Below are 57,671 nucleotides of genomic sequence, written 5' to 3'. Positions count from 1 at the left end.
TCGACGGCCGGCACGTGCACCTGGACGGCGTGCGGCTGGAGAACCCGCCGTCCGTGGTGCCGCCGGTGATCGCGGGGGTGCGCGGGCCGAGGTCGCTGGCCGCGGCGGGGCGGTGCGCGGACGGCACGGTCCTGGCCGAGCCGGTCGGGCCCGAGTACCTGTCGGTGGCGCGCGGGCACATCGGCGACGCCCCGGGCCACCGGGTGGTGGCGTACGACGTGGCTGCGGTGGACGCCGACGCCGACGCGGCCCGGGCGCGGGTCCGGCCGGCGCTCGGCTGGGTCGGCGACCCGGGCTGGGCGCCGCACATCGACCCGCTGCCGTTCGCCGCGGAGTTCCGGGAGCTGCGGGACCGCACCCCGGACCGCGACGCGTTCGCCGCCGCGCTGCCCGACGCGTGGGTGGACCGGCTCGCCGTGGTCGGCACGCCGGAGCAGGCCCGGGCGCGGCTGGCCGAGCTCGAGGCCGCGGGGGCGGACGCGGTGGTGCTCGCCCCGGCGGGGCCGGACCCGCTGGCCGCGCTGGACGCGCTGGCGGCGGTGCTCTGACCCGCCCGGGCGCGGCGGCGCGCGGGACGGCAACGGCCCCCGACCCGATCCGCGGGTCCGGGGGCCGTCGGTCCTGGCGGACGTCTGTCCCATCGGGCGTCCGCCGGCCGCGGCCAGGGATCTGACTCGCGGGTCTGCCCTCTCTGGGTGCTAGCACCTGTGCCGGGACGACGACGGCCCCCCGACCCGGAGCCGGGTCGAGGGGCCGCGCGTCTGCGGACGTCAGCGCAGGGCACGCACCTTGCGGGCGAGGACCACGAGGCCACCGCCGACCAGGAGCATCAGCCAGGCACCCGTCATCAGGACGCCGGACTGCGAGCCGGTCACCGCGAGGTCGCCGGTCGTGGCGGCCGGGACGGCAGCCGGGGACACGGCGGCCGGGGCTGCGGCGACGGGTGCGGCCACCGGGGTGACGACGTCGCCGGGGACGGCCAGCGTCACGGCCAGGTTGGCCCAGCGGCCGGAGGTGCCGCCGGTGGCGACGACCGTGTGGGCGCCGGCCGGCACGTCCTCGGGGACCCAGGCCATCAGGCGGGCGACGCCGTTCGCGTCCGCCACCGCCGTGCCGAGGAACACCGGGTCGGAGTGCAGGTAGAACGCGACGGTCTCGCCGGGCTCGAAGCCCTCGGCGACGAGCTCCATCTCCTGCCCCGGCGCGGTGGCGCTCTTCGGGGTGTCGAGCTCGGCGTTCGGCGTGCCGCCGACCTGGACCGGCTCGCCGTTCACGACGACGGTCAGCACGGCGGAGACCGCGGCGGTCTGCTTGCCCGCTGCGACGTCGATCACCAGCGTGTGCGTGCCGATCGTGAGCACCGGCAGGGTGCCGGCGATCTTGCCGTCGGCGCCGACCTTGCCCGAGGCGAGCACGGTGCCGCCCTCGCGGATGGTCCACGTGGGCCAGACGGTGGTGCCCTTCGCGGCCAGCTGCGCCTGCACGACGGCGCGGGTGGCCACCGGGACGGTCAGCTGGGTCGGGGCGGTCAGCACGGGGGTCGCGGCCAGGACCTCGACGGTGCCGAAGCCGGAGGCGCTCACGTAGGCGCTCTGGTACGACGCGAACGGGGCGACCAGCGACACGTACGAGGGGCGTCGCTCCGGCTCGTACGACGCCTCGGCGTCCCACAGGCCGACGCTCAGGCCGGACGCGGTGAACGACGCGACCCCGTGGTCGAGCTCGACCCCGTCGAACGTGCGGACCTCACCGGTCTCGCGCGAGGTCAGGGCGACCTCGACGGTGCCGACGGGCGTGATCGCGCCCTGCGGCCCCGCGACGGTGACCTTGACGAGCGCGTCCTGGCCGACGACGACCGAGGCCGCGCCGACGGTGACCGTCGGGGTGGCGACGATGCTGTCGAAGTACTGGGAGAACTCGAAGTCCTCGTAGCCCTCGTGGCTGACGGTCACCTCGACCGAGAGGAACTTGCCGAGGTCGGCGGCCGCCGGCGTGAAGGTCGAGTCCTCGCTGCGGAGCTGGCCGTCTACCATCCAGCGGTACGCGTACTCCGCGTTCTCCGGGAAGTTGTCGGCCTTGATCGCGAGCGTGGTGCCCACCGTCGGGTTCGAGCGCTCGAACCCGGTGACCTGGACGGAGCCCTCGGACATCTCGGGCAGGGCGTCGGGGTCGACGACCGAGCTGGCGAGGATGAGGTTGGACCAGTCGGCGATGACGCCCTCGTCCCAGCGCTCGTACCGGACCTCGACGTAGCTGCCGACGTCGGCCAGGGTCGGCGTGTAGGAGGTACCGGTGACCCAGCCGGCGGCGGGCGTGTACCACTTGATGACGAACTCCGTCGTGGAGGGCCACTCGCCGACGGGGGTCGCGGTGATCGGCGTGCCGACCTTCGCCTCGCCGTTGAACTCCGAGACGCCGCGGTAGACGACGTCGCGGTAGAAGACACCCTCGTCCTCGGCGGGGACCTCAGGCGTGGGGTCCTCCGGGGTCGTCGGGGTCGTCGGGGTCGTCGGCGTGGTCGGGACCTGCGCCGGCAGCGTGGTCTCGGCGACGAGGATCCACCCGCCCCCGGACGTGGACTCGTCCGGGAAGTGCGGGTCGATGTCGAGGGAGATGGACATGTTGATGTCCGACTCCTTCGGGGTGTACGAGTCACCCGTCCAGACCGGCAGCCCACCGACCTCCCACGTGTACGTGACCGTGGTCCCCTCCGGCAGCCAGTCCGGCGCCGTGACGGTCAGGGTCCGGCCGACCTCGGCGTAGCCGCCGTCCTCGGGGTCGCCGACCACGCCGCGGACGACGTAGCCGCTGAACTCGTAGCCCGGGTCCTCGTCCGAGGCGCCCTGGACGCTCGAGCTGCCCTCGTCGTCGACGGGCACGGTCTGCGCCTGGACGGGCGCCTCGGCCTGGACCGGTGCCTGCTCCTCGACGGGCGCGGGCTCGGCGACCGGAGTGCTCTCCGGCGCCTCGGCCGGCACGGTCTCCGGGGCGACGGGCTTGGGGTCGGCGACCGGCGTCGGGTCGGCCGGCACCGACACCGGGTCGGCGCTCGCGGCCGGGGTGTCGGGCGTGGTCTCGGGCGCGGTGACCTCGACCGGGCTCGTGGCCTCGACCACGGACGCGTCGGTGGTCTCGCCCTCGTCGGCGACGGCCGCACCGGTCGGGACCATGATCGCCAGGACGGCCGTCGTGACGGCCAGCGCAGCGGGACGCCGCATACGGCCCGCTCGCGTGGTGCGCACTGCGTGCACAGGAACTCCCCCAGGTAGCCGGGGACTGCTCCCCGTGTGGTGTGAACGGAGGCCTGATCGGTCGGGGACCGGGACGTGTCAGGGAAATTGAGGAACAGCCGCGGGAGCGTGGGTGCTAGCACCCGGCCCCAGCTGCCACCGACGACGAGAGGCCCCTCGATCGCGGGATCGAGGGGCCTCTCGGTGTGCGGCTGCGGCGGTCAGCTCCCGGCGTGCAGGCGCCGCCGGACGACGAGGAGCCCGCCGCCGGTCAGCAGGAGCAGGGACGCCCCGGCCAGGAGGACGCCCGCGGGCGAGCCGGTGACGGCGAGCCGGCCGTCGGCTGCCGCCGTGGCCGCGGGGACGGCCAGCTCGATGGGCAGGGTCGCCCACCGGCCCGACGTGCCACCGGTGGCGTAGACCGTGTGCGCCCCGGCCGGGACGTCGGCGGGGACGGTGGCGAGCAGGCGCGCGACGCCGTCCGCCCCGGCGACGGCGGTGCCCAGGAAGACCGGGTCGGAGTGCAGGTAGAACGCGACGGTCTCGCCGGCGTCGAAGCCCTCCGCGACGAGCTCCATCCGCTGACCGGGCGCTGCGGCGGCCTTCGGGGTCGCGAGCGTGGCGGTGGGGGAGCCGCCGGCGCGCACGGGCTCACCGGTGACGACGACCTGGAACGTGGCCGAGGTCGCGGCGGTGCCCGACGTGGCCGGGAGGTCCACCGTGATCGCGTGCGTGCCGGGGGCGAGCACCGGCAGGACCAGCCGGATGATCCCGTCCAGCGCGAGCTGACCGCCGCTGAGCACGGTGTCGCCCTCGCGGACGACGTACTCGCGGGGGAGCGGGGAGCCGCCGACCGTGACGTCGAGGGTGGCCGGGGTCGCGACCGGCACGGTGACGACCGGGGGCGCGGACACCGTGGGGACGACGGGCGCCGGGGCGGGCGTGCCCGGGTCGACCGGGGTGCCGGGCGTGCCGGGCGTGCCCGGGTCGACCGGGGTGCCGGGACCCGGGTCGGTCACCGGAGCGGCCTGGATCGTCACCGGGCCTCCGGGCGCGGTGACCGGGACCGCGTCCGTGCCCGGCAGGGAGCCGGTGACGTCGACGGTCAGCTCGAGCCCGACCTGCTCGGGCGTCGGGACGTACGCGGGGCCGTTCCCCACAGGCGCGCCGGCGACCCGCCACTGGTACGTGTAGGTCAGCCCGGACGGCGTCCACGTGCCGAGGTCGGGCACGACCGGCGTGCCGACGACGGCGGCCGGGAGCGTGACGGCGGCGGGGGCGACGACGACGGGCGCGGGGGCCGGCTCGCCCTCGAGGTAGAACGAGCGGTTCGCCGGGAACGTGAACCCGTCGTCCATCTGGCAGGCGACGTGCAGCTGGTACATCTGCTCGGCCCGGCCGGTGTAGTCGACGGTGAACGAGCCGGCGCGCTCCTGGGCGGTGTCGACGGTCAGGTCCGTGATCGTTCCGGCGTCGACCTCCTCGTAGGACGGGTACGCCCACAGGGACCACGTCGCGCCACGGGCCTCCTGCGCCTCGTCCAGGCGGCAGCTGAAGTCGTAGGTGGCGGACTGCCCGACGCGCTCGGCCCCGGAGGTCGGCTCGGAGAGCGAGGACGAGTGGGCGGAGGCGGGCAGCGCCGGGAGGAGCACGGCGCCGAGGGTGAGAGCGGCCGCGAGGGCCGCGGGACGGCGGAGCCGCCGGCCCCGGTCGAGCAGGCGTGGCATGGGATCCCCTGTTCGTGATGGGTCTGATCAGGGGTTCCATCGGCAGGGCGTGGTGACGGCGGCAGCGGTCCGGGAGGTGATCGGCGGTCGTCTGGGTGCTGGCACCCAGGGTCGTCCACAGGCCGCCCGGGCTTCCGGGTGCCGCCGGGAGGTGCGGGACGTACCGTGGCCCGATGGCGATCGGGGACATCCCCGGCCCTGACGACGGCCGGGTACTGGTGCGTGGCGACCTCGTGGTGGAGGTGCCCGCCCGCTGCGTGCGCGTGGCCGACCGGCCCGTCCCGCTGACCCGCAGCGAGTTCGAGATCCTCGTGGCCCTCGCCGAGCGGGCGGGGCAGCCGGTGTCCAAGGACGAGCTCGCGGTCGCCGTGGCCGTGCACGGCCCGCACGCGGTGCCGAGCCCGACGGACGCGGACCGGCGCAGCATCGAGGTGCACATGGCCAACCTGCGCCGGAAGCTCGCCGAGGAGGTCGGCGACCGGGACTCGATCAGCACGGTCCGCGGCCTGGGCTACCGGCTCACCCCCGAGGTGAAGGTGCCGGAGCAGCGCCACGGCGGCGCGGGCTGAGCACGAGGGCCCGCCGCGCCGCCGTCGGCGGTGGTCAGTCCCGGGAGGCCCGGGCGAGCGCAGCGCGCAGCCCGTCGGCATCGAGCTCCGCCCCGTAGGCGGGCATGTCGCGCTGGAACCGCCAGCCCTCCGCGAGCGGGCCGGCGTCGACGACGTCGAAGCCCCAGCGGTCGATCAGCTCGGTGACGACGGCCTTCGCCTCCGCGTCGTCCCCGGCGATGGCGAGCGCCCGGCGGCCGGGCGTCCCGGCGGGGGTCCCGCGCGAGCCGAGGTCGGCGGACGTGATGTGGTTGAACGCCTTGACGACGCGGGCGCCGTCCAGGTGCTCCGCGAGCATCTCCGAGACGGTGGTGCTGCCGTCGTCGAGGGCGGCGACGTGGCCGTCGCGCTCCCAGTAGTAGTTGTTGGTGTCGATGACGACCTTGCCGGCGAGCGGCGCGGCCGGCACGTCCTGGTACGCGTTGAACGGGACGGTGACGACGACGACGTCCCCGTCGGTGGCGGCCTCCTCGGCCGTGCCGGCGCGGGCGTTGTCCCCGAGCTGCGCGACGAGGTCCACGAGCGTGTGCGGGCCGCGGGAGTTGCTGACGACGGCTGCCTGGCCGTGCTGGACGGCGAGCTGGGCGAGCGTGCCGCCGATGTGGCCGGAGCCGATGAATCCGATCGTGGTCATGCCCGGGCCAACTCGCCACGGGCCCCCGTTGTTCCAGGTCACCGGTGCCGGTGTCCGCCCAGCGGAAAACCCGTTGGCCGTCGCGGGGGGCCGGACGTACGGTCGATCCACACGGGAAGGAGGTGGTCCAGGACATGAAGTCTTCCAGGACGCGTGAGGTGACTGCTCGCTAGTCGCCCGAGCAGCTCGGACGGATTGCTGATCCGTTCGCCCGCCACGCCGGCACCCGCCGGCACGGCGACGAGCGAATCCCCAGCAGTCACCGCAGCCCGTGGGAGCCGCGACCTCGTCCTTCGCGGCAGGGCCTCCACCCGGAGGCCCGGCCCACGGGCTGTTCCCTGCCCTCGACCGACCCCGACCCCGACCGGCGCGTCAGCCCCCGAGCCGGGCTCGCAGCCCGTCGCGGACGGCCGGCCACTCCTCGGCGACCACCGAGAAGTACGCCGTGTCGCCGAGGCTCCCGTCCGGCGCCCGGCGGTGCCCGCGCAGCACGCCCTCCGGCACCGCGCCGAGGCGGGTGATCGCGCCGACCGACCGGGTGTTCCGGGCGTCCGCCCGCAGCGCCACCCGCGCGCAGCCCCAGGTGTCGAACGCGTGCGTCAGCATCAGCAGCTTGCACGCCGGGTTGTTGTCCGTGCCCCACCAGCGCGGCGCGAAGTACGTGTGCCCGATCTCGACGCGCGGCACCCGCGGGTCCCAGTCGTAGAACGACGTGCTGCGCGCACCTCGCCGGTCGTCGCGTCGAGGGCGGCGAAGGCGAACCGGCCCGGGGTCGCCCGTGCGGCGGCGATCTCCTGCCGCCAGCCGTCGAGGCCGTCGGGCAGCGGCGTCGACATGCCGAACCAGATGCCGGCGTCGACGAACGCGGCGAGCGCCGGGGCGTGCTCGGTGTCGAGCGGGACGAGGCGGGCGCCGTGGCCCTCGAGGGCGAGGTCGTGCTGCACGGTCCGAGGATCGCAGACCCACCCTCTTGCGCTGCAAGGCTAATGGCATTAGCTTTGCGGCTATGGATACCTCAGCGGCACGGCGCACGCTCCTCCTGCAGCGTCCCGAGGGCGCGCTCGCCTACGACGACGCCGGGGACGGCCCCCTCGTCGTCGCGGTCCCCGGGATGGGCGACCTCCGGTCGACCTACGACGAGCTGCGCGCCGCGCTCCTCGCCGCCGGGTACCGGGTGGTCACCACCGACCTGCGCGGCCACGGCGACTCCGACGCCACGTTCGCCTCCTACGGCGACGAGGCGACCGCCGCCGACGTCGCCGCGCTCGTCGAGCACCTCGACGCCGGGCCCGCCGTGCTGGTCGGGAACTCGATGGGCGCCTCCGCCGCCGCGGTCGTCGCCGCGGACCGGCCGGAGCTCGTGCGCGCGCTGGTGCTGCTCAGCCCGTTCCTCCGCACCAGCGGCAGCGCGTTCAAGGAGGCGCTGCTCCGTCCCGTCCTCCGGGCGATGCTGGCGGCACCCTGGGGTGCCGGCGCCTGGGCGGCGTACTACGGGACGCTCAACAAGGGCAGCCGGTCGCCCCGCCTGCCCGAGCACGTCGCGGCGATCCGCGCGAGCCTGCGCCGCCCGGGGTACCTGCGGGCGTTCCGGGACTTCTCCCTCGCCCTGGACCACGCCGTCGTCGAGCCGCGGGTCCCGCGCATCCAGGCACCGGCGCTCGCCGTCGTCGGTGCCCTCGACCCCGACTGGAGCGACCCCGCCGCCGAGCTCGCCTGGATCGCCGGCGTCCTCGACGCCCGGACGCTGCTGGTGCCGGACGCCGGCCACTACCCGCAGCACCAGACCCCCGGGGTGGTCGCGGACGCCGTCCTCGCCCTGCTCGCCGACGTGGCGCCGGCCGCCCGTGCCTAGGGCCGGGCTGTCCCGGGAGGCGGTCACCCGGATCGCGCTCGACCTGGTCGACGCCGGTGGCACCACCGGGTTCGCCGACCTCACGCTCGCGAAGGTCGCGGCCGAGGCCGGGGTGGCGACCCCCAGCCTGTACAAGCACGTCGGCTCGCTCGCGGCGCTGCGCCGGGAGGTCGCGGTGACCGCCGCTCGCGACCTGCGCGCCGAGCTGGTCGACCGGACGCTCGGCCGGTCCGGCCCCGACGCGCTGCGGGCGGTCGCGCACGCGATGCGGGACTACGCGCACGCCCGGCCGGGCCGGTACGCGGCCGTCCAGGTCGCGCCCGACCCCGACGACCCGGACGACGCCGCGCTCGCCGCCGCGTCCGCCGACGTGGTCGCCCTGCTGGTCGCGGTCCTGCGCGGGTTCGCCCTGCCCGAGGACCGGACCGTCGACGCCGTGCGCGCGGTGCGGGCCGGGGTGCACGGGTACGTGGCGCTCGAGCTGGGCGGCGGGTACCGGCTGCCGCAGGACCTCGACGCCAGCTTCGCGGTGCTGGTGGAGATGCTCGTCGCCGGGGTGCAGGCGCTCGCGGAATAGGGTGGGCGCGTGGTCGAGCTGAAGACACCCCGGGAGATCGAGGCGATGCGGGCCGCGGGTGCGTTCGTCGCCCGCGTGCTGAGCAGCCTGCAGGACGTCGCACAGGTCGGCATGACCCTGAAGGACCTCGACGCGCACGCGCACCGGATGATCGACGACGCCGGCGCCCACTCGGTCTACCTCGGCTACCACCCGTCGTTCGGCGCCATGCCGTACCCGGGCGTGCTGTGCACGAGCGTGAACGACGCGGCGCTGCACGGGCTGCCGTCGGACCAGGTGCTCGCGGACGGCGACGTGCTGAGCATCGACTTCGCCGCTCAGGTGAACGGCTGGGTCGCGGACTCGGCGCTCACGTTCCAGCTCGGCACGCCCGACGCCGAGTCGCAGCGGCTGATCCGGGTCACCGAGGAGGCGCTGGCCGCGGGCATCGCGCAGGCCCGGCCGGGCAACCGGATGGGCGACATCTCCGCGGCGATCGGCGAGGTCGGGCGCGCGGCCGGTCTCGGCATCAACGCCGACTTCGGCGGGCACGGCGTCGGACGCACCATGCACGAGGAGCCGCACGTGCCGAACCTGGGCCGCCGCGGCACCGGCCTGAAGCTGCAGGCGGGCCTCGTCATCGCGATCGAGCCGTGGTTCATGGCCGGCGGCGACGGCTACGGCATCGACGGCGACGGCTGGACGATCCGGACCGCGGACGGCTCGCGCGCGGCGCACGCCGAGCACACCGTCGCGATCACCCCCGACGGCCCGCTGGTGCTCACCGCCCGCAAGGGCTGACCTGCGGCGGGACCCCGGTCCCCCGCACGGCGGATCTTCGCCGGTCCGACGTCGGGCGTTCACCCGGTGGACGCGCCACGGCCAGCGGCGCCGACCAGCCTTCGTGCGATCACCTCGACGAAGGAGCCGGCCTTGACGCTGCCCGTGCCTGTCCGCCGCGGCCTCGCCCTGACCACGTGCACCGCGCTCGTGGCCGGGCTCGCGGGCCTCGCGACCACCGCCGCCGTCGCCGCGCCGGGTGCGCCCGGCGGCTGGACGTCGCCGGCCGCGGAGGACACGTTCCACCGGCTCTCGACCTACCCGGTGTACCTCAACGTGCCCGAGGGCGTGGACCCCGCGGACGAGACGGTCGCGGAGATCTCGGCGATCTCCGAGGACGGGAACACGTTCGTGCACACCGACGCCGCCGGGCGCCGGATCGGGTTCGTCGACATCTCGGACCCGACGGCACCGGTCGGCACGGGGACGCTGGACCTCGCGGCCGACCTCGGTCTCGCGGAGGACGCGTCGCCCACGTCGGTCGCGATCGTCGGCGACCGGGTGCTCGTCGTGGTGGACACCTCCGCGGACTTCGTGAACCCGACCGGGGTGCTGGTCGTCGCCGACCTGACGACGCACGCGGTGCTGCACACGATCGACCTCGGCGGGCAGCCGGACTCGATCGTGCTCACCCCCGACACGTCGATGGCCGCGATCGCGATGGAGAACCAGCGCGACGAGGAGGCGGCACCGGCCGGTGGTGACGAGGGCGACCTCCCGCAGCTGCCCGCCGGCTTCGTGCAGCTGGTCGACCTGACGCCCGCGGACGTCACGGCCTGGACCGCGCGCCCCGTCGACCTGGTGGACGGCGACGGGTCGGCCCTGGCGCTGCTCGCGGACGCCGGGCTGGACACGCCGGAGGACCCGGAGCCCGAGTACGTCGCGGTGAACCCGTCCGGCAGCACCCTCGCGGTGACGCTGCAGGAGAACAACGGCGTCGTGCTGATCGACCTGACGCAGGGCGTCGACGACGCCGCGGTGACCCGCGCGTTCAGCACCGGCTCGGTCGCGGTCACCGGCATCGACGTCGAGGACGACGGCCGCATCGACCAGACCGGCTCCGTCCCGGCGACCCCGCGCGAGCCCGACGCGATCGGCTGGCTGGACGACACGCACGTCGCCACGGCCAACGAGGGCGACTGGAAGGGCGGCACCCGCGGCTGGTCGGTCTTCGACACCACCACCGGCGACGTCGTCTGGGACGCGGGTGACGAGCTCGAGCGGCTCGCCGTCCGCACCGGCCTGCACAGCGAGAGCCGCGCCGACAACAAGGGCGTGGAGATGGAGGGCCTGGCCGTCGCGACGCTGGGCGGGACCCCGTACGCGTTCGTCGGGTCCGAGCGTTCCAACTTCGTGGCCGTCTACGACGTGTCGGTCCCCGCCGCCCCGGCCTTCGTCCAGGTGCTCGCCACGACGAACGGGCCCGAGGGTCTGCTGCCGGTCCCGGGCCGCGACCTGCTGGTCGTGTCCTCGGAGACCGACGACTCCGAGGCGCGCGTCCGGTCCGCGGTGACGGTCTTCGGCCGCGGGGACCGGTGGGCCGGCGACGCCGGGACGCCGCAGTTCCCGAGCGTCGTGTCCGCGGACGACGCTGCCGGCGACCCCATCGGCTGGGGCGCGCTCGGGGCGCTGGCCCCGGACGTCGACGACCCGACCCACCTGTGGTCCGTCACCGACGCCGCGTTCGCCGAGACCCGCCTGCTGTCCCTCGACGTGTCCACGTCGCCCGCCGTGATCGACGGCGAGATCGCCGTGACCGAGGCCGGCGCCCCGGTCGCGCTGGACGCCGAGGGCATCGCGTCCCGCACCGACGGCGGGTTCTGGCTCGGGGTCGAGGGCGCGACCGGCGCGGAGAACCGGCTGGTCCGCGTCGACGCCGCGGGCGCCGTGCAGGAGACCGTGGCCCTGCCCGCCGATGTCACCGCCGGGCTGACCAAGTGGGGCGTCGAGGGCGTCACCACCACCACCGACGCGTCCGGCGAGCACGTCGTGGTCGCCCTGCAGCGCGGCCTCACCACGGACCCGGGGGGCCTCGGCGGCGCGGCGCGGATCGGGCGGTACGACGTCACCGGCGGCACCTGGACCTGGTTCTCGTACCCGCTCACCGCGACCTCCGCCGCGGGTGACTGGATGGGCCTGTCCGAGATCACGGCCGTCGACGCCGACTCGTTCGCGGTGATCGAGCGCGACAAGCTCAACGGGCCGGACGCCGCGGTCAAGGCCGTCTACCAGGTGGACCTGCCGGCGTCCACGCCGGGCCAGGCCGAGGTGGTGCCCCTGACCAAGACGCTCGCCGCCGACGTGCTCCCCGCGCTGCAGGCCACGAACGGGTGGACGCAGGAGAAGCTCGAGGGCCTGACCGTGGGCGGCGACGGCCAGGTGTACGTCGTCACGGACAACGACGGGGCCGACGACGCCACCGGCGAGACGGTGCTGCTCGGGCTCGGCGCCGCCGCGGACCTGTTCACGACCAGCACGACCCCGGAGCCCGAGGAGCCGGGCACGCCCGGCACGCCCGGCACGCCCGGCGAGCCCGGCGAGCCCGGCCAGCCCGGGACCGAGGTGCCCGGGGCCGGCGCGACGCCGCCGACGACCCCGCTGCGCACCGTGACCGCCGGTGACCTCGTCGAGGCGAACCGCGGCCAGGTGACGGTCACGGGCCGCCTGGTGCCCGGCAGCACGGTCACCGTGTCCGCCGACGGGTTCGCGCCCGGCGAGTGGGTGCTCGTCACGCTGTTCTCGACGCCGGCCGACCTCGGCTACCTCCGCGCGGCCGTCGACGGCTCCGTCACCGGCTCGGTGACGCTGCCGTCGACGCTGGACGCGGGCACGCACCGCCTCGCCCTGGTCGGGCAGGTCAGCGGCCGGGTGGTGTGGCGGACCGTCGTCATCGGCGCCGTCGGCGGTGCGGCCGGCGACCGGGCGCTCGCGGTCACCGGTGCCTCCGGCGGCCCGGCGCTCGCCGGGCTGGCGAGCCTGCTCGTCGTCGCCGGTGCGGGCGGGGTGCTGCTCGCGCGGCGCCGGCTCGCCGGTGGGGACCTGCCCGGGGACGCGCTCGCCGCGCTCCCGGTGCCGGCCGGTCAGGACGCGGCCGGGACGTCCGTCGCGGGGGACCGCGCGGACGCGTAGACCGGCGGGGACGGCGCACGCTCGGGGGAGGTCGTGCGTCGTCCCCGCCCACGCGGCGGGGTCGGTCGGGGTAAGCGCCCGACCGGCCCCGGTCGTCGTCCGGCGGGCTCAGGCGCGCAGGTGCGCCCACTCGTCGGGGTTGACCGTCAGCCACTCGCCGAACGACTGCGCGGGGCGCCCGGAGAGCCGGCGCACCGTCGGCGAGGTCGTCCCCAGCTCGCCCGCGGCGATCGCCGTGTACGACGACACCCAGCCGTCGACCTCGAACGGCTCGGCGGCGTACACCGCGCGGGACGCGTAGGCCTCCTCGACGGTCTCCGGCACGTACGTGATCGTCCGGCCCGTGGCGCTGGACAGGACCTGCGCCGCCTCGGCCAGCGAGTACGCCGTCGGGCCGGTCACGTCGTAGGCCTGGCCGTCGTGCGCGTGGGCGCGGACGTCGAGCAGCACCGCCGTCGCGACGTCGGCGACGTCGTCGTGCGCGACCGCGGCGACCAGCCCGTCCCCCGCGGGACCGCGGATGACGCCGTCCTCGCCGACGAACCGCATGATCGCGTCGTGGTACAGGCAGTCCCGCAGGAACGTGAACCGCAGGCCCGAGGCGCGGATGTGCTCCTCGGTGACCCAGTGGTCGCGCGCGAACGTGAAGGTCGCGTCCGGCGCCGCCCCCATGAAGGACAGGTAGACCACGCGCTCGACACCGGCGTCCACGGCGGCGTCGACGGCGGCGCGGTGCTCGGTCACGCGGTCCGCCGCCTCCCGGCCGGACACGAGGAACACCGTGCGCGCGCCGGCGAAGGCCGCCCGCATCGAGTCGACGTCGCGATAGCCGGGGCTGATCGCGACCTCCGTCTCCGTGCCCGGCAGCGCGGGCGCCCGGTCCGGGGACCGGACGACGAGGCGCTGGTGCGCGCCCTCGGCCGCGAGGCGGGTCGCCAGCCGGCGCCCCACCCGTCCGGAGGCGCCGGTCACCACGATCAGGTCGTCGTCCATGCGTCTCCTCCGCAGCGTGGGCCGGCGCGCGCGACCACGGGCGCCGGGCTGGCAGCGACGCTAGTCGCCCGCGACCGGGCGGGCGACACCCAACCCTGACGCGACGTGAGAGTAGAGTGCGCGCGCCGCCCGACGTCGACCTGGAGGACCCCGCGTGCCCGCGTCCCCGCCCGCCCCCTGCACCCGGTCGTGCCCGAGGCCGACGCCGTGAACTCGGTGCTCGGCGCGCTGCGCTCCCCGGCCCGGCTCCGCACCGAGGTGCTGGCCGGGCTCGTCGTCGCGCTCGCGCTGATCCCCGAGGCGATCTCGTTCTCGATCCTCGCGGGCATCGACCCGCGGGTCGGGCTGTTCTCGGCGTTCGTGATGGCGGTGTCGCTGGCGTTCCTCGGCGGCCGGCCGGCGATGATCTCCGCCGCGACCGGTGCCGTCGCCCTCGTCGTCGCCCCCGTGGTGCGGGACCACGGCATCGACTACCTGTTCGCCACCGTGATCCTGGGCGGTGTCGTCCAGGTGCTGCTCGGCGTCCTCGGCGTGGCGCGGCTCATGCGGTTCATCCCGCGGTCGGTGATGGTCGGGTTCGTCAACGCGCTCGCGATCCTGGTCTTCCTGGCGCAGCTGCCGCACCTGGTCGACGTGCCGTGGGTCGTCTACCCGCTGGTGGCGGTGGGGATCGCGATCATCGTGCTGCTGCCGCGTCTGACGACCGTCGTGCCCGCGCCCCTCGTCGCGATCGCCCTGCTCACCGTCGTCACCGTCGTCGCCGGGCTCGCGGTGCCCCGGGTGCGCGACCAGGGCGCGCTCCCCGACAGCCTGCCCTCGCTGGTCTGGCCGGACGTGCCGCTGGACCTCGAGACGCTGCGGATCATCGCGCCGTACGCGGCCGGCATGGCGCTGGTCGGGCTGCTCGAGTCCCTGATGACCGCCAAGCTCGTCGACGACGTCACCGACACCCACTCGGACAAGACCCGGGAGGCCTGGGGCCAGGGCGCGGCCAACATGATCTCCGGGTTCTTCGGCGGCATGGGCGGCTGCGCGATGATCGGCCAGACGATGATCAACGTGAAGGTCTCCGGTGCGCGGACCCGCATCTCCACCTTCCTCGCCGGAGCGTTCCTGCTGGTGCTGGTCGTCGGCCTCGGCGACGTGGTCGGGGCCGTCCCGATGGCCGCGCTCGTCGCCGTCATGGTCATGGTCTGCGTCGGCACCTTCGACTGGCACTCGGTCCGGCCCTCGACGCTGCGCCGCATGCCGCTCAGCGAGACCGCGGTGATGGTGCTGACCGTGGCCGTGGTGGTCGCGACCCACAACCTCGCGTACGGCGTCGTCGCGGGCGTGCTGCTGGCCACGGTCCTGTTCGCGCGGCGGGTGGCGCACCTGACGACCGTCACGCGGCGCGACGCCTCGGACGACGACGGCGAGCGGGTCTACGCCGTGTCCGGCGAGCTGTTCTTCGCGTCGTCCAACGACCTCGTCTACCAGTTCGACTACGAGGGCGACCCGCAGCGCGTCGTCATCGACCTGTCCGGCGCACACGTGTGGGACGCCTCGACGGTGGCCGCGCTGGACGCGATCACGACGAAGTACGCGGCGAAGGGGAAGACGGCGGTGATCGTCGGGCTCGACGAGGACAGCGCGCGCCGGCACGGGCGGCTCGCGGGGCAGCTGGGCGGAGCGAGCTGAGTGCCACGATGGGTGCGGCGACGACGAGAGGACCAGGCGTGACCGACGACCGCGAGCGGTACCGCGTGATGACGGTGTGCACCGGCAACATCTGCCGGTCCCCGATGGCGGAGGTGGTGCTGCGCGAGCGGCTCGAGGCCGCCGGGCTCGGCGACCGGGTGGTCGTCGACTCCACCGGAGTCAGCGACGAGGAGCACGGCAACCCGATCGACCGGCGCGCACGGACGGCGCTCGCGGCCCGCGGGTACGACGTCCCGTCGCGGGCGGCGCGGCAGGTGCGCGCGGGTGACCTGGCGGAGCGGGACCTCGTGCTCGCCATGACGGCCTCGCACGCGCGGGCGCTGCGCCGGATCGCTGCGGACCCCGAGTCGGCGTCCCGGGTCGTCATGTTCCGGACGTTCGACCCGGCGGCTCCCCGCGTCACGCAGACGCAGGACGAGCACCTGCTGGACGTGGACGACCCCTGGTACGGCGGCCCGGACGACTTCGAGCTCTGCCTGGACGAGATCGAGGCCGCCGCGGACGGCGTGGTCGACGCGGTGCGGTCGGCGCTGGACGAGCGGGACGCCGCGCGGGCCTGACGGTCGGTCTCGTGACCGCGGAGGCGACGCCACGCGACGCGGCAGGCTGCAGGGCAGGATGGCGGGATGAAGGTCTCCGCGCGCTCGCAGGTGCCCCCGTTCGCCGTGATGGACATCGTCGCGGCGGCCAACGCCCGCCGGGCGGCGGGGCAGTCGGTGCTCAACCTCTGCGTGGGGGAGCCGTCGACCGGTGCGTCGGACGTCGTGCGGGAGCGGGCGGTGCAGCTCCTGTCGGGCGGCGACCTGGGCTACACGGAGGCGCTGGGATCCCCGGCGCTGCGGGCGGCGATCGCGGGCCACTACCGCGCCTGGTACGACGTCGAGGTCGACCCGGCGCGCGTGGCCGTGACGACCGGCTCGTCGGGCGGGTTCATGCTCGCGTTCCTGGCGGCGTTCGACGTCGGCGACCGCGTGGCGCTCGCCCGGCCCGGCTACCCGGCGTACAAGAACATCCTCGCGTCGCTCGGCTGCGAGGTGGTCGAGCTGCCGTGCGGCCCCGGGACGCGGTACCAGCCGACCGTCGAGCAGCTGGAGGCGCTGGACCGGCCGATCGACGGGCTGGTGGTGGCGGGGCCGGCCAACCCGACGGGGACCCTGATCGACCGGGCCGCGCTGGACGGGCTGGCCGCCTGGTGCGCCGAGCACGGGGTGCGCCTGGTGTCGGACGAGATCTACCACGGCATCACCTACGCGGACGCGGCCGCCGCCGAGCCGGGGCCGGCCGGCGCCCCGACCGCGGCGACGGCGCTCGGCAGCGGCGCGGTCGTCGTCAACTCGTTCTCCAAGTTCTGGGCGATGACGGGGTGGCGGCTGGGCTGGCTGCTGCTGCCGGAGGACCTGGCGGCGCCGGTGGACGCGCTGGCCGGGAACGTCGCGCTGTGCCCGCCCGCGCTGGCGCAGCACGCCGGCGTCGCGGCGTTCACGCCGGAGGGGTACGCGGCGGCCGAGGCGAACGTCGCCCAGTACGCGGCGTCCCGCCGGACGGTGCTGGACCGGCTGCCCGAGCTCGGCTGGGCTCGCGTGGCGCCGGCGGACGGCGCGTTCTACGTGTACGCGGACGTGTCGGCCGACGGGATGGACTCCCGGGAGTGGTGCGCGCGGCTGCTCGACGAGGCCGGGGTCGCGCTGACACCCGGCACGGACTTCGACGGCGTCGACGGGCACGACTGGGTGCGGCTCTCGTTCGCCTCGGCGCCCGGCGTGGTGCGGGAGGCGGTCGACCGGGTGGCTGCCTGGCGCACGACGCTCTGAGGAACCCCGGCGACGGCTGGTTCGTTCGGCTCGGCAGACAGGTGCGCCGGGACGGCTCCGGCGCGGACGAGCCGGAGCGAGGGAGTGCGACATGAGGTGTCCCACGGACGGGGCCGAGCTGGTCATGGCCGAGCGGCAGGGCGTCGAGATCGACTACTGCCCCTCGTGCCGCGGGATCTGGCTGGACCGGGGTGAGCTGGACAAGATCCTCGACCGCGCGGCGGGCGTCCCCGGCGGTGGCGGTGTGCCTGCGCCTGCGGCCGCACCGGTCCCCGAGCGCGGGTTCCCGGCGACGCCGGTCCCCGGGTACGACGGCTACCGGGACGCCGGCCGGGAGCCGGGTTACCGCGAGCCGGGGTACCGCGAGGGCGGTGGCTACCGCGACGGGTACCGCGACGACCGCCGGTACGACGACCGCCGGACCGACCCGCGCGACCCCCGCTACCCGTACGGCAAGAAGAAGAAGCGGGAGTCCTGGCTGGGCGACCTGCTCGACTTCGACTGACGGGCACCCTCGCGACGCGGGCGTCACGCGGGTGCCCTAGCCTCGGCCCGTGGACGTGGCGGTGCTGGGAGCGACAGGTGACGTGGGGCGGCAGGTCTGCGCCCAGCTGATCGAGCGGCGGGTGCTGCCGACGACGTCGCGGCTGCAGCTGGTCGGACGGCCGGGCGGGGCGTCGGGGCGGGCCTCCTACGGGCTGCGTGCCGACCTGGTCGACGCCTACGACGAGCACGCGCCGCTGATCGACGTCGCGCTGGACCCGGACGACGTGGTCGCGGACGTGATCGTGCTGACCGCGGGCCGCACCGCGCCGGCCCGCGCCGGGGCGAACACCGACCGGGCGGCGCTCGCGGCCGAGAACTACGAGGTCTTCGCCGCCTACGCCCGCGCGATCGCGCGGCACGGCTCGGGCCACGAGGTGGTCGTGGTCGTGTCCAACCCCGTGGAGCTCGGCGTCGCCGTGGTCGCGGCCGAGCTCGGCCGGCACCGGGTGATCGGCATGGGCGCCTGGCTGGACACGCTGCGGTTCCGCCGCGAGGTGGCGGTGTCGCTCGGCGTGCGCCGGCACCGCGTGGGCGGGTTCGTGGCGGGGCAGCACGGGGACGACCTGGTGCCGCTGTGGTCGACGGTGCGGATCAGCGGGCTGGACGCGGACGAGCGCCGTCGCGCGGTCGCCGGCCTGCGCGGCGGCCGGTCGCTGGACGGGTTCGGCGCCGAGATCGACGCCGCGAAGCAGACGCTGGCCGGGCTGATGGCGGACGACGTGGCGGCGGCGTTCGACCTGGTCGAGACCTGGCCGCCGGACCTGCGCGGGGTCGCCCGGCCGTGGCTGACGCACCAGAGCGGCGCGAAGACGGCGGCGGCGACCGCGAACGCGACGGTCGACCTGGTGGACACGGTCCTCGACGGCCGGGACATCGTCGTCGCGGGGCAGGTGGCCCTGGACGGCGAGGTGAGCGTCGCCGGGACACCGCTGCGCGGTGTGCTGGGGGTGCCGGTGGTGCTCGGCCCGGAGGGCTGGACCCGCGTGCTGCTGGACGAGCCGGAGCCCGACGAGGCGCGCCGGCTGCTGGCCACGGCGGGGAAGGTCGACGCGATGCTGCGGCCCTGGGGCCTGGCGACCACCGACGGCGGGGAGGCGGCCCGATGACCACCCCCACGGCCGCGCCGCCGGCGGACCGCCGGTGGGTGGCCTTCGTGCACGGCGTCGACGCGACCGGCACGCTCACCGCCCTGGCCGGGGTGTTCTCGACCCGCGGGGTGTCGTTCGACTCGCTGAGCACCGGCCACGCCGCGGACGGCGTCGGGCTGATCGTCGTGACGTTCACCGCCTCGGAGCGCCGGCAGCGGCTCCTGGTCCGGACCGTGCGGCGGCTCGCCGCGGTGCGGTCGGTCGAGGTCCGGGCGGTCGACGACCCCGAGGTCCGGGCCGCCGCCGTGGTGCACCTGCCCGTGACGGCGGGCGGCTTCGCGCCGCCGGAGGAGGCCGCGGTGCGCTGGTCCGGCGACCCGGGGGCCGGTCAGCCCGTGCTGGTCGAGGGACCGCTGCCGGACGTGGAGCGGGTGGTGGCCGACGCGCGTGCCCGCGGAGCGGTGCAGGCCGCGACGGTGGTGCTGCCGCTCCCCGCCCCGCCCGCGGGCTGACCGGTCAGAGCCGGCTGTAGTACTCGGCGCTCGCGATGATCCCGCCGATGACGGCCTCGACGCGCGCGCCCTGCTGGATGTCCCGCACCCAGGAGCGCGCGCCGGTCGGGTCGATGTGCCGGTCGAGCAGGTGCACGTAGTGCCCGTCGACCACCGCGGTGAGGTGCTCGGTCGAGAGCAGGAAGCCCATCGCGACGTCGTACCGTGACGCGCCGCGGGCCAGCGTGGACGTCCACGAGGCGATCTCCGACGCCCCCGCCGAGCGGCCGAGGACCTGCTGGTAGAGCCGGGTCACCCAGCCGGCGTCGGTGCTGCCGGAGCCGGCGTAGTGCTCCGGCGAGGCCAGGAAGCCCGCCTCCATCTGCTGGATGATCATCCCGCTCTGCATCGCGCCGAGCCAGCCCGCGCCGCCGACGGGGTCCGGCCCGCGGCCGAGGAACGTCTGGTACGACTCGGCGATCAGCCGCGACCGGTACTCCGCGGAGTAGGTGATCGCGTTCGCGACCGCGATGCGCGGGGTGCCCGAGTCGAGCGCGGTGGTCCACGTCGCCAGGCCGACGGGGTCGGGCTTGCGGCCGAACAGGTCCTGGTACACCTGGGTCACGTACCGCTGGGTGAGGGTGCCGGTGGGCGTGCTGGTCGGCGTGGTGACGCCCCCGGTGGGTGCCACGGTGACCCGGGCGGACGCGGCGGCCGACACGGTCGTGAGGGTCACACCGGCGCCGGGCACGGCCCACGACCCGCCGGCGGGCAGCTGCGGGCTGGAGAACGCCGCGCGCGCGGGCTGCAGGTCGAGCAGGTAGCTGGTCGGGTAGCGGTACCGGCTGTCCGTGAGGAGCAGGTGCGCCTGGACGCCGGCCCAGCCGGGCTCGTGCAGGGCGTCCGGGCCGGTCGCGGGGCGGTAGTCGGCGAACACCGGCCCGGCCACCGACGACAGCCGCACGCCACGCAGCGCGGAGGTGCTCGCGAGCGGTGCGAGGTCGACGGTCGAGGTGCCGGCCGCGGGTCCGCTGAGGTCGGCGACGGTCGCCCAGCCGAGGTGCTGCGCGAACCCGCTGCTGATGTTGCCGGGGGTGGTCGCGTTCCGGCCCTGACCCATGACGTCGGCGTTGTCGCCGTACTCGCGGGAGGTGCAGCCGGCGACCGGCGCGAGCGGCACGCGGACGCCGCCCGTGACGCAGGTCAGCGTGTTGGCGTGGCCGAGGCCGAAGTTGTGCCCCAGCTCGTGCGCGAGCACGAAGGTCTGGGCGGCGCCGTTGAGCCAGATGCTGCCGCCGCCGATGGTCGCGCGGCCCGCGAACCCGCAGTCCGTGCGGGCGGGGAAGTGCACGGCGACGTGCACGGACGCCGTGGGGGTGACGCCGGGGTTCGCGGCCAGCGCGGACGCCATGATCGCGTTGTCGTCGCAGGTCGTGGGGCGAGGGACCACCTGCGCCGCCCGGACGGACGTCTGGACGTCGATGCGGCCGGCGCTCTGCCGCTCCCAGTAGCCGGCCGTGCCGTCGGCGGCGGTCTGCAGGGCGGCCGCGGGGACGGCGTCCGCGGTCGACCACCGGACGGGCAGGACCACGAGCTGGTGCACCCCCGAGACGAGGTCCGCCACGGGCAGGTCGGCGGTGCCCGCCGGTGCCACGTCGACGACGGCGGCCCGGGGGTCGGCCTCGGCGGCCGCGGCCGTGACGGCCTGCTCCTGGTCGAGCCCCGCGTCCGCGGCGATGGTGACCACGACGTCGGCGCCCTGCGCGAGCCCGTCCGCCGGCGGCTGCTCCGTGCCGACGACGGGCGCCTGCACCGCGGACAGGTCGACGAGCGCGCCGTCGACGTCGGCGAACGCCTGGACGACGGCGCCCTCGTGGAAGTGCTCGTCCGTGCCCTGCGGCTCCGGGTCCGCGACGACGTAGACGACGGTGCCGTCCACCTCGTGCGTGACGTCGGGCTGGTCGGCGACGACGGCACCGGCGGGCGCGGTGCCTGCGGCGGCCCCGAGGAGGGCCGTCACGAGCGCGACGGCCGCGGCGCGACGACGGGTGCGGGCGGGCGCGGCGGGGCGTGCCGGGGTGGTCATGCGGGGGGTCCTCCTGGGCGGGCGCTGCGTCGCCCGTGCGGTTGGCCGACTCACCCACGCCCATCGACCACCGGTGCCCGGGTGGTGAGGCTTCCGCGCGGGGGTCACCCGGTGCACGGCCGTCCGGGTGACGACCTCGCGGCACCACGCGGTTAGGCTGTGAGCCAGACAACTCAACACGCTGCTCGAACCGCGGCGGGAGAGCCCTCCCGCACGTCCGCCCCCGCACCCGCGCGGCGGCCGCACGCGAGGCGCCGAAGGAGCAACCCTCCCCGGGAAACTCTCAGGCCCCCGTACCGTCGTGGCGAGGCAACTCTGGAAAGCGACCGGCCCACCCAGGGCCGGTCCACCGACGGTGCAAGTCGGCGCGCCCCGGCCCCTCGCGGGCACGGCGGACCGGCAAAACTCTCAGGTCGTGCGTGCCCGGGCCCCGGCCCGCGCGCGGCGGATGACAGAGCGGGGAGACGCGCCACCCCCGCACGTCCGCCCCCGCCCGCTCGTCCGATCCCGGAGCAGCCGCGTGACCTTCCTCGAGCACCTTCCGACCGACGTCCGGACCACCGACGCCGGCACCCCCGCGCCCGACCCCGCGCGCACCGACGCCGCCCGTGGCTTCGCCGACCGGCACGTCGGTCCGCGCACGACGGACCTCGACACGATGCTGGCGCACGTCGGCGACGGCTGGTCCTCGCTCGACGCGCTGGTCGACGCCGCGGTGCCGGCCAGCATCCGCACGGACCGACCGCTGGACCTGCCCGCCGCCCGCGGCGAGTCCGAGGTGCTGGCTGCGCTCCGCGCCATCGCGGACAAGAACACCGTGCTGACCCAGATGATCGGCCTCGGGTACCACGACACCGTGACGCCGCCGGTGATCCGCCGGAACGTGCTGGAGTCGCCGGCCTGGTACACCGCGTACACGCCGTACCAGCCGGAGATCTCCCAGGGCCGGCTCGAGGCGCTGCTCAACTTCCAGACCGTCGTCGCGGACCTCACCGCGCTGCCGGTCGCCAACGCGTCGCTGCTGGACGAGGCCACCGCCGTCGCCGAGGCCGTCGCCCTCATGCACCGCGCCGCCCGGGGCCGGACGGGCGTCGTCGTGCTGGACGCCGACTGCCTGCCGCAGACCCTGGCCGTCACCCTCGGCCGTGCCGAGGCCGCCGGGCTGGCCGTGCGGGTGGCGGACCTGACGGACGGGCTGCCCGAGCTCGGCGACGAGCCGCTGGTCGGCCTGGTGCTGCAGGCGCCGGGCGCGTCGGGCGCCGTGCGGGACCTCGGCCCCCTGATCGCCGCCGCCAAGGACGCGGGCGCGCTGGTCACGGTCGCCGCGGACCTGCTGTCCCTCACGCTGCTGACGCCGCCGGGCGAGCAGGGCGCGGACATCGCGGTCGGCTCCGCGCAGCGGTTCGGCGTCCCGCTGTTCTACGGCGGCCCGCACGCCGCGTACATGGCGGTGCGCACCGGGCTCGAGCGCTCGCTGCCGGGGCGCCTGGTCGGCGTCTCGATCGACGCGGACGGCGCGCGGGCCTACCGGCTCGCGCTGCAGACCCGCGAGCAGCACATCCGTCGCGAGAAGGCCACGAGCAACATCTGCACCGCGCAGGCGCTGCTCGCGATCGTCGCCTCCATGTACGCGGTCTACCACGGGCCCGACGGCCTGCGGGAGATCGCCGAGCGGGTGCACGCGCGGGCCGTGGCGCTCGCGGACGGCCTGCGCGCCGGCGGCGTCACGGTCCAGCACGCGCAGTTCTTCGACACCGTCCGCGCGGTGGTCCCGGGCCGGGCGCGCGCGGTCGTGGCCGCCGCGGCGGCCCGCGGGATCAACGTGTGGGCGGCCGACGACGACCACGTCCAGGTCACCTGCGACGAGGTGACCACCGAGGCCCACGTCGCCGAGGTGCTCGCGGCGTTCGCCGACGCGGACGCCGCGGCGCTCGCGCACGGTGCCGCCGACGGCCTCGGCACGCCGGCCATCCCGGTCGTCCTGCGCCGGACGAGCGCGTACCTGACGCACCCGGTGTTCCACCGGCACCGGTCCGAGACGGCGATGCTGCGCTACCTGCGCGCCCTGTCCGACAAGGACCTGGCCCTGGACCGGACGATGATCCCGCTCGGCTCCTGCACGATGAAGCTCAACGCCACCGTGGAGATGGAGGCCATCTCCTGGCCCGGGTTCGCGGGGCTGCACCCGTTCGTGCCCGCGGAGCAGGCCGCCGGGTACGCCGAGCTGATCGGCGACCTCACGACGTGGCTCGCGGAGATCACCGGCTACGCCGCGGTCTCCGTGCAGCCGAACGCCGGCTCCCAGGGCGAGTTCGCCGGCCTGCTGGCGATCCGCGGGTACCACGAGGGCCGCCGGGCCGAGCAGCTGGCCGCGGGGGCGACCGACGTCCCGGTCCGCGACGTCTGCCTGATCCCCGCCTCCGCGCACGGCACCAACGCCGCGTCGGCCGCGCTGGCCGGCATGCGCGTCGTCGTCGTGGCGACCGCCGAGGACGGCTCGGTGCAGCTGGACGACCTGCGCGCGAAGCTCGACCAGCACGGCCCGCGGGTCGCGGCGATCATGATCACCTACCCCTCGACGCACGGCGTCTACGAGGAGGACGTGCGCGAGGTCTGCGACCTGGTGCACGCCGCGGGTGGCCAGGTCTACATCGACGGCGCCAACCTCAACGCGCTGGTCGGGCTGGCCCGGCCGGGCGAGTTCGGCGGCGACGTGTCGCACCTCAACCTGCACAAGACGTTCTGCATCCCGCACGGCGGCGGCGGCCCGGGTGTCGGCCCGATCGGCGTCGCGGCACACCTGGTGCCCTACCTGCCCGCGACCGACGCGGTGTTCACCGGGGTCACCGACGGCGGCTCCGCCCCGGCCGTGTCCGCCGCGCCGTTCGGCTCGGCCGGCATCCTGCCGATCTCGTGGGCCTACGTGGCGCTGATGGGCGGCGACGGCCTGCGCCGCGCCACCGAGACCGCGGTGCTGTCCGCCAACTACCTGGCCTCGCGCCTGGCGCCGCACTTCCCGGTGCTCTACACCGGCCCCGCCGGGCTCGTCGCGCACGAGTGCATCCTCGACGTGCGCACCCTCACCAAGGAGACCGGCGTCACCGCCGAGGACGTCGCGAAGCGGCTGATGGACTACGGGTTCCACGCCCCGACGCTGTCCTTCCCGGTCGCGGGCACGCTCATGGTCGAGCCGACCGAGAGCGAGGACCTGGGCGAGCTCGACCGGTTCGTCGAGGCGCTGGTCGCGATCCGCGGGGAGATCGACGCGGTGGCCGCCGGCCGGTGGCCCGTCGCGGAGTCGCCCCTGCGCGGCGCCCCGCACACGGCGTCGGCGCTCGTCGCGGACGACTGGGACAAGCCCTACGGCCGCGAGCTGGCGGCCTACCCCGTCGCGAGCCTGCGCGCCGGAAAGTACTGGCCGCCGGTCCGGCGGATCGACGGCGCGCACGGGGACCGCAACCTCGTCTGCGCCTGCCCGCCCGTCGAGGCCTACGCCGAGGAGCCCGCGCTGTGACCGACCCGATCACCACCACCGAGGTCCCGGCGACGGACGAGGCCACCGGCGTCGTGCTGTCGCCGCTGCACGCCGAGCACGTCGCGCTCGGCGCCACGATGACGCCGTTCGCCGGCTGGATGATGCCGCTGCGCTACGCGGGCGACCTGGCCGAGCACCAGGCCGTCCGCACCGCGGCGGGCCTGTTCGACCTGTCGCACATGGGCGAGCTGCACGTGGACGGCCCCGGTGCCGGGGCGGGCCTCGACACCGCGCTGGTCGGGAACATCTCCGGGCTCGCGGTCGGCCGCGCCCGCTACACGATGGTCGTCCAGGAGGACGGCGGCATCATCGACGACCTCATCGTCTACCGGCTGGCCGAGACGTCGTACCTGGTGGTCGCGAACGCGTCGAACGTGACCGTGGTCGCCGAGGCGCTGGCCGAGCGCCTGGCGCCGTTCGAGGCCTCGCTGACGGACCGCTCGCTGGAGACCGCGCTGATCGCCGTGCAGGGGCCGCGCGCCGCGGACATCGTCACCGGTCTCACCGAGGCCGCGCAGGTCGAGGCCGTGCGGGGCGTGCGGTACTACGCCGCCGTCGCCGCGACCGTCGGCGGCGTGGAGGCCCTGGTGGCCCGCACCGGCTACACGGGCGAGGACGGGTTCGAGCTCTTGGTGCCCGCCGCGGCCGCACCGGCGCTGTGGCGCGACCTGCTCGCCGCGGGAGCGCCGCTCGGCCTGGTCCCCGCCGGCCTGTCCGCGCGCGACAGCCTGCGCCTCGAGGCGGGCATGCCGCTCTACGGCAACGAGCTCGACCGGACGACGGCGCCGCACGATGCCGGCCTCGGCCGCGTGGTCCGCCTCGACAAGGTGTCCGCCGACGGCACGCCGCTGCCGTTCGTGGGCCGCGAGGCGCTCGCCGCCCGCGCGCACGCCACGCCGTCGCGCGTGCTCGTCGGCCTGGTCGGCTCCGGCCGCCGCGCCGCCCGGCACGGCTACGAGGTGCTCAGCGGCACCGCCGACGACGCGGTCGTGGTCGGCCGGGTCACCTCGGGCGCGCCGTCCCCGACGCTCGGCACCCCGATCGCGATGGCCTACGTGACCCCCGAGCTCAGCGCCGTCGGCACCGAGCTCGCCGTCGACGTGCGCGGCCGCCACGAGCCGGTCCGCGTCGTCGCGCTGCCGTTCTACCAGCGCGCCTGAACCCCGACCCCCAGAACCCGGAGAGCACCATGAGCGACGTCCCCGAGAACCTGCAGTACACCGCCGAGCACGAGTGGATCGACGGCGCCGAGCCCGCGACCATCGGCATCACCAAGAACGCCGCCGACGCCCTCGGCGACATCGTCTACCTGGAGCTGCCCACGGTCGGCAGCGAGATCGCCGCGGGTGCGGTCGTCGGGGAGGTCGAGTCGACCAAGTCGGTGTCGGAGCTGTTCTCCCCGGTGTCCGGCACCGTCGTCGAGGTCAACCAGGAGGCGGTCGACGAGCCGTCCGTCGTGAACAGCGACCCCTACGGCGCCGGCTGGCTGTTCCGGGTCGACGTCACGTCGACCGGCGCGCTGCTCACCGCCGACGAGTACGCCGCCACGATCACGGGCTGAGACGTACCCGAACGGCGGTTAGCCCGTTCGGGTGGTTCTGCCGCGGGCCCGGGGATACCGCTTGCCGGGCGATGACCTGGGCCTTCGGCAGTAGCACACGTCCCACGTCCGGCGCATCCTCCGGTACCCCCCAGAAATGGGTGAGATTCGAACTGCGATGGCGGCGGCCACACTTGCCGATCAACCGGTAGACGGCAGCCGGGTATCCCAGCAGCCGGTACTCGTCGCACGCAGACCGGAGGACAGCATGGCCATCCTGGAGATCGCCCCCACCACCTCCAGCATCCTCGGCGAGCCGCTCACCACGCGTGAACGGGTCGTCCTGGCCGAGCTGGCAGAGGACGTGACGCTGGAGGACATCGCGCGTCGCCTGTTCGTCACCCGCAACACGGTGAAGTCCCAGGTGCGCTCGGTGTACCGCAAGATCGGCGTCTCGACCCGCGCCGAGGCCGTCGCCTGGGCGACGGCAGCCGGCATCCGCTGACCAGCCCGCCGGCCCGCGCCGGCGCCACCCGCCCGCCCGGCTCGCCCCGGGCAGACGGGCACGCACGCACCAGGCCGCGTCCCGCCGACCACGGCGGGCCGCGGCCTGCGTCGTCTCAGCCCGTCACCCGGACGACGTGCGCGGCCAGGTCCCGGACCGGCGGCGTGGGCCGGCGCGAGCGCGCCCAGACCATGCGGAGCGTGCGGCTCAGGTCGACACCCTCGACCGGGACCGCGAGCAGGTCGCCGCGGGCGATCTCGTCGGCGACGGTCAGCCGGGACAGCACGGCCGCCCCGGACCCGCCGCGGACGACGTTCTTCACGGCCGAGGTCGAGCCCAGCTGGGCCGGCGACCCCGACAGCGGGTGCCCGGCGGCGGCCAGCGCACGCTCCAGCACCGCGCGCGTGCCCGACCCGGCCTCGCGCACGGCCAGGGGTGCTCCGCTCAGGTCCGCCGCGGTCAGGGGGCGTCGGCGGCGCGCCCACGGGTGGCCCGGTGCGACGACCACGACCAGCTCGTCGTCACCCACCGAGCGGGCGTGCAACCCCTCGGCCACGTCCGGGCCCTCGACGAAGCCGAGGTCCGCGCGACCGTGCAGCACCGCGTCCATCACGTCGCGCGAGTTCGCGACCACCAGGTCCACCACCGCCGCGTCCGCGGGCCTGGAGGCCAGCCAGCCCGGCACCAGGTACTCCGCGACGCTGAGGCTCGCCGCGACCCGGACGCGCCCCTGCTGGGCGGTGCGCAGGGCCCGCACCTCCCGCTCCAGCGCGTCGGAGGCCGCGAGCACGTCCCGCGCCCGCCCGAGCAGCGCCGTCCCCGCCGCGGTGAGGCGCGTGCCTGACGACGCGCGGGCCACCAGCGTCAGGCCGGTCTGCCGCTCGAGCCGGCGCAGGCCGGTGCTGACCGAGGGCTGCGCCAGCCCGAGCGCCCGGGCGGCGCCGGAGAGCGAGCCGTGCGCGTCGACGGCGTCGAGGAGCTCGAGGGCGCCCAGCGGGATGCGCCGTTCCGGCTCCGTGTCCATAGCCTCAGGCTAGAGCCAGCCAGGCAGGTCGGCGTTCCGCCGGCCGCCCGGGCCCCGCACCGTAGGAGGGTGCCTCCCGTCCCGCCCGGTGTGTCCGCCGCCACCCGCACCGTCCCGCGCCGCGTGCTCGGCCTCCACCGCGCGGTCCTGCCCGGTCTCGCGGTCGCCCTGGTCGTCGGCGCCGCGTGCCTCGGGCTGACCGCCGTCGTGCCGGTGCTGCCCGGCCTGCTGCTGGCGATCGTCCTCGGCGCCGTCGCCCGGTCGGCCGGTCTGCTGCCGGCGGTCCTGGAGCCGGGCCTCGCGTGGACGGGCCGCCGGGTGCTCCGGGCCGGCGTCGTGCTGCTCGGGCTCCAGCTGTCGCTCGGCGACCTGCTGGGCCTGGGGCTGGGGGAGGTGGCCGTGCTGCTGGTGACCGTCGCCGCGACGTTCGGCGCGACGCTCTGGCTGGGGCCCCGGCTGGGCGTCGGGCGGCGGCTGACGCTGCTCGTGGCCACCGGGTTCTCGATCTGCGGTGCCGCGGCCGTCGCCGCGATGAGCCCGGTCGCCGACGCCGACGAGGACGAGGTGGCCACGGCCGTCGCGCTGGTGACCGTGTACGGCAGCCTGGCGCTGGTCGCGATCCCGGTGGTGTCCGGGGTGCTGGGGCTCGCCGACCGCACGGCCGGGCTGTGGGCGGGCATGTCGGTGCACGAGGTCGCGCAGGTCGTGGCCGCGGCCGGGACGGTGTCGGCGGCGGCGCTGTCGGTGGCGGTCGTGGCCAAGCTGGCCCGCGTCGTGCTGCTCGCGCCCCTGGTGGCGGGCGTCGGGCTGAGCCGCCGCCGGTCCGCGCCCGTCCGGACGTCCGGTGCCCGGCCGCCGCTCGTCCCGCTGTTCGTCGTCGGGTTCGTCGTCGCGGTGGCCGTGCGGTCCGCGGGCCTGGTGCCCGACGCCGTGCTGCCGGCCGTGAAGCCGGTGACCACCCTGGCGCTCGCCGCGGCGATGACGGCGCTCGGCACGCAGATCGACCTCGGCCGCCTGGTGCGGACGGGTGGTCGGCCGCTCGCGCTCGGCGCGGTCGCGACGCTGGTGGCCGCCGGGGTGAGCCTGGCGGGCCTGCTCGTCGTCGCCTGACCGCCACGCGCCGGGCACCGACCCCTGGCAGACTCGGCCGCATGAAGCCGCCCGTCCTCGTCGTCGCCGCCGCCCTGGTGGACGATCTCGACGCCCCCCGCGCGCTGCTCGCCGCCCGGCGCCGGTCGCCCGCGAGCCTCGCCGGCCGCTGGGAGTTCCCCGGCGGGAAGGTCGAGCCGGGTGAGCGGCCCGAGGACGCGCTGCACCGGGAGCTGCGCGAGGAGCTCGGCGTCCGGGTCGCCCTCGGTGGCGAGCTGGCCGGGCCCGACGACGGGTGCTGGCGGCTGAGCGACACCTACGTCATGCGGCTGTGGCTGGCCGAGGTCGCGTCCGGGGTCCCCGAGCCCCTGGTCGAGCACGACGAGCTGCGCTGGCTGCCGAGCGGGCAGTGGCGCGCCGTGCCCTGGCTGGACGCCGACGTGCGCATCGTCGAGGCGCTCAGCGAGGCCGTCGAGGGTGACGCCGCGCGCGTCTGACCAGCACGTTCACCTCTGGGCGAACACCCTGGGCCTCGATCTGGCACTCGGCACCCGAGAGTGCTAGAACATCTCTCGTAGCCCTCTCGGCGCGGCCGCGCCGGGGCAGCACGGTCCCGGACCGTCCGGGACCGCGTGGACGCTTCCGAGGAGGTGACGGGCTGTGGCTACGCGATTCGACCCGTTCCAGGAGATGGACCGGCTGATGGGCCAGGTGCTCGGCTCGCAGCGTGCCGCCGCGACCATGCCGATGGACCTGTTCCGCGCCGGCGACCACTACGTCCTGCACGTCGACCTGCCGGGTGCGGACCCCGGGACCATCGACGTGAACGTGGACGACCGGACGCTGACCATCCGCGCCCAGCGCACGGCGCGCACGGAGGACGGCGTCCAGTGGCTCGCCAAGGAGCGCCCCGTCGGCACCTACGCGCGGCAGCTGACCGTCGGCCGCGGGCTCGACCTGGACGCCATCTCCGCGTCGTACGCCGACGGCGTGCTCACGCTCACCATCCCGGTGGCCGAGGAGGCCCGGCCGCGCCGCATCGAGGTCAGCACCGGTGGGACACCGGCGACCATCGAGAGCGCGGGCGCGTCACGCGAGGCGCACGCGTCCGCCTGACCCGCCGCCCGGCCACCACGCCGACGCCCCGGCCCCCTCGGCGCGAGGGGACCGGGGCGTCGGCGCGTGCGGGTCAGGCCGTCGGCACCGCCAGCGACGACCGCACGGTGCGGGTCGCCGCGAGCACGTGCTCGAGCGTCGGGGTCACCTCGGCGTACCGGCGGGTCTTCAGGCCGCAGTCGGGGTTGACCCAGAGCTGCGCGGGGTCGACCACGCGGACCGCCTCGGACAGCAGCTCGGTCACCTCGGCCTCGCTCGGGACGCGCGGGGAGTGGATGTCCCACACGCCCGGCCCGATGCCGCGGGGGTAGCCCTCGCTGGCGATGTCGCCGAGGATCTCCATCTTCGACCGGGCCGCCTCGATCGACGTCACGTCGGCGTCGAGCCCGTCGATCGCGCCGAAGATCTCCCCGAACTCGGAGTAGCAGAGGTGCGTGTGGACCTGCGTGTCCGGCCGCACGCCCGAGGTGGCGAGGCGGAACGCGGCGACCGACCAGTCGAGGTAGGCGGCGTGGTCGTCGGCACGCAGGGGCAGCAGCTCGCGCAGGGCGGGCTCGTCGACCTGCACGATCGCGGTGCCCGCGGCCTCCAGGTCCGCGATCTCGTCACGCAGGGCCAGCGCCACCTGGTTCGCGGTGTCGGCCAGCGGCTGGTCGTCGCGCACGAACGACCAGGCGAGGATCGTCACCGGGCCGGTGAGCATGCCCTTGACGGGCTTCGCCGTGAGCGACTGCGTGTACGTGGTCCACGGCACCGTGATCGGCGCGGGGCGCGAGACGTCGCCCCAGAGGATCGACGGGCGGGTGCAGCGGGAGCCGTACGACTGCACCCAGCCGTGCTGCGTGACCGCGAACCCGTCGAGGTTCTCGGCGAAGTACTGGACCATGTCGTTGCGCTCGGGCTCGCCGTGCACCAGGACGTCCAGGCCGATCTCCTCCTGCAGCGCGACGACGCGGCGGATCTCCGCCTTCATCTCGTCCTCGTACTGCGCGGCGGTGAGCTCGCCACGGCCGAACGCCGCGCGGGCCACCCGGATCTCCGGCGTCTGCGGGAACGACCCGATGGTCGTCGTCGGCAGCACCGGCAGCTGCAGGCGCTCGGCCTGCGCGGCGGCTCGGTCGGCGAACGCACCGCGCCGGAACGCCTCGGACGACAGACCCGCCAGGCGCTCGCGGACCTCGGGCCGGACGACACCCGCGGCCTCGGCGCGGGACCGGCGCGCGTCGGCCGCGGCCAGCAGCTCGGCGTGCACGGCCTCGCGGCCCTCGGTCAGGCCCGTGGCCAGCGTGACGACCTCGGCCGTCTTCTGGTCGGCGAACGCGAGCCAGGAGCGCAGCGTCGGGTCCAGCTGCGTCTCGTCCTCGACGTCGTGCGGCACGTGGAAGAGCGAGGTCGACGTGCCGATGGACACCTGGCGGGCACCCAGCCCCTCCAGGCCCTCGAGGGCACCGAGCGCCGCGTCGAGGTCGGCGCGCCAGATGTTGTGCCCGTCGACGACGCCGCCGACCAGCACCTTGCCCTCCAGGCCGGGTACCGGGCCGGCCGGGGCGGCGCCCCGGACCAGGTCGAGCGCCAGGCCCTCGACGTCCGTGCCCGCCAGCACGGGGAGCGCGTCGCGCAGGTCGCCGTACGGCGCGGCGACCAGGATCGCGGGCCGCTCGGCGGCGGGCAGCTCGGTCGCGAGCACCCGGTAGGCCTCGGCCGCGGCGCCGAGCAGCCGGTCGGCCGGGACGCCGGTCGAGTCGGACACCAGGGCCGGCTCGTCCAGCTGCACCCACGTCGCGCCGGCGCGGGCCAGGTCGCGCAGCAGCTCGGCGTACACCGGCAGCACGTCGGCCAGGCGGTCGATGGGCAGGAAGCCCTCGGGGGCGTCCTCGGTCGGCTTGGCGAGCGCCAGGAACGTCACCGGACCGACCAGCACCGGCCGGGTGAGCACGCCGTCGGCCAGCCCCTCGGCCAGCTCGCGGACCGGACGGTCGCTCGCGTACCGGAAGGTCGTCGCGGGGCCGATCTCCGGCACCAGGTAGTGGTAGTTCGAGTCGAACCACTTGGTCATCTCGAGCGGCAGGTCGTCCCCGCGGCCGCGGGCGACCGTGGAGTAGCCGGCGAGGTCGAGGCCGCCGTCGGCGGTGGTCAGGTCGGCGAACCGCTCCGGGACCGCGCCGAGGACGGCCGCGGCGTCGAGCACGTGGTCGTAGAACGAGAACGCGCTCGGGATCGCGGGCAGCGTGGTGTCCAGGCCGAGCCCGGCCAGACGGGTGCGGGTACGGCGGCGCAGGTCCGCGGCGGTCGCCTCGACCTCCTCGGCGCTCGCGCGCCCGGCCCAGAACGCCTCCAGGGCCTTCTTGAGCTCGCGGCGCGGCCCGATCCGGGGGGAGCCCAGGACGGTGGCGGCGGGGAACGGGTGGGTCTGGTGCTCGGTCATCTCTCGCCTCGGCCTGGTGGGGACAGGGGTCAGGGTGGTCGTGGGGGCCGGTTCGACGCGGCTGTGGGCGGTGGGGCCGTCTCCGCCCAGGCCGGCACCGGCGAGCAGGTCCAGCGCGGGACCGTGGGTGTTGAACGTGTACAGGTGCACGCCGGGCGCGCCGCCGTCCAGCACCGCGTGCACCAGGTCGACGCCGAGCCGGGTGCCGGCCCGGTGCCGCCGGGCGACGTCCGCGGGGTCGTCCGGGTCGAACGCGTCCAGGCGCGCCAGCACGTCCGCGGGGACCGGGACGCCGGTCGCCTGCTGGACGCGGCGCAGGCGGGCCGGGTCGGTCATCGGGATGATCCCCGGGACGATGGGGATGGTCACCCCCGCGTCGCGGGCCAGCGTCACCAGGCTCGGCGTACGACCCGGCGTCGTAGAACACCTGCGTGATCGCGAAGTCCGCACCGGCCTGCTGCTTGGCCAGCAGCGCCTCGACGTCCTGCTGCAGCGTGCCGCCCGAGCCGGCGTTGCCGCGAGGGAACGCGGCCACCGCGACGGACAGCGGCCGGGAGGCGGCGCGCACCGCCTGCGCCGGGCTCGACGCGCACCGGCGCCGCTCGATCTCCCGGAGCAGGCCCACGAGCGCGCTCGCGGTCGGCAGGCCGTCGGGGTGCGGCTCCCACGAGTGGTCGGCCGGCGGGTCGCCCCGCAGCGCGAGGAACGAGCGGACGCCCTCGTCCAGGAACTCCTCGATCGTGTCGGCCAGGTCCTCGCGCGAGGTCCCGACGCAGGTCAGGTGCGCGATCGGCGTCAGCGACGTCTCGCGCAGCAGCCGCCGGACCAGCGCGCGCGTCGTGCGGCGGGTGCTGCCCGAGGCGCCGTAGGTCACGGACACGAAGTCCGGGCGCGCCGAGGCCAGGCTCCTGCACCGTCGCCCACAGGCGCGGGGCGGCGTCCGGGTTCCGCGGCGGGAACAGGCTCGAACGACACCGTCGGGCGGTCGACCGCGCCGAGGCCGTCCGCGACCACGTCGCCGTGGCCCGGGTGCAGGGGTACGCCGGTACTGCTCATCGTCGCCTCCATCGAACCTGGCGGAAGCACCCACACCCTCCACGCGGAGGGGGTTGCTGCGACGTCGACGAGCCAGGTCTCTCGGTCGCTCTGGATGGTGCGGCAACCCTAGGACGCGTGCGGGTGGGCGTCCAGTGCCCCTGACGCGTCACGTTCTCGTGGCCCGGATCACACCGGCGGGCGCGCGCCCGTGCGGGTCCGGCGGCCCCGTGCGAGGCTGCGGGAGGTGAGCCCTCGTGACCTGCGCCGCGTCCCCCGCCCCGCCGACCGCGACCGCCTGGACGTGCGCGACCTCGTCGCCGACGCCGCCACGGGCGCGCAGGCCTGCTCGGAGAGCACCGCGCGCAGGCTCGGGGAGCGGCCGGTCTGGGACGCGCGGTCGTCCGCGCTGGTGTGGGTCGACATCGACGGCCGCGCCGTGCACCGCTGGGCCGACGGCGACCCCGCCCGGGACACCGTGCTCAGCACCACCTCACCGGTGGGCGTCGCGTGGCCGACCTCCTCGGGCGGGCTGCTGCTCGCCACGGCCGACGGCCTCGCGGTGCACGACGGCACCCGGCTCGGCCCGCTGACCCGGCCCGAGGACATGCCCGACGACTACCGGTTCAACGACGGCGGCTGCGACCCGGCGGGGCGGTTCTGGGTCTCGACCCTGCCGCGGAGCGGGTCCGCAGGTGACGGCGTCGTGCTCCGGGTGGTCGGCGGACCGGGCGGGCTCGAGGTCGACACCGCCCTCACCGGCGTCGCGCTGGGCAACGGGATCGCGTGGAGCCCGGACGGCAGCGTGCTCTACCTGACCGACACGGACGCGAAGGTCGTCCACCGGCTCCCCTACGACGTCGCGGCCGGGACGGCGGGGGAGCCGGAGCCCTTCCTCGCGTTCAGGCCCGACGGGCCCGGCCCCGACGGCACCGCGGTCGACGCCGAGGGCGGGCTGTGGATCGCCACGTACGGCGGCGGGCACGTGCTCCGGTTCGCGGCCGACGGGACGCCGCGGGGTGCGTACGCGGTGCCGGTGCCCGACGTGACCTGCCCGGGGTTCGGGCCGGCGGGGTCGGGGGCGCTGTACGTCACGACGGCGTCGAGCGGCGGGTCGTGGACCGGCGGCGACGCTCTGCCGGGGCCGGCGTCCGCCGAGGAGGAGCGGGGCGGGGCGGTGTTCCGGGTCGACGTGGACGTGGACGGGTCGCCGGTGCGGGAGTTCGCGGACGGGTGAGGTCGCGGTGCGCGCGTGGCCTCAGGCGCGCGCCAGCACCACCGGGCAGTCCGCGAGGTGGTCGTCGACCATCCCGCACGCCTGCATCGCGGCGTACGCCGTCGTCGGGCCGACGAACCGGAACCCGAGCGACTTCAGCTCCTTGGCGAGGGCGACCGACTCCGGCGTCGTCGCCGGCACGTCCGCGAAGGTCCGGGCGCGCGCTCGGTCCGCCGCCGGGGTCGCGTACGCCCAGAACAGCGCGTCGAGCGTCCGGCCCTGGGCGTGCAGGTCCAGCAGCGCCCGGGCGTTCGCGATGGTCGCCGTGATCTTGGCGCGGTTCCGGATGATCCCGGCGTCGGCCATCAGGCGCTCGACGTCGTGCTCGTCGTACGCGGCGACCACGGCGGGGTCGAAGCCGGCGAAGGCCTCCCGGAAGGCCTCGCGCTTGCGCAGCACGGTGATCCACGCCAGCCCCGACTGGAAGGCCTCGAGCGTGACCCGCTCGTAGAGGGAGCGCTCGCCGTGCACGGGCACGCCCCACTCCTCGTCGTGGTACCGCTCGTAGAGGGGGTCGCCGTCGCCGAAGCACCGGCGGCCGGCCGGGCGTGCGCCCGCGGTCGCGGCGGTCACGGGGTGCTGGACCTGGTTCTCCACCGGCGGTGCCGGCTCGGCGGGGTCCCCGGGTGCGTCGGTGCTCGTCATGGCGGCCACTCTGCCGCAGCCGTCCGACAGCCGGCCGGCTGCGTCCACCACCCACCCGGGCTCGTGACCTGGGGACGCCGTCCCAGCGGTACCACGATGTGGACGTGGGTTGTCTACCTCGTGAGACGGCGTAAGGTCGCCGGTGCGCTGGAGCACCGCGTGCGTCACCCGAGCCGGCCTGCGAGCCGACCCGGGACCACCGACGGTGGTCCCGTGCCCACAGGCCTCCCCGAGGCCTTCGCAGCCCGTCGAACCGGAGTCGTCCCGCATGTCAGCCACCGCCGTGTCCACCACCGAGCCGGCCGCACCCAAGCCGCTGAACTCGCCCTCGCGGGTCATCGCCGCGAGCCTCGTGGGCACCACCATCGAGTTCTACGACTTCTACGTGTACGCGACGGCCGCGGTCCTCGTGTTCCCGCACCTGTTCTTCCCGTCGGCCAACGAGACGACCGCCCTGCTCGCGTCCTTCGCGGTGTTCGGCGCCGCGATGGTCGCCCGCCCGATCGGTGCCATCTTCTTCGGCCACCTCGGGGACCGCCGCGGGCGCAAGACCACGCTGGTCTACTCGCTGCTGACGATGGGTGTCGCGACGTTCCTCATCGGCGTCCTGCCGACGGTGGACCAGATCGGCGTGACGGCGGCGGTGCTGCTGCTGATCCTGCGGCTGGCGCAGGGCTTCGCGCTCGGCGGCGAGTGGTCCGGCGCGGCGCTCGTGGCCACGGAGAACGCGCCCGCGGGCAAGCGCGCCTGGTACGGCACGTTCCCGCAGCTCGGCGCGCCGCTCGGCTTCATCATCGCCAACGGCATCTTCCTGATCATCAACGGCGTGCTCGGCCAGGGCTCGGACGCCTTCATGTCCTGGGGCTGGCGCGTGCCGTTCCTGTTCTCGGCCGTCATGGTGATCATCGGCCTGTGGGTCCGGCTCAAGCTGGTCGAGTCGGAGGCGTTCACCGCCGCCGAGAAGAAGGGCCGGATCACCAAGATCCCGCTCGGCACGACCCTGAAGTTCCACTGGCGCGCGACCCTGCTCGGCACGTTCATCATGCTGGCGACGTACGTGCTGTTCTACCTGATGACCAACTTCACGCTGACCTACGGCACCCGTGCGGCCGCCCCGGAGAACGGCGACCCCGGCGGCCTCGGCATCCCGTACGTGCACTTCGTGCTGATGCAGATCCTCGGCGTGGTGTTCTTCGGCATCTTCACGCTGATCGCCGGCCCGCTGGCGGACCGGATCGGCCGCCGGAAGCTGCTGATCGGCGTGACGTCCCTGATCGTCCTGTTCGGCCTGTCGTTCCCGTTGTTCCTGACCCTCCGGGACGACCTGCTGTTCTCCGGCGCGATGGTGCAGGCGTTCCTGGTGCTCGGCTTCATGCTGATGGGTGCGACGTTCGGCCCGATGGGCGCGCTGCTGCCCGAGCTCTTCCCGACCAACGTCCGGTACACGGGCTCGGCCATCGCCTACAACGTGTCGTCGATCCTCGGCGCCGCGCTCGCGCCGATCGTGGCCCTCGCGCTGTGGGCCGCGGCCGACGGCAGCACCTGGCTGGTCGGCGTGTACCTGTCCGGCGCCGGCGTCCTCACGCTGATCGCGCTGGTCCTCACCCGCGAGACGAAGGACCAGGACTACTCCCGCGCGTCCCACGAGGGCTGAGCGAGCACTCCACCCGCGAGGTCGTCACTCCTCGCCGAGGTCGTCACGTCTGCCGGACGACCTCGTGCACGAGTGACGACCTCGCGGCGTGCTGGCCGCCGGGCTAGGCCAGCGACGACAGCGTCTTGCGGATGCGCTTCTCGCTGACGGGCACCGGGGTGCCGAGCTGCTGCGCGAACAGGCTGACGCGCAGCTCCTCCAGCAGCCAGCGGACCTCGTCGAGCGTCGCCAGGTCGGCGGGCACGGGGGTCCGGCTCGTGACGCGGGCGCGGGTCTGGCCGAGCAGCTGCTCCAGGTCGTGCACCTGCCACGCGAGCTGCTCGTCGCGGGTCGGGTTGGCCCCGGCCTTGTCGAGCCGGTGCGCGGCGGCCCGCAGGTAGCGGGACAGCTGCGGCAGCCGCTCGGCGCCGGTCTCCGAGACGAACCCGTCGTGCACGAGCCGGCTCGCCTGCTCCTGGACGTCCCGGACGGCGCCGAGCAGCGCGAGCGAGCGGGTGCCGCGCACGGCGGCGTCCAGGTCCCGCGCGGCGGCGAGGACGGTGACCAGGTCGCCGACGACGGCGTGCACGGCGTCCTCGAGCCCGGCCCGGACCGCGGTGCGGGCGTCGGCGTACGTGTCGGCGGTGCGCACGGTCGTCGCCGGCCGGCCCGCGAGGTGGGCGGCGAGCAGCCGGTCGACGGCCGCGAGCTGGACGTCGGCGACCAGGGCGTCGGTGCTCGGGTACGGGCTGGCGGCGAGCGTGAGCGCCTGGGTGCCGGTCCAGCGGCTGGTGATCCGGCCCGCGGGCAGGCCGACGTCGAGCAGGAGCAGGCGCCGGAGGCCCGCCCGGTGCCGCACGGCCTGCTCGCCGGCGTCCGCCAGCACCTCGACGCGCACGGTGGCGGACGTGCCCCGGCCGTGCTCGACGAGCGCCGGGTAGCCGCGGACGGTGAGGCCGCTGGGGTCCTGGGTCTCGACGCGCTCGGGCAGCGCGCCGCCGGGCAGGTCGGCGGGCCAGGTGGTGAGGTCGGTGCCGTCGAAGCCGGGCAGCGCCGGGGGAGCGGGCCGGCGGCCGGGGGTCGGTGCGGCGGGCGCGGCGGCCGTCCCGCGCGCGTCCGCCATCGCGTCCCGCACCGCGGTCCGCACGGCGCTGCTCACCGCGTCCTGCGTGCGCGCGGCGAGGCGGCGCTGCAGCACGGCGAGGTCCTTGCCCTCGTCCACGACGCGGCCGCGGTCGTCGACCACGCGGAACGTCACCCGCAGGTGCGGGGGCAGGCGGTCGTCGTCGAAGGCGTCGGCCGGGACGTCGACGTCGCGGAGCGCGCGCACGGCCTGCCGGAACGCGTCGCGGAACGACGGCGCGGCGTCGGCGGCCCGTACGGTGTCCGCCCACGACGCGGTGTGCGCGTCGAGCCAGGCCACCACGTCGCGCGCGACGTCCGGCGCGGGCACCAGCTGGACCCGGACCGGCTTCGGCAGCGCGCGGATCGTCGCGGTCGCCAGCTCCTCCCGCAGGCCCGGCACCATCCAGTCGAAGCCCTCCGGCCGCACCCGCGCCAGGGCGACGAGCGGGACGTGCACGGTCACGCCGTCGGCGTCCGCGCCGGGCTGGAACTGATAGGTCAGCGGCAGCTCGAGGTCGCCCTGGGGCCAGGTCGACGGGAACGACGACTCGTCGACCCCGGCGTCGTCGGCGACCAGCAGCTCGCGCGTGAACGAGAGCAGGTCGGGCCGGTCGCGGCGGGCGCCCTTCCACCACTGGTCGAAGTGCCGCGCGGACACGACGTCGTCCGGGATGCGCTCGTCGTAGAAGGCGAACAGCGCGTCGTCGTCCACCACCAGGCCGCGGCGCCGGGACCGTGCCTCGAGGTCCTCGGCCTCCTCGAGCAGGCGGCGGTTCTCGGCGAAGAACGCGTGGTGCGTCGTCCAGTCGCCCTCGACCAGGGCGTGCCGGATGAACAGCTCGCGCGCGTGCTCGGCGTCGACCTTGCCGAACAGCACACGCCGGCCGGTGACGATCGGGACGCCGTACAGCATCACGCGCTCGACGGCCATCGCCGCACCCTGCTTGGACGACCACGACGGCTCGGAGTACGACCGCTTCACCAGGTGCGCCGCGAGGTCCTCGGCCCACTCGGGCTGGATGCGGGCGACGTCCCGGCCCCACAGGCGCGAGGTCTCGACCAGCTCGCCGGCCATCACCCAGGCCGGCGGTTTCTTGGCCAGGCCGGAGCCGGGGAAGATCGCGAACTTCGCGCCGCGCGCCCCGAGGTACTCGTTCCGCGCCCGCCGGTCCGGGGTCCGCCCGCCGTCGCGGCCGCCCTGGGCGCGTGCCTTCGGCGCGCCGCCCGACAGGTCGGACGCCTCCTGCATGCCGATCTGCGACAGCAGCCCGGCCAGCAGCGACACGTGCACGCGGTCGGCGTCCCACTCGAGGCGGTGCGCGCCGCGTCCCTCGGTGGCCGGGTCGCGCTCCTCCGACAGGTCGCGGTCGGTCTGCCGGGGCGGGTTCATCGTGATGCCGAGCGGCTTGGCGAGCTCCTTGAGCTGCGTGACGACGTCCTGCCACTCCCGCAGCCGCAGGAAGTTCAGGTACTCCGCCCTGCACAGCCGCCGGAACGCGGAGCTGGACAGGTCCCGCTGCGCGTCGCGGACGTACTGCCAGAGGTTGAGGTACGCGAGGAAGTCCGACGTCGGGTCGGCGAAGCGCGCGTGCAGCTGGTCCGCCTGCGCGCGCTGCTCGACGGGCCGCTCGCGCGGGTCCTGGATCGACAGCGCGGCGGCGATGATCATCACCTCGCGCGCGACGCCCCGGCGGCCGCCCTCGACGATCATCCGCGCCAGGCGCGGGTCCATCGGGAGCTGGGCGAGGGCCCGGCCGGTGTCGGTGAGGCGGGTACCGGCGGGGCCGGTGTCGAGCGCGTGCAGCTCGGTCAGCAGCTGCACGCCGTCCCGCACCGCCCGCACGTCCGGCGGGTCGACGAACGGGAACGACGCCACGTCGTCCGGCCCGACCGCCACGCCCACGGAGATCATCTGCAGGATCACGGACGCGAGCGAGGTGCGCAGGATCTCGGGCTCGGTGAACCGCGGCCGCGACGCGAAGTCGTCCTCGGAGTACAGCCGGATCGCGATGCCGTCCGCGACGCGCCCGCACCGGCCGGACCGCTGGTTCGCAGACGCCTGGGAGATCGGCTCGATCGGCAGCCGCTGCACCTTGGTCGCCTTGGAGTACCGGGAGATGCGCGCGGTGCCGGGGTCGACGACGTACCGGATGCCGGGGACGGTCAGCGACGTCTCGGCGACGTTCGTGGCGAGCACGACGCGGCGGGTGCCGTGCTGCTGGAACACCCGGTGCTGCTCCGCCGCGGAGAGCCGGCCGTACAGCGGCAGCAGCTCGACGGCGTCGGGCCGGCGCGCGTCCTGCACCCGCACCCCGAGGTGCCCGCGCAGGGCCTCCTCGGCGTCGCGGATCTCCCGCTCGCCGGACAAGAACACGAGGACGTCGCCCGGGCCCTCGCGGGTCAGCTCGTCGACGGCCTCGCAGATCGCGGTCATCAGGTCGCGGTCCTCGGCGGGCGGCGGGGTCTTCGCGGGCGTGCCGCGCGCTCCCGACCGCCGGGCCGGGGCGGGCACGTCCTCGAGGTCGTCCGGGTCGTCGGTCGGGCGGTCCGGCGACAGCGGGCGGTACCGGACCTCCACCGGGTAGGTGCGCCCGGTGACCTCGACCACCGGCGCCGGTACGCCGTCCGGGTGCTCGGCGGTCGCCGGCCCGGCGAAGTGCGCGGCGAACCGGGCGGAGTCGATCGTCGCGGAGGTGATGACGACCTTGAGCCCGGGGCGGCGCGGCAGCAGCTGGGCCAGGTACCCGAGGATGAAGTCGATGTTGAGCGAGCGCTCGTGCGCCTCGTCGATGATCAGCGTGTCGTAGGCCAGCAGCTCCGGGTCGCGCTGGATCTGCGCGAGGAGGATGCCGTCGGTCATCACCTTGACCAGGGTCCGCTCCGACGACTCGTCGGTGAACCGCACCTGGTAGCCGACCAGCTCCCCGATGGTGGTGCCGAGCTCCTCGGCGATCCGCTCCGCGACCGTGCGCGCGGCGATCCGGCGGGGCTGGGTGTGCCCGATCTGGCCGTCCCGCCCGCGGCCGAGCTCCAGGGCGATCTTGGGCAGCTGCGTGGTCTTGCCGGACCCGGTCTCGCCCGCGACGATCACGACCTGGTGGTCCCGGATGGCGGCGGCGATCTCCGCACGGCGTGCGGAGACGGGCAGCTGCTCGGGGTAGACGACCGGGGGCAGCACGGCCGCGCGCCGGGCGTCGGCCATGGCGGCGAGGCGTCGGGCGCGGGCGTCGCGGCCCCTGGACCGGTCGGAGCGGTCGGGCCGGTCGGAGCGGTCGGGCCGGTCGGAGCGGTCGGGCCGGTCGGTGCGGTCGGGCCGGTCGGAGCGGTTCGGCTGCGCGGGGCTCGTGCCCCGGTCCGCGGGTCGACGTCCCCGTCCCCCGCGACGACGCCGGGGACGCTGCCCGCTGGCGTCGGCGCTGCCGTCGCTCGTGCCCCGACCGGGGTCGGGCACGGGGGAGGCGGGTTCGGCGGCAGTCACGGCGCACCATTGTCGCTGCCGCGACGGGCGCACGCGATCCCGATTCGCCCAGGGCGATCACCCGCCCCGCCCCGCCCGCGCGCCCGCCCCGCGCGCGCCCCGCCCCGCCCCCCGCCCGCACGACGACGCCGAGGTAGTGCGACCCTGCCGAGGTAGTGCGGGATGTCGCACTACCTCGAGCGGGTCGCACTACCTCGGCGGTGGGGTCAGCGCACGAGGGCGTTCGAGATCGCGAGGTTGCCCGTGAGGCGGATGTCGTCGGAGGCCGCGCCCACCTTGACCTGGATGGTGCCGGTGGGGGTGCGCCACTCGTCGAGGTCGACGTCCCAGTAGGACAGCGACTCCGGGCTGAGCGTGACGGTGACGGCCTGGGTCTGGCCGGGTTCGAGCGTCACGGTGCCCCAGCCCGCCAGCGACACCGGCGCGCTGCTCACCCGGCGGGTGGGCAGGTTGCCGACGTAGACCTGGACCGTCTCGGTGCCGGCGCGGGCGCCGGTGTTCTGCACGTCGACGGTGGCCTGCAGCTGCGTGCCCTCGCCGTCCGGGTCCGGGACGGCCGCCGTCCGCAGGTTCGAGTAGGCGTACGACGTGTACGACAGCCCGTGCCCGAAGGCGTACTGCGGCTCGATGCCGCGCTCCGCGAAACCGCGGTAGCCGACGAAGATGCCCTCGCTGAACTGCTGGTCGAGGCCGTCGCCCGGGTACTGCGACGGGTCGCTCACCGGGGTGGACGCCTCGTCGACCGGGATGGTGATCGGCAGCCGGCCGGACGGGTTGACGTCGCCGAACAGGATGTTGGCGATCGCGGCGCCCTGCTCCTGCCCGCCGAACCAGTTGTGGAGGACCGCCGGGACGCCGGCGTCCCAGTCGGAGGTCTGCACGGCACCGCCCACCTCGAGGACGACGATCGTGCGCGGGTTGGCCGCGGCGACCTGCCGGATCAGCTCCGCCTGCCCGTTCGGCAGGTCGAGGCTCGGCTTGTCCCCGCCCTCGCTGGAGTAGTCCCGGACCACGACGACGGCGGCCTGGGCGGACCGGGCGGCCTGCGCGGCGGCCTGGACGCTCGCGGTGACGACCGGCTCCGGCGGGGTCCAGCCCAGCCGGAACGCGGCGCCGGCGTCGGTGCCGCCCGGGGAGTCGTTGGTGTACTCCGCCCGCAGGGCGTACGTCTGCCCGGCGGTGAGCTCGACCGGCGCGGTGGTCACGACCGCGGGGTCCCCGGCCGGCCCGGTGGTGATCACCGGCTGGTCGTCCAGGTAGACGGTGCTCGTGCCGTTGGTGGTGACGGCGAGCTCGTACGTCCCGGTGACCGGGGCGGTGAGCGTGCCGGTCCACCGGATCGACGCGTTGTGCTCGTTGTCCTGCGCCGGGAAGTGCGGCGACTGCGAGTTCAGGCCCTCGAACAGGTAGAACCCGCCGTTGATGCCGACGTAGGGCTCGGTCCGGTCGACCGCGGGGGTGCCGGACAGGTCGGCGCTGTCGAAGTACTCGACGCGCACGCCCGCGCCGTCGCCCAGGGCCGACGTGAGGAAGTCGGACGGGATCGGGTCGGGCCCCTGGAGCAGCGAGGCGGACGTGACCGGGTCGTTGCCCGGCGTGTGGGTGACGGTCACGCCGGCGCCGGCGCGGGCCTGGATGCCCTGCAGCGGGCTGACGGTCCGGGTCGGGTTCACCAGCGACGACCCGCCGCCCTGGACGACGACGTCGGCGTCGGCGCCGACGACGGCGATCGACCCCACGTTCGCGGCCAGCGGCAGCGCGCCCGCGTCGTTCTTCAGCAGCACCGACGCCCGCTCGGACATCGCCCGGGCGGTCGCGGAGTTCGCGTCCTCGGGCAGGGGCTGGATGCTCGGCGGGTTGTCGAACAGCCCGAGGGCGACCATCGGCCGCAGGATGCGGAGCACGGCGTCGTTCACCCGCGACACCGGGACCTGGCCGGCGCGCACGGCGTCGAGCAGGGGACCGCAGAAGTTGCAGGTGCCGGGGCCCTGCTCGGGCGTGAAGTTGCCCGGCATCTCCTGGTCGAGCCCGGCGAGGATCGCCGGGACGGTGTTCGGCGTGGCGCCGTAGTCGCTCATCACCCAGCCCTGGAAGCCGAGCTGCTGCTTGAGGATCTGGTTGATCAGCTCGTCGTTCGAGCAGGCCGGCGTGCCGTTCACCGCGTTGAAGGAGCACATCGCGGAGCCGGGGCGTCCGTCCTCCACCCCGATGGCGAACGGCCGGGTGTAGATCTCCTGCAGGGTGCGCTCGTCGATGACGACGTTGCCGCCGATCAGCCGGTTCTGCTCCTGCGTGTAGACGTTGTAGTGCTTGAGGTCGGCGATCACCGGGTTCTCCTGGATGCCGCGGACCTCGGCCGCGCCGAGGGTGCCGGACAGCAGCGGGTCCTCCCCGAACCCCTCGAACGCGCGACCGGCCTGGGCGACGCGGGCGATGTCGACGGCGGGCGAGAGCAGCACGTTGTGCCCCGTCCGGAACGCCTCGTCACCCGCCAGGCGGCCGTAGTCCTGCGCCAGCGTCGCGTCCCACGTGGCGGCGAGCGCCAGGGGCGACGGCAGCTGGGTGGACAGCTTCCCGTTCACGTCCGGGTTCGCGATCCGGACTCCGGCGGGACCGTCGGCCATGGTCAGCGCCGGGATCCCCAGCCGCTCGATCGGGCCGTTGTAGAACCCGAAGAAGTTGTTCAGCTCCCCGTGCAGCATGTTGACCTTCTCGTCCAAGGTCATCTGCCGCAGGATCGCGCGGGCCCGCGCGGTGTCGTCGGGCGACTCGTCCCACCAGAAGTCGGCGGGGAACGACTGGCCCTCCTGGAGGGCCTCGGCCACCGCGGTCTCCACCGCGGGGTCGTCCTCGGCGGCCGCGGCGGCGCCCACCGGGATCGTCAACGCCATCGCCGCGAGGACTGCGGGCACGCTCGCGCGCCGGAGAAGTGGATGCATCGGAACAACCCCCTGGGTCACGGGGAGCCGCCCAGCGTCGCTGCAGGTGCACTTCCCCCGGACGGCCCAGTAGGTCACCCGACCGGGTGACGGTCAAGGCGAGCGGGGGAGGTCGCGGGCGGGGCACGGCCCGGTGCGGGAGCGCTCCCCGGGGACGTGCGTGGCGCTGACCTCCGGCCCCGCAGCCGGGTCGCGGGTCACCGCGGTCCGGCGCCGCTCCGGAAATGACCTCGACGTGTCCAGGGCGCGGACGTACCGTCGTCAGCATGTGGATCTGAGCCGCCCCGAGTCCTGTCCCGACTCGTACCGAACCGCCCGCCGACCTGCGGCGCGACGCTCGGTGCTCCCTGGTGGTGATCTGCATGCCGGTACCCGGCACCCCCGCGGACCTGCACGTCCGCGAGTCCTCGACACCCGTCCTGCGCGGCACGGGCCTCTCGCGCGTCTTCGGCGACCGTCGGGTGCTCACGGACGTGAGCCTGGCCGTCGACCCCGGTCACCGGCTCGGCGTCGTCGGGGAGAACGGCGCCGGCAAGTCGACGCTGCTTCGGCTGCTCGCCGGGGCCGACCGGCCCGACGCGGGCGAGGTGCGCCGGCCGCAGGACCTGGCGTACCTGCACCAGGAGCCCCCGTTCGGTCCCGCCGCCACCCTGCGCGACGTGGTCGAGGACGCGCTGACCGCGGTCCGCGCGATCGCCGCGGAGCTGGAGCGGTCGGCGTCGGCGCTCGCCCTCGACGGTGCCGGCGCCGCGGCCGCGACCCGGTACGACGACGCCCTGGCGCGGGCGCAGGCCGCCGAGGTCTGGGACGCCGACGTCCGCGTGCAGCGGGTGCTCGCCGGGCTGGGCCTGGCCGACGTCGACCCGGACCGCCCGAGCGGCACCCTCTCGGGCGGGCAGCGGTCCCGGCTCGCGCTGGCGGCCGTGCTGGTGCGCCGGCCCGGTGCCGTGCTGCTGGACGAGCCGACCAACCACCTGGACGACGCCGCGGCCGAGTTCCTGGCTGCGGCGCTCACCGAGCTGCCCGGCGCCGTGGTGCTGGCGAGCCACGACCGCGTGTTCCTCGACGAGGTCTGCACCGAGGTGCTCGACCTGGACCCGGCGCTGGGCGCCCCGCGGGTGGTCGGCGGCCGGTTCGCCGACTACCGGGCGGCGCAGCAGGTCGCCCGGCGGCAGTGGCAGGAGCGGTGGGCCGCCGAGCGGGAGGAGGTCGCCGCGCTGCGGGTGGCGCTCGGCGGTGGCGGGACGGCGCGCGCGCTCGCTCCCGGCCGGGCGATGGCCGACCGCAACAAGATGGCCTACGGCCGCGCGGGCGACCGGGTCGAGCAGCAGGTGTCCCGCCGGGTGCGGGACGCGCGCCGGCGCCTGGACGAGCTCGAGGCCGCGCCGACCCCGCGGCCGCCGCGCGAGCTGCGGTTCCGCGGGACGATCACCGCGCCGGCCGGCCGCGACGGCATCGCCGTGGCGGTGCGCGACGCGGAGGTGCCCGGCCGCCTCGTGGTCGGCGCGCTCGACGTGCACCGGGACACCGCCCTGCTGGTGACGGGACCCAACGGCTCCGGCAAGTCGACGCTGCTGCACCTGCTGGCGGGCGACCTGACCCCGGCCCGGGGCACCGTGCACCGGGCCCGCGGCGTGCGGGTGGCCCTGCTGGAGCAGGACGTCGGCCTGACCGACGACGGCCGGACGCCGCGTGCGGTCTACGACCTGGTGACGGACGGTGCGCCCGACGCGGTGCCGCTCGTGGAGCTGGGGCTGGTCGCGCCCCGGGACGTGGACCGCCCGTTGCGGGAGCTCTCGGTCGGGCAGCGCCGCCGGGTGGTGCTCGCGCTGCTCGTGGCGCAGGCGCCCGACGTGCTGCTGCTGGACGAGCCGACCAACCACATCTCCCTGGCCCTGGCGGACGAGCTGGCCGAGGCGCTGCGGTCCGCGCCCGGTGCGGTGGTCGTCGCGTCGCACGACCGCTGGCTGCGGCGGACCTGGCACGGGGCGACCGCCGCGGTGGTCGGCGGCGGGCTCGTGTCGTAGCGCCCTCGTAGGGTGGCGGCCATGACGAGCACCCAGGGCGAGGGCGAGCGGCGCGCGGCGCAGGCGCTCGCGGACGCGGGCATCCCGCACACCATCACCCGGCACGGCCGCGTCGGGTCCCTGGCGGAGGCGGCCGCGGCCCGGGGCGTCGACCCCTCCGGCATCGTCAAGACGCTCGTGGTCCGGCGCGGCGAGGACGACTACCTGTTCGTCCTCGTTCCGGGCGACCGGGCGATCTCGTGGCCGAAGCTGCGCACGCTGCTCGGCGTGAGCCGGATGTCGATGCCCGACGCGGCGACCGCGAAGGACGTCACCGGGTACGAGCGCGGCACGATCACGCCGTTCGGCTCGCTGCGGGCCTGGCCGGTCGTGGCGGACGAGCGCGTCCCCGGACGCCCGGCGTCGATCGGCGGCGGCGGGCACGGGGTCGGCGCGACGGTCGACGGCGACGACCTGGTGCGCGCGCTCGGGGCGACGGTGGCGGACGTCACCGACCCGCTGCCCGAGGACGCGGCCTGACCGCGGAGGGGGAACGAAGCCCGGCACCGCGGCGTTGGGCCTGGTGAGCACGACGGCGTCCACCTGCCCGGACGCCGGCCCGCCGCCCGGCGCTCCGGGTGCGGCGGGGACGCCGGCGGTCCATGATCGGTCGGCCCCACGAGCAGCGAGAAGACGAGGACCGATGGACCTGATGGAGAACCCCGCGACCCCGGCCGGGGGCATCGGGGTGACCGCCGAGCGCGGGCGCACGGTCGTGCGGCTCTGGGGCGAGGTCGACGCCGCGCTGCGCGCCGAGGCCAGCCTGTCGATGGCCGAGGCGCTCGCGAGCACCGCGCCGGTCGTGGTCGACACGGCCGACGTGACGTTCATCGACTCGTCCGGCCTGGCGTTCATCCTGCAGCTGCACCTCGCCGCGACGGAGACCGGCCAGGCGCTGACGCTGCGGGACCCGGACCGCGAGGTGCTGTCCAAGCTGGAGATGCTCGGCATCGCGGACGAGCTCGCGCTGGAGCCCGAGACCGCCGTCGCCTGACGGTCGTCCACAGCCCCCGGGACGGGGGCGGGAGATGTCGGTCCCGGCGGCTACCGTCGAGGCATGCGGCTGCTCCACACCTCCGACTGGCACCTCGGCCGCACCCTGCACGGCGTCGACCTGACGGTGCACCAGCAGGCGTTCCTCGACCACCTGGTCGACGTCGTCCGCGAGGAGCGGGTGGACGCGGTGCTGGTCGCCGGCGACGTCTACGACCGGGCGATCCCGCCCGTCGAGTCGGTGGCCCAGCTGTCGGACGCGCTCCGGCGGCTCGCGGAGCACGCCGTGGTCGTGATCACGCCGGGCAACCACGACTCCGCGGTCCGGCTCGGGTTCGGTGCCGACCTCATGCAGGACCGCGTCCGGGTGCTCGCGCGGGTGGACGACGTGGGCCGGCCCGTGCGGCTGACCGGCGACGACGGCGACGTGCTCGTCTACGGGCTCCCGTACCTCGACCCCGACGCCGCGCGGCACACCCTCGCGGCACCGGGGGGCGACGGGCCGCTCGCCCGCTCGCACGCCGCCGTGCTCGGGGCCGCGATGGACCGGGTCCGCACCGACCTGGGGGCCCGGGTCGCCGCCGCGGTCGCGGACGGCCGGCCCGCGCCCCGGTCGGTCGTGCTGGCGCACGCGTTCGTCGTCGGCGGCGCCGCGAGCGAGTCCGAGCGCGACATCCGGGTCGGCGGGGTGGACCACGCCCCGGCCGCGGTGTTCGACGGCGTGGACTACGTGGCGCTCGGCCACCTGCACGGGCCGCAGCGGGTCGGGGACGGTGCCGGCGCGGCGGTGCTGCGGTACTCCGGCTCGCCGCTGGCGTACTCGTTCTCGGAGGCGCGGCAGGCCAAGTCCACGACCCTGGTGGACCTCGGCCCGTCCGGGGCGCCGTCGGTGCGGCTCGTCCCCGCCCCGGTGCCCCGCCGGCTGACCGACCTGACCGGCCCGCTGGAGGAGCTGCTCGGTGCCGCGGGCGACCCGCACGTCGAGGACTGGCTGCGCGTCACGGTGACCGACGCGCACCGGCCGACCGACCTCTACCGCCGGGTCCGCGGCCGGTTCCCGCACGCCCTCGTGGTGCAGCACCAGCCGCCCGCCCGCGAGGTGGGCCCGCGCGCCGCCGAGGTCACCGCCGCGCGCGACCCGCTCGAGGTCGCGGCCGAGTTCGTCGAGCACGTGAGCGGGGCCCGGCCCACCGACGCCGAGGCCGCCGTGCTGCGCCGGGCCTACGAGCACGCCGCGCAGGCGGAGCGGAGCGCCTGATGCGGCTGCACACGCTCACCATCCAGGCCGTCGGCCCGTTCGCGGGGACGCACACGGTCGACTTCGCCGCGCTGTCCGCCGGCGGGCTGTTCCTGCTGGAGGGCCCGACCGGCGCCGGGAAGTCGACGGTGATCGACGCCGTCGTGTTCGCGCTCTACGGCAAGGTCGCGTCCGCCGCGACCAGCGAGGACCGGCTGCGCTCCGCGTTCGCGTCCGACGACACCGAGACCGTCGTGGACCTGGTGTTCGAGACCGGGTCCGGGGTGTACCGGGTGCGCCGGACGCCGGCGTACGAGCGCGCGAAGCGCCGTGGCACCGGGCGGGCGCGGCAGCAGGCCACCGTGAAGCTCTGGCGGCTCACGGCGGTGCCGGACGGGCTGCACGACGGCGACGAGCCGGCAGGGGAGCTGCTGTCCACCCGGCTGGACGAGGCCGGCGCCGAGCTGACCCGGGTGGTCGGCCTCGACCGCGCCCAGTTCGTGCAGACGATGGTGCTCCCGCAGGGCGAGTTCGCGGCGTTCCTGCGGGCCGACCCCGAGCAGCGCCGCGGGCTGCTGCAGCGGATCTTCGGCACCGAGGTGTACGAGCGGGTGCAGCAGCGCCTGGACGAGCTGCGGCGCGAGGCGCAGCGCGCCACCGCGGACGCCCGGGCGGAGGTGCAGGAGTGCACCGCCCGGTTCGCCGGTGCCGCCGGGGCCGACCCGGACGCCGTGGCGGAGCTGCGGGCCGCGGCCGCGGAGGACGTCTCGGCGCTCGGCCCGCTGGTGCGGGCCCGGCTCGCGACGCTGCACCGCCAGGCGGAGGACGCGCGCGCGGCGGCGTCCCGGGCGTCGGCCCGGGTCACGGCCGCCCGCGCGGCGGCGGACGGCGCGGGGGCGCTGCTGCGGCTGGTCCGGCGCCGGGTGCAGCTCGAGGCGGAGCGCGCGCGGCTGGCCGAGGGCGCCGAGCAGCACGCCGCCGACGTCGCCCGGGTCGAGCGCGCCCGCCGCGCCGCCGTGGTGCGGCCGGTGCTGCGCGGGCTGGACGACGCGCGCAGCACGCTGGCCGGCGCCGAGAAGGAGCTGCGCGCCGCGCTGGACGGCGCCCCCCGCGGGCTCGCCCCGGCGGACGTCGACGCCGCGCTCGCCGACCCCGCCCTGCCGACGGCGCTCGGCACCGCGCGGGACGCCAGCACGGCGCTGGTCGCGACCCTCGGCCGGGTGGTGGCGCTCGAGCGCGGGCTGCCCGCACGCGAGCGGGACCGCGACCGGCTGCGCGAGGTGCAGGCCACCCGGACGCGCACGATGGCCGAGGCGGACGACCTGCTCGCCGTGCGGCCCGAGGGGCGGGCCGTCCTCGTCGAGGCGCTGGACGCCGCGGCGGAGCTCGCCGCGACGGTCCCCGCCCGGGCGCGGGACCTCGCCGACGCCGAGGCGGTGCTGACCGCCGTGCGCGAGCTGGCCGCGGCCGAGGCCGCGCTCGCCGCCGCCGTGGACGCCCGCAGCACCGCGGCCCGGGCGGCGCGCGAGGCCGTCGCGGAGGAGGCGCGCCTGCGCACCGCCCGGCTGGACGGGTTCGCCGGGGAGCTGGCCGCGGCGCTGGTCGCCGGCGAGCCGTGCCCGGTCTGCGGCGGCACCGAGCACCCCCGGCCCGCGTCCCTGCACGCCGACCACGTCCGCGAGGAGGACGTCGCGCTGGCGGAGCAGCGCCGCGCCGCCGCGGAGGACGCGGTGCAGGAGGCCGACGCCCGGGTGGTCGGGCGGACCGAGCGGTGCGCGGCGCTGCGGGAGCGCACCGGTGGCCTGCGCGCCGACCAGGCGGAGCTCGCGGCCTCGGCGGTCGACGGCTGCCGGTCGGCGCTGTCCGCGGCGGAGGCGGCGGAGGCGGCGCGCGAGCGCGCCCGGGCCGACATCGCCGAGCACGACCGCGCCACCGAGGACCTGCGGTTCACCCGGGCGGCGATCGGTGAGGAGCACACCGCTGCGGGCCACGCCCTGGCCCGCGCCGACGAGGAGCTCGCCCGCGACCGCGCCGAGGTCGAGGGCGCGCGCGACGGCCACCCGACGGTGCTGGCCCGGCAGGGCGCGGAGCAGGCGCGCGTGGACGCCGCCGACGCGGTGCTCGCCGCGCTGGACCGGCGGACCGCGGCCGCCCGCTCCGTCGCCGACCGCACCGGCGAGCTCGCCGCGGTGCTGGCCGAGCAGGACGTGGCCGGCGAGGACGAGGCGCGCGCCGCGATCGCCGAGGCCGAGGGGGTCGCCGCGGTCGAGCGGGCGGTGGACGCGTACCGGACCGCGGTGGCCCGCGTCGAGCAGGGCCTGCGGGACCCCGAGCTGGCGGACCTCGCGGCCGGCGACCCCGAGGCGCTGGCCGCCGAGGTGGCCGCCCTGGACGAGGAGCTCACCGCGGCGGTCGCCGCCGCCGACGCGGCCGGGGCGGTGCTCGGGTCGGTGCGCGACCGCGCCGACCGCGCCGCCGACGCCGCCGCGCACGTCACCGCGGCCGCGTCCGCGCTGGCCGTCGCCGAGTCGGACGCCGCCCCGGTGAGCCGGATGGCGCGGCTCGCCGGGGGCGCCGACGCCGACAACGCGCGCGCGCTGTCGCTGGCGACGTACGTGCTGGTGCGGCGGTTCGAGGACGTCGTGGCCGCCGCCAACGGCCGGCTGCGCGAGATGTCCGACGGCCGGTACGAGCTGGAGCGCAGCGACGAGCGCGAGGACGTCCGCAGCCGCCGGACTGGCCTGGCGATGCGCGTCGTCGACCACACGACGGGTGCCGCCCGCGACCCCCGCACGCTGTCCGGCGGCGAGACGTTCTACGTCTCGCTGTGCCTGGCGCTCGGCATGGCGGACGTCGTCACCGCCGAGGCGGGCGGCGTCGAGCTCGGCACGCTGTTCATCGACGAGGGGTTCGGCACGCTCGACCCGCACACCCTGGACGCCGTGCTGGGCGAGCTCGGCCGCCTCCGCGCGGGCGGCCGGGTGGTGGGCGTGGTCTCGCACGTGGAGGCGCTCAAGCAAGCGGTCGCGGAGCGGATCGAGGTGCGGCGCCGCGGGGACGGATCGAGCACGCTGACGGTGGTCGCGGGCTGACGCCGGTCACCAGGTCCAGCCCCGGGCGGCGAGCTCGACCTCCTCGCGCATCCGCTCCCACGGGTCCCCCTTCGGGCGAGGCAGCACCTCGACGTCGGCGAGCCGGCAGGCGTCCGCCAGCAGCGCGTCGTAGGCGAGCTGGCTGGCGATGATCCGCTCGGCGCGCGCCCACGCGTGCGCGTCCTCCTCGAGCCGCTGCAGGTGCTGCGTCACGATGCTGAGGCGCATCTGCACGTGCAGCGCGTCGAAGGGGTCGGGCTCCGGGATGCGCCGGCCGTGCCGCACGTGCGCGGCGACCCGGTCCAGCAGCGCCGCCACGCGCGCCCGGCGCCGGTCCCGGGCCGCACGCCGCCGCGGCGACGACTCCGCCCCGGGGATCAGCCGGAGCACGATGCCGAACGCGACCGACGGCAACGCCATCCACAGCAGCAGGGACCACATCATCGGAGCACCTCGTGCACCAGACTAGGTCCGGTATGTGACCCACGCCACACCCGTGGCGCCTCGGACCGCAACCCGTGCCGCCCCGGTGGTGCCCGGATCCTCAGGGTGCCGGGCCCCGGCGGCTCCGGGGTGGTTCAGGGGACGGCCAGGGTGCTCACCGATGCCTGCCGGGGGTGCCCGCGCGGGACGATCGGCAGGTTCGAAGCGGTGCGGGCAGGATCTGACGGGACGAGGGACATGACCATCGACGACGCGACGCCGATCGCGAGTGCACGCGGTCTGGTGAAGACGTACGGCACGGGCGGGACGGCGGTGCACGCGCTCGCCGGCGTGGACGTGGACTTCGCCCGCGGGGAGCTCACGGCGATCATGGGCCCGTCCGGGTCCGGCAAGTCGACGCTGATGCACTGCATGGCCGGGCTCGACCGGTCCGACGCGGGCACGGTCGTGGTCGACGGTCTCCAGGTCAGCGGCATGAACGAGCGGCACCTGACGCGGCTGCGCCGGGACCGGCTCGGCTTCGTGTTCCAGGCGTTCAACCTGGTGCCCACCCTCACCGCGCTGGAGAACATCACGCTGCCGCTCGACATCGCGCGGCGGCCGGTGGACCGGGCGCACCTCGACGCGGTGGTGCACGCGGTGGGCCTCGCCGACCGTCTGCACCACAAGCCCGCCGAGCTGTCCGGTGGGCAGCAGCAGCGGGTCGCCTGCGCCCGCGCCCTGGTGTCGCGGCCCGCCGTCGTCTTCGCGGACGAGCCGACGGGCAACCTCGACTCCACGTCGTCGGGCGAGGTGCTGGGCTTCCTGCGCCGCTCCGTGGACGAGCTCGGGCAGTCGGTGGTCATGGTCACCCACGACCCCACCGCCGCCTCCTACGCGCACCGCGTGCTGTTCCTCGCGGACGGCTCCCTGGTCGGCGAGCTCGCCGACCCGACGCCTGACACGGTGCTCGCCGCGCTGGCCGCGCTGCGACCCGTCGCGGTCTGATGGGCCGGGTGGCGCTGCGCGGGATCCGCGCGCACCTGGTCCGCTTCGTGCTGTCGCTGCTGGCCGTGGCCCTGGGCGTCGCGTTCGTGGCCGGCACCTTCTCGCTGCGGACGATGATGTCGAGCACCTTCGACGGCATCGTCGACGTCGCCGCGCCGGCCGACGCCTACCTGCGGCCCGCCCAGACCGGCGGCACCACCGCGCTCGACGAGAACGCCGTCACCGGCACCGTCCCGCGCGAGCTCGCCGCGCAGGTAGCGGAGCTGGACGGCGTCGCGCACGCCGTCCCGGAGGTGCAGGGAGCCATCGTGCTGGTCGGCGCCGACGGCACCGCCGTGCAGAGCACCCAGGCGCCGAGCATGGCGTTCCCCTACGTCACGGACGACCCGGCGATCGACGTGGTCGCCGGCCGCGGGCCGGAGCGCGCGGACGAGGTCGCGCTGGAGTCGGCCACGCTCGAGTCCTCGGGCCTGGCGCTCGGCGACACGACGACGGCGGTCCTCGGCGGCGTGGTCGGCGAGGTCACGGTGGTGGGCGAGGTCGACATGGGCGGCCCCATGGCCGGCGCGACGATCGTGCTGGTCGAGCCGGAGACGGCCTACGCGCTGTTCGCCCCGGACGGCGGCGTCGCCGACATCGCCGTGTACGCCGCGGACGGCACCACGCCCGAGCAGCTCGTCGAGCGGCTCGTGGCGCTGGCACCCGCGGACGCCGAGGCGGTCACCGGCGCCGAGCTGCGGGCGGAGAGCAAGGCCGCGATCGACGACATGCTCGGCTTCATCACGACGTTCCTGCTCGTGTTCGCCGCCATCGCGCTGTTCGTGGGCGCGTTCATCATCTCCAACACCTTCGCCATGTCGGTCCGGCAGCGGATGCGCGAGCTCGCGCTGCTGCGCGCCGTCGGCGCCTCGCCGGCGCAGGTGTTCAGCTCGATCCTCGTGCAGGCCGCCGTCGTCGGCCTGGTCGGCTCGGCGCTGGGCCTCGCCGGCGGGCTCGGGCTGGTGACCGGGCTGAAGGCCGTGTTCGAGTCGATGGGCATGGACCTGGCCGGGGACATCCCGGTCGACGCCACCACGATCGGGGTCTCCCTGGTCGTCGGCACGGTCGTCAGCGTGGTCGCCGCGGCCGTCCCGGCCCGGCGCGCGGCGCTGATCCCGCCCGTCGAGGCCATGCGCGACGACGTGACGGTGCCCGAGCGGTCGATGCGCGTGCGGGCCGTGGCCGGGCTGCTGGTCGCGGGTGCCGGTGTCGCCGGGGTCGCCGCGGCGGCGCTGAACCCGGAGGCCGGCAGCGCCGACACCGCGCTGGGGGCCGGGGCCGCCGCCGTGCTGCTCGGCACCCTGATGCTCGCGCCCAGCATGGCGCGGGCGGTCATCGGGGTGCTCGCCTGGCCGTTCGTCCGGCTGCTGAAGCCGGTCGGCCGGCTGGCCCGCGGCAACGTGGTCCGCAACCCGCGGCGCACCGCCAGCACCGCCGGTGCGCTCATGATCGGCATGGCGCTGGTCGGCGCCGTCTCGGTGATCGCGGTGTCGGCGCAGCAGTCGGTGGCCGGGGTCGTCGAGTCCCAGACGCACGCGGACCTGGTGCTGCAGTCGGCCACGTTCGACGTCCCGCGGGGGGCCGTCGCCGACGTCACCGCCCTGCCGGAGGTCGCCGAGACGGACGCCATCACGTTCGCGCCGATGCAGGTCGGGGCGCCCGGGGCCGAGGCCGGCCTCCAGTACGTGGCGGGGGTGCCGACGGACATCTTCGGGCGGTCGGTCGAGGCCGACACGGTCGACGGCGACCTCGGGTCGCTCGCCGACGGCGAGGCCGCGGTGCAGGAGGCGGCGGCGGACGCCGACGGCTGGGCGGTCGGCGACACCCTCCTCGTCGCCTCGGCCGGCGGGCCCCGCGAGCTGACCGTCGGGGCCGTGTTCTCCAGCAACGTGCTCGGGTCGCAGGTCGTCGTGGCGCAGGACGTGCTCGACGGCCTGGTGCCGGCCGAGCAGCAGGTCGTCGACACGGTCCTCGTCACCGCGGCGCCCGGGACCGACGTCGGCGACCTGAAGGCGGCCGTCGCGTCCGCGGTCTCGCCCTACGTGGTGGTCTCCGTGCTGACGCGCGACGAGTTCGTGTCGAACATCGCGGACCAGGTGAACCAGGTGCTGGTGATCCTGTACGCGCTGCTCGGGCTGTCCGTGGTCATCGCGGTGCTGGGCATCGTCAACACCCTCGCGCTGTCCGTCATCGAGCGGACCCGGGAGATCGGCCTGCTGCGCGCGGTGGGGCTCGGCCGGCTGCAGCTGGCGGGGACCGTGGTCGTGGAGTCGGTGCTGACCGCCGTCTTCGGGACCGTGGTGGGCCTGGTGGTGGGCGTCGCGCTCGCCGCCACCCTGCCCACGGTGTACGCCGACTCCGGGCTCTCCGAGCTGGTGATCCCGTGGGGCAGCCTCGGCGCGATGCTCGCGCTCGCCGTGGTGGTCGGCGTGCTGGCGGCGCTGTGGCCCGCCGCCCGGGCCGCCCGGATGAAGGTGCTCGACGCCGTCAGCTACGAGTGAGGACCCACCCGTCCGGGCCGGCGAGCGCGTCGGCCCGGGCGGGACCCCACGAGCCGGGCTCGTACGGCTCGGGGTCCGGGCGGTCGGGACCCAGCAGCGGCGCGAACGCGGCGAACGCGGCCCGCAGCCCGTCGGGCGTCGTGAACAGCGTCCGGTCGCCGACCAGGACGTCGTGCAGCAGCGAGGCGTACGGCGCCAGCGGGTCGCCCGGCTCCACGTCGTCCAGCTGCAGGGACGCCGTCCCCGTCGCGAGCCGGAGGTCGGGGCCCGGCTGCTTCACGGTCGTCGTGATGTCGATCTTGCCGTCGCCGGCCAGCGACACGCTGACCCGCCCCGGCCCGGCCGGCTCGCCGAACAGCTCGTCCGGCGTCCGCAGCACCAGCGTCACCCGCTGCGCCGAGGCCGCCATGCGCTTGCCCGTGCGCAGCAGGAACGGGACGCCGCGCCAGCGGTCGTTGTCCACCCAGAGCCGGGCGGCGACGAACGTGTCGGTCGTCGAGTCGTCCGCGATGCCCTCGATGTCCCGGTAGCCCGCGAACTGGCCGAGCACCACGTCCTGCGCCGGGTCGAGCGGGCGGAAGCAGTCGACGACGTGCTCGCGCGCCACGGCCAGGTGGGCGGCGTCCATCCGCGCCGGCGGCTCCATCGCGACCTCGGCCGCCACCTGGAACAGGTGCGTGACCAGCATGTCGAGGGCCGCGCCGGTCTCGTCGTAGAAGTCCGCGCGGTCCGCGACGTCGAGGGTCTCGGGGACGTCGATCTGCACCTGCGCGACGTGCTCCCGGCTCCACACCCCGCCGAACAGCTCGTTGGCGAACCGCAGCACGTGCAGGTTCTGGGTCGCCTCCTTGCCGAGGAAGTGGTCGATCCGGAACACCTGGTCCTCGTCGAGCACCTCGTGCACCAGGGCGTCGAGCTCCTCGAACGACTCCGGGGACGTCCCGTACGGCTTCTCGTAGACGACCCGGACGCCCTCCGTCAGGCCGTGGGCACGCAGTGCGCGGGTGGTCGGTGCGAAGGCCGACGGCGGCACCGCCAGGTAGTGCACGACCGTCACGTCGCCGTCGTCCCCGCCCAGCTCTCCGGTGGCGTCGCGGATCGCGTCGACGAGCTGCCCCGGGTCGTCCTCGCTGAACGTCGACGCGTACCGGACGTGCCCGTCCAGCGCGCCCGCGTGGTCCGGGTCGCCGTGCTCGCGCAGCGCGTTCCGCACCAGGTCCGCGTACTCGTCGTCGGAGACCTCCTTGCGGCCGGCGCCGATGACGAGCCAGCGCTCCGGGAGCAGGCCGCCGGCGGCGAGCTCGGCGAGGCCCGGGTAGACCATGCGCTGAGCGAGGTCGCCGCGGCCGCCGTGCAGGACCAGCAGCACGGGGGAGCCGGGGGTCGTCGGGTCGGTGGACGGTGCCGTGTCGGTCACGCGGGTCCTCTCAGAGGGCCGGGGGGTCGGTGCGCTCGGCGTGCCGGGCCGGTGGCGGCGTGGCGGGGGCGGCCGGGGCGGGCCGCCCCCCCCCCCCGAAAACCCCCCCCGGGTGTTCGGCGGTGCCCCCCCCCCACCCGGAGACGGAGCCCCGGCGGCCGCCGCCGGGGGGGGGGCCCTTCTTCAGGTTCGCCCCCAAGCCCGTGCCGGGCGGGGCGAGGCCCGGCAACCCCTCGTC

General features: G+C 75.8%; 41 protein-coding genes, 1 pseudogene and 2 riboswitches (1 of these 44 running past the window's edge). Of the genes and pseudogenes, 28 read left to right on the top strand and 14 right to left on the bottom strand.

Annotation, left to right across the window (positions count from 1 at the left end):
* Positions 1-548, top strand: partial view of an LLM class flavin-dependent oxidoreductase gene (locus ACWPWW_RS11330; protein ID WP_454050483.1) — the 3' portion only. The gene continues 400 nt to the left of window position 1, outside the view; only the last 548 of its 948 coding nucleotides appear in the window; the start codon falls outside the window, past its left edge; it ends in the stop codon at positions 546-548.
* 222 nt (positions 549-770) lie between these two features.
* Here ACWPWW_RS11330 and ACWPWW_RS11325 read toward each other — a convergent pair whose 3' ends face one another.
* Together ACWPWW_RS11325 and ACWPWW_RS11320 are read right to left on the bottom strand one after the other, a co-directional pair.
* Positions 771-3,218: a hypothetical protein gene (locus ACWPWW_RS11325; RefSeq protein ID WP_454050482.1), complete on the bottom strand. Its 2,448-nt coding sequence runs from the start codon at positions 3,216-3,218 to the stop codon at positions 771-773.
* Positions 3,219-3,451: 233 nt separating this feature from the next.
* Positions 3,452-4,957, bottom strand: coding sequence for a hypothetical protein (locus ACWPWW_RS11320; RefSeq protein ID WP_454050481.1), 1,506 nt, complete (start codon positions 4,955-4,957; stop codon positions 3,452-3,454).
* A gap of 173 nt (positions 4,958-5,130) precedes the next feature.
* Between ACWPWW_RS11320 and ACWPWW_RS11315 the strand changes: the two genes are divergently transcribed.
* Positions 5,131-5,526, top strand: coding sequence for a winged helix-turn-helix domain-containing protein (locus ACWPWW_RS11315; RefSeq protein ID WP_454050480.1), 396 nt, complete (start codon positions 5,131-5,133; stop codon positions 5,524-5,526).
* A 34-nt stretch (positions 5,527-5,560) separates the two neighbouring features.
* On the opposite strand, the gene ACWPWW_RS11310 is transcribed toward ACWPWW_RS11315, so the two are convergent.
* Positions 5,561-6,199: an NADPH-dependent F420 reductase gene (locus tag ACWPWW_RS11310; protein WP_454050479.1), complete on the bottom strand. Its 639-nt coding sequence runs from the start codon at positions 6,197-6,199 to the stop codon at positions 5,561-5,563.
* 372 nt (positions 6,200-6,571) lie between these two features.
* Positions 6,572-6,886, bottom strand: a complete 315-nt coding sequence (locus ACWPWW_RS11305) for a GNAT family N-acetyltransferase (protein WP_454050478.1) — start codon at positions 6,884-6,886, stop codon at positions 6,572-6,574.
* A gap of 319 nt (positions 6,887-7,205) precedes the next feature.
* Between ACWPWW_RS11305 and ACWPWW_RS11300 the strand changes: the two genes are divergently transcribed.
* The 4 genes from ACWPWW_RS11300 to ACWPWW_RS11285 all read left to right on the top strand — a co-directional run bounded on the left by ACWPWW_RS11300 (position 7,206) and on the right by ACWPWW_RS11285 (position 12,576).
* The gene (locus ACWPWW_RS11300; RefSeq protein WP_454050477.1) at positions 7,206-8,051 is read left to right on the top strand and encodes an alpha/beta fold hydrolase; all 846 of its coding nucleotides are present in this window, start codon (positions 7,206-7,208) and stop codon (positions 8,049-8,051) included.
* Positions 8,044-8,628, top strand: a complete 585-nt coding sequence (locus ACWPWW_RS11295) for a TetR/AcrR family transcriptional regulator (RefSeq protein ID WP_454050476.1) — start codon at positions 8,044-8,046, stop codon at positions 8,626-8,628. Before ACWPWW_RS11300 ends, ACWPWW_RS11295 begins: the two co-directional genes overlap by 8 nt.
* A 9-nt stretch (positions 8,629-8,637) precedes the next feature.
* Positions 8,638-9,408, top strand: coding sequence for a type I methionyl aminopeptidase (gene map, locus ACWPWW_RS11290; protein ID WP_454050475.1), 771 nt, complete (start codon positions 8,638-8,640; stop codon positions 9,406-9,408).
* A 132-nt stretch (positions 9,409-9,540) separates the two neighbouring features.
* Positions 9,541-12,576 (top strand): esterase-like activity of phytase family protein, encoded by a 3,036-nt coding sequence (locus ACWPWW_RS11285; RefSeq protein WP_454050474.1) that lies wholly within the window; start codon positions 9,541-9,543, stop codon positions 12,574-12,576.
* 108 nt (positions 12,577-12,684) lie between these two features.
* Here the strand turns inward: ACWPWW_RS11285 and ACWPWW_RS11280 are convergent, their stop codons facing one another.
* Positions 12,685-13,569 carry an SDR family oxidoreductase gene (locus ACWPWW_RS11280; RefSeq protein WP_454050473.1) on the bottom strand — a complete coding sequence of 295 codons (885 nt, stop codon included), beginning with the start codon at positions 13,567-13,569 and terminating at the stop codon, positions 12,685-12,687.
* Positions 13,570-13,746: 177 nt separating this feature from the next.
* Here ACWPWW_RS11280 and ACWPWW_RS11275 point away from each other — a divergent pair, with 177 nt between their 5' ends.
* The 6 genes from ACWPWW_RS11275 (at position 13,747) to ACWPWW_RS11250 (ending at position 19,227) form a co-directional block, all read left to right on the top strand.
* The gene (locus tag ACWPWW_RS11275) at positions 13,747-15,249 is read left to right on the top strand and encodes a SulP family inorganic anion transporter (protein WP_454051799.1); all 1,503 of its coding nucleotides are present in this window, start codon (positions 13,747-13,749) and stop codon (positions 15,247-15,249) included.
* Between the two features lie 68 nt (positions 15,250-15,317).
* On the top strand, positions 15,318-15,830 hold the full coding sequence (locus tag ACWPWW_RS11270) for a low molecular weight protein-tyrosine-phosphatase (protein WP_454051798.1): 513 nt from the start codon (positions 15,318-15,320) through the stop codon (positions 15,828-15,830).
* Positions 15,831-15,896: 66 nt separating this feature from the next.
* Positions 15,897-17,081, top strand: coding sequence for a pyridoxal phosphate-dependent aminotransferase (locus ACWPWW_RS11265; protein WP_454050472.1), 1,185 nt, complete (start codon positions 15,897-15,899; stop codon positions 17,079-17,081).
* Positions 17,082-17,172: 91 nt separating this feature from the next.
* Positions 17,173-17,586 carry a TFIIB-type zinc ribbon-containing protein gene (locus ACWPWW_RS11260; RefSeq protein WP_454050471.1) on the top strand — a complete coding sequence of 138 codons (414 nt, stop codon included), beginning with the start codon at positions 17,173-17,175 and terminating at the stop codon, positions 17,584-17,586.
* 49 nt (positions 17,587-17,635) lie between these two features.
* The gene (locus ACWPWW_RS11255; protein WP_454050470.1) at positions 17,636-18,733 is read left to right on the top strand and encodes a lactate/malate family dehydrogenase; all 1,098 of its coding nucleotides are present in this window, start codon (positions 17,636-17,638) and stop codon (positions 18,731-18,733) included.
* Positions 18,730-19,227, top strand: coding sequence for a hypothetical protein (locus tag ACWPWW_RS11250; protein WP_454050469.1), 498 nt, complete (start codon positions 18,730-18,732; stop codon positions 19,225-19,227). The genes ACWPWW_RS11255 and ACWPWW_RS11250 overlap by 4 nt, the downstream gene beginning before the upstream one ends.
* Before the next feature lie 4 nt (positions 19,228-19,231).
* Here the strand turns inward: ACWPWW_RS11250 and ACWPWW_RS11245 are convergent, their stop codons facing one another.
* Positions 19,232-21,292, bottom strand: coding sequence for a DUF4214 domain-containing protein (locus ACWPWW_RS11245; RefSeq protein ID WP_454050468.1), 2,061 nt, complete (start codon positions 21,290-21,292; stop codon positions 19,232-19,234).
* A 186-nt stretch (positions 21,293-21,478) separates the two neighbouring features.
* Positions 21,479-21,601: riboswitch (glycine riboswitch) on the top strand.
* Positions 21,602-21,812: 211 nt separating this feature from the next.
* On the opposite strand from ACWPWW_RS11245, the gene gcvP reads away from it, so the two are divergent.
* The 4 genes from gcvP (at position 21,813) to ACWPWW_RS11225 (ending at position 26,872) form a co-directional block, all read left to right on the top strand.
* Positions 21,813-24,806 carry an aminomethyl-transferring glycine dehydrogenase gene (gcvP, locus tag ACWPWW_RS11240; RefSeq protein WP_454050467.1) on the top strand — a complete coding sequence of 998 codons (2,994 nt, stop codon included), beginning with the start codon at positions 21,813-21,815 and terminating at the stop codon, positions 24,804-24,806.
* A complete protein-coding gene (gene gcvT / locus ACWPWW_RS11235; protein WP_454050466.1) occupies positions 24,803-25,987 on the top strand; it encodes a glycine cleavage system aminomethyltransferase GcvT in 1,185 nt (394 codons plus the stop codon). Before gcvP ends, gcvT begins: the two co-directional genes overlap by 4 nt.
* A gap of 29 nt (positions 25,988-26,016) precedes the next feature.
* Positions 26,017-26,388: a glycine cleavage system protein GcvH gene (gcvH, locus tag ACWPWW_RS11230; RefSeq protein WP_454050465.1), complete on the top strand. Its 372-nt coding sequence runs from the start codon at positions 26,017-26,019 to the stop codon at positions 26,386-26,388.
* A gap of 247 nt (positions 26,389-26,635) precedes the next feature.
* A complete protein-coding gene (locus ACWPWW_RS11225) occupies positions 26,636-26,872 on the top strand; it encodes a LuxR C-terminal-related transcriptional regulator (RefSeq protein WP_454050464.1) in 237 nt (78 codons plus the stop codon).
* Positions 26,873-26,987: 115 nt separating this feature from the next.
* Here the strand turns inward: ACWPWW_RS11225 and ACWPWW_RS11220 are convergent, their stop codons facing one another.
* Entirely contained in the window at positions 26,988-27,896 is a 909-nt protein-coding gene (locus tag ACWPWW_RS11220) for a LysR family transcriptional regulator (protein WP_454050463.1), read from the bottom strand.
* Between the two features lie 69 nt (positions 27,897-27,965).
* Between ACWPWW_RS11220 and ACWPWW_RS11215 the strand changes: the two genes are divergently transcribed.
* The 3 genes from ACWPWW_RS11215 (at position 27,966) to ACWPWW_RS11205 (ending at position 30,101) form a co-directional block, all read left to right on the top strand.
* Positions 27,966-29,006, top strand: a complete 1,041-nt coding sequence (locus ACWPWW_RS11215; protein WP_454050462.1) for a YeiH family protein — start codon at positions 27,966-27,968, stop codon at positions 29,004-29,006.
* A gap of 41 nt (positions 29,007-29,047) precedes the next feature.
* Entirely contained in the window at positions 29,048-29,482 is a 435-nt protein-coding gene (locus tag ACWPWW_RS11210) for a (deoxy)nucleoside triphosphate pyrophosphohydrolase (protein WP_454050461.1), read from the top strand.
* Between the two features lie 163 nt (positions 29,483-29,645).
* Positions 29,646-30,101: an Hsp20/alpha crystallin family protein gene (locus tag ACWPWW_RS11205; RefSeq protein WP_454050460.1), complete on the top strand. Its 456-nt coding sequence runs from the start codon at positions 29,646-29,648 to the stop codon at positions 30,099-30,101.
* Positions 30,102-30,174: 73 nt separating this feature from the next.
* On the opposite strand, the gene metE is transcribed toward ACWPWW_RS11205, so the two are convergent.
* Positions 30,175-32,919, bottom strand: a complete 2,745-nt coding sequence (gene metE / locus ACWPWW_RS11200) for a 5-methyltetrahydropteroyltriglutamate--homocysteine S-methyltransferase (protein ID WP_454050459.1) — start codon at positions 32,917-32,919, stop codon at positions 30,175-30,177.
* Positions 32,920-32,983: 64 nt separating this feature from the next.
* Positions 32,984-33,400 (bottom strand): annotated as a pseudogene (locus ACWPWW_RS11195) (methylenetetrahydrofolate reductase); the annotation flags it as partial.
* Positions 33,401-33,587: 187 nt separating this feature from the next.
* Positions 33,588-33,683: riboswitch (SAM riboswitch) on the bottom strand.
* A 125-nt stretch (positions 33,684-33,808) separates the two neighbouring features.
* Between ACWPWW_RS11195 and ACWPWW_RS11190 the strand changes: the two are divergent.
* Positions 33,809-34,798 carry an SMP-30/gluconolactonase/LRE family protein gene (locus ACWPWW_RS11190; protein ID WP_454050458.1) on the top strand — a complete coding sequence of 330 codons (990 nt, stop codon included), beginning with the start codon at positions 33,809-33,811 and terminating at the stop codon, positions 34,796-34,798.
* Positions 34,799-34,819: 21 nt separating this feature from the next.
* Here the strand turns inward: ACWPWW_RS11190 and ACWPWW_RS11185 are convergent, their stop codons facing one another.
* The gene (locus ACWPWW_RS11185) at positions 34,820-35,482 is read right to left on the bottom strand and encodes a DNA-3-methyladenine glycosylase I (protein WP_454050457.1); all 663 of its coding nucleotides are present in this window, start codon (positions 35,480-35,482) and stop codon (positions 34,820-34,822) included.
* Between the two features lie 268 nt (positions 35,483-35,750).
* Between ACWPWW_RS11185 and ACWPWW_RS11180 the strand changes: the two genes are divergently transcribed.
* Positions 35,751-37,136 (top strand): MFS transporter, encoded by a 1,386-nt coding sequence (locus ACWPWW_RS11180; protein WP_454050456.1) that lies wholly within the window; start codon positions 35,751-35,753, stop codon positions 37,134-37,136.
* Between the two features lie 103 nt (positions 37,137-37,239).
* Here ACWPWW_RS11180 and hrpA read toward each other — a convergent pair whose 3' ends face one another.
* Complete coding sequence (gene hrpA, locus ACWPWW_RS11175; protein WP_454050455.1) at positions 37,240-41,442, bottom strand: ATP-dependent RNA helicase HrpA; 4,203 nt, start codon at positions 41,440-41,442, stop codon at positions 37,240-37,242.
* Positions 41,443-41,924: 482 nt separating this feature from the next.
* On the bottom strand, positions 41,925-44,630 hold the full coding sequence (locus ACWPWW_RS11170; protein WP_454050454.1) for a glycoside hydrolase family 3 protein: 2,706 nt from the start codon (positions 44,628-44,630) through the stop codon (positions 41,925-41,927).
* A 389-nt stretch (positions 44,631-45,019) separates the two neighbouring features.
* Between ACWPWW_RS11170 and ACWPWW_RS11165 the strand changes: the two genes are divergently transcribed.
* The 5 genes from ACWPWW_RS11165 to ACWPWW_RS11145 all read left to right on the top strand — a co-directional run bounded on the left by ACWPWW_RS11165 (position 45,020) and on the right by ACWPWW_RS11145 (position 52,045).
* Positions 45,020-46,684, top strand: coding sequence for an ABC-F family ATP-binding cassette domain-containing protein (locus ACWPWW_RS11165; RefSeq protein ID WP_454050453.1), 1,665 nt, complete (start codon positions 45,020-45,022; stop codon positions 46,682-46,684).
* A gap of 21 nt (positions 46,685-46,705) precedes the next feature.
* Entirely contained in the window at positions 46,706-47,203 is a 498-nt protein-coding gene (locus tag ACWPWW_RS11160; RefSeq protein WP_454050452.1) for an aminoacyl-tRNA deacylase, read from the top strand.
* A 163-nt stretch (positions 47,204-47,366) separates the two neighbouring features.
* Positions 47,367-47,717 carry an STAS domain-containing protein gene (locus tag ACWPWW_RS11155; RefSeq protein ID WP_454050451.1) on the top strand — a complete coding sequence of 117 codons (351 nt, stop codon included), beginning with the start codon at positions 47,367-47,369 and terminating at the stop codon, positions 47,715-47,717.
* A 63-nt stretch (positions 47,718-47,780) separates the two neighbouring features.
* Complete coding sequence (locus ACWPWW_RS11150) at positions 47,781-48,974, top strand: exonuclease SbcCD subunit D (protein ID WP_454050450.1); 1,194 nt, start codon at positions 47,781-47,783, stop codon at positions 48,972-48,974.
* Entirely contained in the window at positions 48,974-52,045 is a 3,072-nt protein-coding gene (locus ACWPWW_RS11145) for an AAA family ATPase (RefSeq protein ID WP_454050449.1), read from the top strand. Before ACWPWW_RS11150 ends, ACWPWW_RS11145 begins: the two co-directional genes overlap by 1 nt.
* 6 nt (positions 52,046-52,051) lie before the next feature.
* Here the strand turns inward: ACWPWW_RS11145 and ACWPWW_RS11140 are convergent, their stop codons facing one another.
* Entirely contained in the window at positions 52,052-52,489 is a 438-nt protein-coding gene (locus ACWPWW_RS11140) for a hypothetical protein (RefSeq protein WP_454050448.1), read from the bottom strand.
* Between the two features lie 237 nt (positions 52,490-52,726).
* Between ACWPWW_RS11140 and ACWPWW_RS11135 the strand changes: the two genes are divergently transcribed.
* Complete coding sequence (locus ACWPWW_RS11135; protein ID WP_454050447.1) at positions 52,727-53,476, top strand: ABC transporter ATP-binding protein; 750 nt, start codon at positions 52,727-52,729, stop codon at positions 53,474-53,476.
* Positions 53,476-56,016 carry an ABC transporter permease gene (locus ACWPWW_RS11130; protein ID WP_454050446.1) on the top strand — a complete coding sequence of 847 codons (2,541 nt, stop codon included), beginning with the start codon at positions 53,476-53,478 and terminating at the stop codon, positions 56,014-56,016. The genes ACWPWW_RS11135 and ACWPWW_RS11130 overlap by 1 nt, the downstream gene beginning before the upstream one ends.
* On the opposite strand, the gene ACWPWW_RS11125 is transcribed toward ACWPWW_RS11130, so the two are convergent.
* Entirely contained in the window at positions 56,003-57,433 is a 1,431-nt protein-coding gene (locus ACWPWW_RS11125) for a glucose-6-phosphate dehydrogenase (RefSeq protein ID WP_454050445.1), read from the bottom strand. The genes ACWPWW_RS11130 and ACWPWW_RS11125 overlap by 14 nt on opposite strands.
* Positions 57,434-57,671 lie beyond the last annotated feature (238 nt).

The sequence above is a fragment of the Cellulomonas sp. Marseille-Q8402 genome (assembly GCF_965119525.1).
The sequence above is the reverse complement of the archived record's forward strand: the minus strand, read 5'-3'. Positions and strand labels throughout refer to the sequence as shown.

Coding starts and splice junctions, on each gene's coding strand:
- ACWPWW_RS11155 (WP_454050451.1), top strand. CDS start 47,367: ATGGACCTGATGGAGAACCCCGCGACCCCGGCCGGGGGCATCGGGGTG.
- ACWPWW_RS11270 (WP_454051798.1), top strand. CDS start 15,318: ATGACGGTGTGCACCGGCAACATCTGCCGGTCCCCGATGGCGGAGGTG.
- gcvH (WP_454050465.1), top strand. CDS start 26,017: ATGAGCGACGTCCCCGAGAACCTGCAGTACACCGCCGAGCACGAGTGG.
- ACWPWW_RS11185 (WP_454050457.1), bottom strand. CDS start 35,482: ATGACGAGCACCGACGCACCCGGGGACCCCGCCGAGCCGGCACCGCCG.
- ACWPWW_RS11140 (WP_454050448.1), bottom strand. CDS start 52,489: ATGATGTGGTCCCTGCTGCTGTGGATGGCGTTGCCGTCGGTCGCGTTC.
- ACWPWW_RS11220 (WP_454050463.1), bottom strand. CDS start 27,896: ATGGACACGGAGCCGGAACGGCGCATCCCGCTGGGCGCCCTCGAGCTC.
- ACWPWW_RS11280 (WP_454050473.1), bottom strand. CDS start 13,569: ATGGACGACGACCTGATCGTGGTGACCGGCGCCTCCGGACGGGTGGGG.
- ACWPWW_RS11300 (WP_454050477.1), top strand. CDS start 7,206: ATGGATACCTCAGCGGCACGGCGCACGCTCCTCCTGCAGCGTCCCGAG.
- ACWPWW_RS11145 (WP_454050449.1), top strand. CDS start 48,974: ATGCGGCTGCACACGCTCACCATCCAGGCCGTCGGCCCGTTCGCGGGG.
- ACWPWW_RS11265 (WP_454050472.1), top strand. CDS start 15,897: ATGAAGGTCTCCGCGCGCTCGCAGGTGCCCCCGTTCGCCGTGATGGAC.
- ACWPWW_RS11225 (WP_454050464.1), top strand. CDS start 26,636: ATGGCCATCCTGGAGATCGCCCCCACCACCTCCAGCATCCTCGGCGAG.
- ACWPWW_RS11165 (WP_454050453.1), top strand. CDS start 45,020: ATGCCGGTACCCGGCACCCCCGCGGACCTGCACGTCCGCGAGTCCTCG.
- ACWPWW_RS11180 (WP_454050456.1), top strand. CDS start 35,751: ATGTCAGCCACCGCCGTGTCCACCACCGAGCCGGCCGCACCCAAGCCG.
- ACWPWW_RS11210 (WP_454050461.1), top strand. CDS start 29,048: ATGAAGCCGCCCGTCCTCGTCGTCGCCGCCGCCCTGGTGGACGATCTC.
- ACWPWW_RS11130 (WP_454050446.1), top strand. CDS start 53,476: ATGGGCCGGGTGGCGCTGCGCGGGATCCGCGCGCACCTGGTCCGCTTC.
- ACWPWW_RS11135 (WP_454050447.1), top strand. CDS start 52,727: ATGACCATCGACGACGCGACGCCGATCGCGAGTGCACGCGGTCTGGTG.
- ACWPWW_RS11320 (WP_454050481.1), bottom strand. CDS start 4,957: ATGCCACGCCTGCTCGACCGGGGCCGGCGGCTCCGCCGTCCCGCGGCC.
- ACWPWW_RS11160 (WP_454050452.1), top strand. CDS start 46,706: ATGACGAGCACCCAGGGCGAGGGCGAGCGGCGCGCGGCGCAGGCGCTC.
- ACWPWW_RS11245 (WP_454050468.1), bottom strand. CDS start 21,292: ATGACCACCCCGGCACGCCCCGCCGCGCCCGCCCGCACCCGTCGTCGC.
- ACWPWW_RS11250 (WP_454050469.1), top strand. CDS start 18,730: ATGACCACCCCCACGGCCGCGCCGCCGGCGGACCGCCGGTGGGTGGCC.
- ACWPWW_RS11150 (WP_454050450.1), top strand. CDS start 47,781: ATGCGGCTGCTCCACACCTCCGACTGGCACCTCGGCCGCACCCTGCAC.
- ACWPWW_RS11310 (WP_454050479.1), bottom strand. CDS start 6,199: ATGACCACGATCGGATTCATCGGCTCCGGCCACATCGGCGGCACGCTC.
- ACWPWW_RS11325 (WP_454050482.1), bottom strand. CDS start 3,218: ATGCGGCGTCCCGCTGCGCTGGCCGTCACGACGGCCGTCCTGGCGATC.
- hrpA (WP_454050455.1), bottom strand. CDS start 41,442: ATGGCCGACGCCCGGCGCGCGGCCGTGCTGCCCCCGGTCGTCTACCCC.
- ACWPWW_RS11260 (WP_454050471.1), top strand. CDS start 17,173: ATGAGGTGTCCCACGGACGGGGCCGAGCTGGTCATGGCCGAGCGGCAG.
- ACWPWW_RS11315 (WP_454050480.1), top strand. CDS start 5,131: ATGGCGATCGGGGACATCCCCGGCCCTGACGACGGCCGGGTACTGGTG.